This window comes from Mesorhizobium sp. M0239 (assembly GCF_040321815.1).
Taxonomy (GTDB): domain Bacteria; phylum Pseudomonadota; class Alphaproteobacteria; order Rhizobiales; family Rhizobiaceae; genus Mesorhizobium.
Map to the genome: position 1 here is coordinate 1 of NZ_JAMYSG010000042.1, position 49,787 is coordinate 49,787.

Consider the following 49,787-nt stretch of genomic DNA (forward strand, 5'->3'; position numbering starts at 1 on the left):
AACGCGCCATTTTTTCGGGACCCCGCCGCTTTACCCACACCCCGGCCCCCAAAACCGGGTCTCCCCCCCCGGGGCGCGCCCCGTTTACCCACGGGGGTGGGCCGCTTCGGGGGGGCCCAAACCGGCGCCCATGCCGGGTGCCAGTAGGAACCAGCCGGCGCCGACGGTGACGATGCCGAGGATGAAGGCCGGCAGGAATGTCGGCGCGGCAAGCCAGCCCGCTCCGGCCAACACCACCAGGATGATGCCGTAGACGATGCCGACAAAATAGTGAAAGGCCCAGCCCAGCGCCTTTTCATGCGCGTAGGGCGCTGCACCGCCGATATCATCGTGAAAGACCTTGTCGCGGAGATGCCAGACCCAGCGACCGACCGGCCCCCAGTTCGGCCGTGGCTGCCCGAACGCCTTGTGCAGGAAGATGGCCCAGAGATCCATCGCCACCGTAGCGCCGATGCCGATCGCGATAGCACGCCAGAACATGTCAAACATCGAGGTCCCCCCAAAGGCAATCCCTGGAATACAAGGGCGATCGTCGGGCGGCGGCAACCGTTGCGGTCCAGCCCGACGTTGTCGCTGAAGTTCAGAGCTGCCCCAGAATATGAGCCGCACCGGACTCGTCGACACCGGGCTTGGTCTCGACATTGAGCGCGGTGACCTTGCCGTCGTCGATGATCATTGAGAAGCGCCTCGAGCGCAGGCCCATATCGTTGCTGATGTAATCGAGGCCCACCGCCTTGGCGAAATCGCCACTGCCGTCGGCGAGGAACAGGATCTTGCCCTCTCCGCCGGTGAAGTGCGCCCAGGCACCCATGACATGGACGTCATTGACCGAAACGACGGCGATGGTGTCGACGCCGCGCGCCAGGATGGCATCGTGGTTCTCGAGATAGCCCGGCAAATGGTTGTTGCTGCAGGTAGGTGTGAAGGCGCCGGGAACCCCAAACAGCACGACCTTCTTGCCCGAGAAAATCTCGGCCCCGGTGATCGGCTTGGCGCCATCGGCGGTCATCGTCTTGAAGGTCACGTCAGGCAGCTTGTCGCCAACGGAAATGGTCATGGATTCCTCGCTTGGGAAAATGGGAAGGACGTGTCTTTGCGTAGCGAACTCAACGGCTTCCTGCAATCGTTGGGACAGGCTGGATCAAGGGAAAGGCAGAATCCCTGCGACCGCGCCCGCCGCACTCGTCAGCGTATAGTGAAGCCCGCCATCGGTCGGCGTCGTCGAGGGGCGATCGAGGATCGGCACGGTGAAAATCAGCTTGCCGTCCTTTTCGCTGCGGGCCGGGGTGCCGAACATGTAGTCCCGCTCGCCGGCAACGAAGAAATCCGCCGCCGCCGGATCGCCGGGAAAGCTCGCCTCGACAATCAGCGTCTCGTGGTCGCCCGGCAGCACATTGATGCCGAAATCGGACCTCGCGGGCGTCGGCAGCGCCGTAAAACTCGCCTTCACCAGCGCCGCGTCCTCGACATTGTCCGGATCGGAGGCGGGGTCGACGGTCAGCCGCGTCTGCACCGGAATGCAGATCGTTTCGCAGATGCCGAGAAAGATGTCGGCATCGATCACCGCCGGCTGGTTCGGCGTCGCCAGCGTGAATGTCACCGGCAGAGAAACCGGATAGTTGTAGCCTGCCCATTTGCCATAGCCGTCGTCATGGCGCTGCGGCGCCGGAAACGACAGAGTGGCGTCGGCGATGTTGGTGCTGGCTGAAATGTCGAGTTGCGGCGGCACGCCCGCGTCGCCCGGATCGCGCCAATATGTCTTCCAGCCAGGCTTGAGCGCAATATCGAGAACGCCTTGGATACGGCCGGCATCGTCGGCTTTGCCTGATGTAACCAGCCGAACCTTGCCGCCTTCACTGTTGTACCACGCCGACGAAGAGGCGGCGGCGGGAAGAGCGGTTGCCGATCCGATGGCGGCTCCGAGCAGCAGGATTTTCAAGCTTCGCATGGCGGTGATTTGATCGTCCGTTCGTGGCCGCGCAATGATTTCATGGCCTTGCCGGTATCATATTTGCGTGACTTCGAGGGAGAAGAATGTTCGAGCCGCCGCAACAGGCTTTGGTCGAATCCAGCACGGCGCATCTTTTCGGCGCTTTGGAAACGCGTTACGCTCCCTTCATGGACTTGTTGCGCCACAAGAAGACGGTCGCCAGTCGCGGCTTTCTCGACGATCAGTTCCTGATTGCCATGCCCGGCATGAAGGACGACCGTTTCACGCGCTCGGTCATCTATGTCTGCGCACACTCCGATGAAGGCGCCATGGGCCTGATCATCAACCAGACGCAGCAGATGCTGTTTCCGGACCTGCTCGTGCAACTGGGCATCATGAACGAGCAGGAGGCGATCCGCTTGCCGGCTCAGGCCCGCGATTTCGTCGTGCGCAATGGCGGCCCCGTGGACCGCAGCCGGGGCTTCGTCCTGCATTCGGGAGACTATCGGGTGGAATCGTCGCTGACCGTTTCCGACGACATCTGCCTGACGGCGACCGTCGACATATTGCGCGCAATATCGTCCGGCCGCGGGCCTCGTCATGCGCTGATGGCGCTCGGCTATTCCGGCTGGGGCGCCGGCCAATTGGAGACCGAGATCGCCGAAAATGGCTGGCTGACCTGTCCGGCCAATGCCGAGCTTCTGTTCGACACCGACATCGAGCGCAAATACGACCGGATCCTCGCCTCGATCGGTATCGACCTTGCGCATCTCAGCTTGGCGGCCGGACACGCGTAATCGCGAACAGTCATGCGCAACATTCGCGGCTAGCCGAAGCCGCCTACACCTTCGTCATCCTAGGGCGAAGCAGGAGCGAAGCTCCGTCGCGGAGACCCTGGGATCCATTCCGTGACCTATGTCGAAGGATGCAGCGGCGAAGAAATCTGAACCGTTTTCAACGCTTTAACCTCACGGCATGGATCCTAGGGTCTGCGCCGCGTCGCTGCGCTCCTTGCTTCGCCCTAGGATGACGAAGCGATAGGCGTCTCGGCCAATCGCAGAGGTCCGCGCCTGGGCGACGCGCGCCTGAATCCCATCACGCTTGCGTCAGCGGATACTGTTCCTTCAGCGTCTTCAGCACCTGGTCGCCCGGCATTGGTGCGCCGAACATGAAGCTCTGGACATATTCGCAGCCCATCTGGCGCAGTTCCAGCGCGTCGCTCTCGTCCGAAATGCCCTCGGCGACGACGGACAGGCCGAGTTCATGCGCCATGTTGACCATCGATTTCAGCAGCACCGCGCGCTTGGGCGTGTTGTCGTCGACGAAGCTCTTGTCGATCTTGATGGTGTCGAAGGGGAAACGCGTCAGATAGGCCAATGAGGAATAGCCGGTGCCGAAATCATCCAGCGACAGGCCGATGCCGAGCTGCTTCAGCTTGGTCAGCACATGGGCGGTCTGCTCGGGATTGTCCATCACAAGCGATTCGGTGAGCTCCAGCCGGAAGCAGCGCGGCTTCAGATTGGCCCGAGCGATGACCGAGCGGACGTCGCTGACCAGGTCACGGCGGATCAGCTGGCGGCTGGACAAATTGACCGAGACCGACAGCGGCGCGTCACCGATCTGTTTTTGCCAGCTGGCGAGATCTTCCGCCGCCTGCTGCATGGCAAACAGGCCGAGCTGCACGATAAGCCCGCAGCTTTCGGCGACCGGGATGAAATCCGCCGGCGGGATCATGCCGCGGCGCGGGTGGTCCCAGCGCAGCAGCGCCTCGAAGCCGGCGACACTGCCGTCCTCAAGCCGCACGATCGGCTGGTAGGCAAGCGTGAATTCCCGCCGCTCGATGGCGCGGCGCAGGTCGGATTCGAACTGCAGCCTGTCGGTGCCGACAGTGCGGAAGGCCGGACGGAACGGCTCGATCCTGTCGCCGCCGAAGCGCTTGGCCTGGTGCATGGCAAGCTCGGCATCCTTGACCATGTCCTCGGCCGACATCTGCGGCGAATTCCAGGTGATCAGTCCGATCGACGCGGTCAGCACGATCTCGCGCTTGGCAAAGGTGATCGGGTTGTTGATGGCATGCTTGATGGCATCCGCCACGGCGGCGATGCGGGCCGGGTCCTGTTCGGACAATAGCATCAGCGCGAACTGATCGCCGGCAAAGCGCGACAGCGAATCCTTCGGCTTGAGCAGCCGGTGCAGGCGACGCGCGATGGTCAAGAGGATGGTGTCGCCGGCCGAGATGCCGAGGCCGTCATTGACCTGCTTGAAACGGTCGATGTCGATGACGAAGACGGTTGGCCGCACCTTTTCTTCGGTGCGCGCGATCGAGATGATCGCTTCCAGCCGATTCATCAAAAGTTCGCGGTTCGGCAGACCGGTCAGATTGTCGTGAACGGCGTCGTGCAGCAGCCTTTCCTCGGACTTTTTCTGCTCGGTCACGTCGACCATGGTACCGACGCAGCGGATAACCTCGCCGTCGGATCCGATGACCGGGCGCGCGCGCAGCGAAAACCAGTGATAGTGGCCGTCGGCGCCGCGCAGGCGAAAATTCTGCGATACCCGGCCGCGCCGGTGTTCGAGCACGACGTCGAGCGTGGTGCGGAACGTGTCGCGGTCGTCGGCATGCAGCACCGGGAGCCAGTTGCGGGCCGCGCCGCCAAGGCTGTTCGGCGCCAGTCCGAGCTGGATGCTGACATCGGGCTTGGTGACGACGCGGTCGCGCAGCACGTCCCAATCCCATACCGTGTCGCCCGAACCGGCGACCGCCAGCGCCTGCCGCTCGAGGTCGGAGAACAGGCCCTGATGCAGCGCGCCGCCGGCAAAAGCATGCTGCATGACGGTGAAGCCGATCAGAAGGATGATCAGGATCAGCCCGCCGCCCAGGGCCGGCTGGGCAATGTCGTTGTCGAGCATGCCGGTGATCGCCATCCACGATCCGCATAGCCACAACAGCACCATGACCCAACTGGGCACCAGCATGATGGCACGGTCGTAGCCGCGTATGCCGAGGAAGATGATCAGGCCAAGCCCGGTCAGTGCGGTGGCGGCGAAGGACAGCCTGGCAATGCCGGCGGCGACCGCCGGATCGACGATGGCGACGCCGGCGATCAGCACCAGTCCGAGGATCCAGACCAGCGCGCCATAACTGAAATGGCCGTGCCATCGGTTGAGGTTGAGATAGGCGAACAGGAACACCACGAAGGTTCCCGCCAGCGCCACCTCCGTTCCCGCTCGCCACATCTGCTCGTTGCCGGGCGATATCTCGATGATCTTGTTGAGGAAGCCGAAATCGACGCAGATATAGGCCAGCACCGCCCAGGCAAGTGCCGCGGTTGCCGGGAACATCGAGGTTCCCTTGACCACGAAAAGGATGGTCAGGAACAGCGCCAGCAGGCCTGCAATGCCGATGACGATGCCGCGAAACAGCGTGTAGGAATTGACCGAGTCCTTGTAGGATTCCGGATCCCAGAGGTAGACCTGCGGCAGCTTCGGCGAGGCCAGTTCGGCGATGAAGGTAATCACCGTGCCGGGGTTCAGCGTCACCCGGAAAACGTCGGCGTCGGGGCTGGTCTGGCGATCGAGCGCGAAGCCTTCGCTGGGCGTGATGGCGGCGATGCGGGTCGAGCCGAGATCCGGCCAGAAGATGCCGGAATTCACCAGGCGGAAATGCGGTGCGACGATCAGCCGGTCGAGTTGCTGGTCGGTGGTGTTGGCGAGCGCGAAAACAGCCCAGTCGCCGGTGGAACGGGCATCATTGGCCTCGACCTCGATGCGCCGCACGATACCGTCCGGACCCGGCGCGGTCGACACCTGGAAATTCTCGCCCTGGTTGCGGTAGATCTCGACGGCGCCGGAAAGGTCGAGCGCGACGTCGTCGCGGGCAATCTTGATCGGTTCGACGGCAAAGGCCGACGATGCCGCGCACAGCGTCAGGAGTGTCGCGAGGACAAAGGCGAACAGCGACCCGTTGCGCAGGAAATTCGTCAAAAATCAGTCCTTCGTTCCAACGCCCGGCGGATCGTCCGCGATCCGGGCGTAGAGGTAGTGGTCCTGCCAGATGCCGTTGATCCTGAGATAGGATCGCAGCAGTCCTTCGCGCCGAAATCCGGCTTTTTCAAGCACGCGGATCGACCGGATATTGTCGGGAATACAGGCCGCTTCGATCCGGTGCAACCTCAGCGTATCGAAGGCGAAGCGGGCCACCACCTTGACCGCGTCGGTCATCAGGCCGCGGCCGCCGAAGCGCTCGCCGATCCAGTAGCCGACATGGCCGCTCTGCGAGACGCCATGGCGTATGTTGCCGAGCGTGATGCCGCCGGCCAGCTTACCACTGCTCCTCTCGAAGATGAAGAAGGCGATAGCGGTTCCTTGCGCATAATCCTCGCGGTAGCGGCTGATGCGCAGCCGCCATGCGTTGCGGTCGAGTTCATCGGGAGTCCAGCGTGGCTCCCAGGGTTCGAGGAAGGCGCGGCTATCGCCACGCACCGCCGCCCACTCGCGGAAGTCGTTGGTGAACGGCACGCGCAGCGTGACGCGGTCGCCTTTCAGCGCCGGCAGGTCGCGGCGGAAGAAAGGGAGCGCGAACACGACGCTTCGAGGGGCTTAGACGGCGAGCTTACGGGCCGTGGTCTGCGTGCCTGCGAGCGATTCGAGGATCGCCTCGTATGGCGCCAGTGTGCCCACAGGCCCGACAGCGGTAAGCGTCGGCTTGGTCGAGAACAAACGCGACGATAGATCGGTCAGCCGCTCGACCGTCAGCGCCGACAGCCGTTCCATCAGTTCCTCCTTGGCGATCGGCCGGCCGAACAGAAGCAGCTGCCGTGCGATCTGCGAAGCGCGGCTGGCCGGGCTTTCGGCTGACATGATCAGTCCGGCGCGATATTGGGCGCGCGCCCGGTCGAGTTCTTCCTGCAGGATTTTCTCGCCGGCCTTCTGCAGCTCGTCGATGATGACAGGCACCAGTTCGGCGATGTCGCTCTGGCCGGTCGCGGCATGGACGCCGAAGACGCCGGTGTCGGAAAAGCCCCAATGGAAAGCATAGACCGAATAACACAGGCCGCGCTTCTCGCGGACCTCCTGGAACAGGCGCGACGACATGCCACCGCCGAGGATCATCGACAGCACCTGCGAGGCATAGAAGTCGCGCACATGATAGGCCCGGCCTTCGAACCCCAGCACGATCTGCGCGTCCATCAGGTCGCGGTCCTCACGGAAGTCGCCGCCGACATATTGCGCATATTGCGGGATGGTGCTGTCGGCCTTGCTGCGGAAGCCGCCGAGTTGCTTTTCGACCTCGCGCACGAAATTGTCATGCTTGATGTCGCCGGCGGCGACAATCACCATGCGCTCGGCGCCATATTGCCGCTCGATGAAGTCGTGGAGTTGCTTGGAGGTGAAGGATTTGACCGTTTCGGGTGTGCCGAGAATGGAGCGGCCGATGGTCTGATGGCGATAGGCGGTTTCCGTGAAACGGTCGAAGACGATGTCGTCGGGGGTGTCGTGCGCGGCGCCGATCTCCTGCAGGATCACATGCTGTTCGCGTTCGAGTTCCTGCGGGTCGAATTCGGACTCTTGCAGGATGTCGGCAAGAATGTCGACGGCCAGCGGCACGTCGTCGGAGAGCACCCTGGCATAGTAGGAAGTGGTTTCGACGCTGGTGGCGGCGTTGATTTCGCCGCCGACGTCTTCGATCTCCGAGGCGATTTCGAAGGCGCTCCGCCTTTTCGTGCCCTTGAACGCCATGTGCTCGAGCAGATGGGCCATGCCATGCTCGTCCTCACGTTCATTGCGGGCACCCGACTTGACCCAGGCACCAAGGGCAACCGATTCGATGCTTTGAAGGGTTTCGGTGGCGACTGTCAGGCCGTTCGACAGACGGCTTACCTCAACACCCATATGGCTAGTACTCCTTAACGCGCCGCCCGCGCGCGGCGGCCGACATAATCTTCCACCATTTTCAGGTCGGAGGGAAGTACCGTGTATTTTTCCTCCGATGTCATCAACCCACCTAGCCATGCGGGCAGTGCGGGCGACACGCCGCTGGCGGCTTCGACGGCGGCCGGGAATTTTGCCGGGTGTGCGGTACCCAGCACCACCATCGGCACGGCGCCTGACGCCTTGCCCGCAGCGACATGCACAGCTGCCGCGGTGTGCGGATCGAGCAGATAGTTGCTGGCCGCGAGCGTCGAGCGGATGGTGGCGGCGACCTCGTCCATATCAGCCCGGCCGGCGTCGAATTCCGACCGCATCCCGGCGATTTGCTGGGGTTCGATGGTGAAAGCGCCGGACTGCTTCAGACCGTCCATGTAGCGCCGCACGGTCGCCGCGTCACGGCCGGAGGCCTCGAACAGCAGGCGTTCGAAATTGGACGACACCTGGATATCCATCGACGGCGACGTGGTCGCAAAGACACCCTTGGTGCGATATTCCCCTGTCGCGAAGGTCCGCGCCAGGATGTCATTGTCGTTGGTGGCGATGACCAGCCGCTCGATCGGCAAGCCCATCTTCTTGGCCGCGTAGCCGGCGAAGATATCGCCGAAATTGCCGGTCGGCACGGTGAAGGAGACCGGCCTGTCCGGCGCGCCAAGCGACAGCGCCGAGGAGAAATAATAGACGATCTGGGCCATGATCCGGGCCCAGTTGATCGAGTTGACGCCCGAAAGCGCCACCCGGTCGCGAAATCCGTGATCGTTGAACATGTCCTTGAGCAGGCCCTGGCAATCGTCGAAATTGCCTTCGATCGCCAGCGCATGGACGTTTGCAGCCGTCGACGTCGTCATCTGCCGCTGCTGCACCGGCGAGACGCGGCCGTGCGGGAAAAGGATGAAGATGTCGGTCCGGCTGCGACCGGCAAAGGCATCGATGGCCGCCCCGCCGGTATCGCCCGAGGTGGCGCCGACGATGGTGGCGTGCTGGTCGCGTTCGGCAAGCACATGGTCCATCAGCCGGGCCAGAAGCTGCATCGCCACGTCCTTGAAGGCGAGCGTCGGCCCGTGGAAGAGTTCCAGGATGAAGGTGTTGGGGCCGGTCTGCACCAGCGGGCAGACGGCCTCGTGGCGGAAGGTGGCATAGGCTTCGCGCACCAGCCGCTCGAAAACGGAGGCCGGGATCTCGTCGCCAAGGAACGGCGACAGCACGCGGATGGCAAGTTCGGGATAGGCAAGGCCGCGCATGGCGCGGATCTCGGCGGCGGAAAACTGTGGCCACTCGCGCGGCACGTAGAGCCCGCCGTCGCGCGCCAGCCCGGCCAGCACGGCGTCGGAAAATCCAAGAACGGGGGCTTCCCCGCGGGTACTCACATAATGCATGTCACAATTCCGTTACTGCTTGGCTTTTCCATCCACCGCAAGGTGGTTAATTTCTGCGCTGGCTCAGTCGCATTTTTGCCGCGCGGTTGATATACGTCACCAGCTTTGCGAGAGGGAAGTGCAGTTTCATGGCGTTTCGTACATTCAGTGGTCGCTTTTTGGCGGGTCTTGCGCTCACCGGCTTTATGCTTGCCGCCGCCGGCTGCCAATCGGGCGACAATGGCATCCTGAACCTCGGCATAGGCAAGAAGGAGGACCCGACGGCGCCACCGCCGCCCCAGGATCCCAAGATACTGGCCAGCCAGTTGCAGGCCTATTGTCCCAGGGTGACGGTGCGGGACGGCACGGCTTTCTTCAACACCTATTCCAAGGAAGCTCAGAAGCCCAAGCCCAGGATCAAGAAGACCGGCGACGCCGCGCAGGATGCCGCGGCCCAGGCCGAGGCTGACGCCGCTGCTGCAACTCCGCCCGACGAATCGGCCAACATCATCTACCAGGCATCGGTCAGCGACGTGACACGCGACTGCAGCCGTGCCAACGGCCAGCTGACGATGAAGATCGCGGTCGCCGGCAAGATTGTCCCCGGACCGAAGTTTTCTCCAGGCACCATCACCATGCCCATCCGCACGGCTGTGATGCATGGCACCGAGGTCCTCTATTCGCAGATCCACCAGTATCAGGTCCAGGTCACCGATCCTTCGGTCGCCACGCAGTTCGTCTTCACCGATTCCAATATTGTCGTGCCCGAGCCGACGGCGCAGGACTATCAGGCCTTTGCCGGCTATGACGAAACCGCGCATCAGGCAACGGCCGACAAGCCGAAGAAGAAGCAGAGGAAGAGAGCCGCCGCGACGAACTAAGCGGCGAACACAAGACATGGGCGGGCTATGTGAGGCTCTCCGGCCATTCTCTGGCCCCATGGACAACGGCGATGATTTCAACGTCACTGCCGCGCACCCGATAAACAACGATATAGGATGTCCGCGCTATCACAAGCTCGCGGGTTCCGCCCGCTCGTCCCTTGCGTCCGACCATGGGATTTGACGCCAAGAGTTCGTCGGTGCGACCAATCAGATCGGCTGTTAGCCGATACGCCGCAACGGGACTGTCCTGCGCGATAAAATCCTGAATCTGGTCGAGGTCGTCGAGAGCGGCGCTCGTCCATGAAACCTGCATCAGGTGGGGCGGTACTTGTTCAACACCCGCTCGATATCGGCACGGCTGGCAAATTCACCACGGTCGGCCGCTTCAATTCCTGCGTTCACCTTGTCTAAAAACCGCTCCTGCCACTCAAGGGAGTGGCCGTTCTCAAGCGCGTCCGCAACGACTTCCGACGCGGACAGGCTGGACCGCGCCGCGATAGCATCGATGCGGGCCTGTAACTCTGGCGTGATTTCAAGCTCAATCGTCATGACGCAATCATCGCATAGCCATCAGGGTTTTGAAATGAAAACCAGCTCCCAAAATTGCAGTATCGCCTCCTACCACTCTGAAGCACGAGAACGGTAGACCGACCGGGCGAGAAAAGTCCCGCCACGAGGGCGAAATTCAATCGCCCTCAGGCGTCCGACCACTCCGACAGCGCCGCGATCACGCTTTTCAACTCTGCCCAGCGGCGGATCACCGTTTCGGCGCCGGCCTCGGTGAGCGCGTCGGCATGGCCGGGATAGCTGTGGGCGGCTCCGGTGAAGCCGATCACCCGCATGCCCGCCGTCCTTGCGCCGTGAACGCCGTGCACGGAATCCTCGATAACGAAAGTGTTCGCCGGGTTGGCGCTGAGTTTCTCCGCCGCGAACAGGAACACGTCCGGCGCCGGTTTCGTTTTCCCGGTCGGTGTTTCCATCGCCGAAAAAATCCGGTCGGTGAAAAACGGCAGAAGATGCACCTTTTCCAGCATGAATTCGATCCGCTCGGAGCGTGAATTCGAGCAGACGCAGCGCGGCACGCTTACCGCGGCAACGGCCTCGCGCACGCCATCGATGGCGCGGACGTCGCTGCGCAGTTTGCGGTCGACCAATTGTTCCTCCCTGTCGATCAGAGAGGCCTGGAAGGGGATGCGGGACTTTTCCTCGACCCGCAGCATGATGTCCTTGAAGGTCAGGCCGGCATAGCTCTCCGAAATCTCCTCAGCCGATATCTCGTATCCTGCCAAGGTCAAAAGCTCGGCGTCGACGCGGGCGGCGATGATCTCGGAATCGACGAGCACGCCGTCGCAATCGAAGATGACAAGGTCTGGCTGGGGCATGGTGATCCGGACAATAGGAGGGCGAAGTGGCCTCGGAAGGCTCAGGCGGCGCGGCATACACCAACAGGGCCGCCTTCGCAAATTCGCCACACCCGTCCCTTGGCCTTCACGGAATATTTACGCTGATCGGTAACCATAACGGAGAGTAAACAGTAACGCGTGCCTTGGGTGTCAGAATGTCTGCCGTGCGTCTTCTCGACGAGCTATCCCACGCTCCCCAGCAATCCGAATGGCTGGACACGATCCTCAAGGGCGACTGCGTCGCCGCGCTCGACCGGTTGCCCGAAAAATCGATCGACGTCATCTTCGCCGATCCGCCCTACAATCTGCAGCTCGACGGCGACCTGCACCGCCCCGATCAGTCCAAGGTCGACGCCGTCGACGACGACTGGGACCAGTTCGAGAGTTTCGAGGCCTATGACGCTTTCACGCGTGCCTGGCTGCTGGCGGCGCGCCGGGTGCTGAAGCCCAACGGCACCATCTGGGTCATCGGCTCCTATCACAACATCTTCCGGGTCGGCGCCAAGATGCAGGATCTCGGCTTCTGGATCCTTAACGACGTCGTCTGGCGCAAGACCAACCCGATGCCAAATTTCCGTGGCCGCCGCTTCCAGAACGCGCATGAGACGATGATCTGGGCTACGCGCGATCAGAAGGGCAAGGGCTATACCTTCAACTACGAAGCGATGAAGGCGTCCAACGACGACATCCAGATGCGCTCCGACTGGCTGTTTCCGATCTGCACCGGCGGCGAGCGGCTGAAGAACGACAATGGCGACAAGCTGCATCCGACGCAGAAACCGGAAGCGCTGCTTGCCCGCATCATGATGGCCTCGACCAAACCGGGCGACATCGTGCTCGATCCCTTCTTCGGCTCAGGCACCACGGGCGCGGTGGCCAAGCGTCTCGGCCGCCATTTCGTCGGCATCGAACGCGAGCAGGCCTATATCGACGCCGCCAACGAGCGCATCGACGCGGTGCGGCCGCTGGAAGAGGCCGACTTGACCGTTCTCACGGGCAAGCGCGCCGAGCCGCGCGTCGCCTTTGTCAGCCTGATCGACACCGGCCTGATGATGCCGGGCGCGACGCTCTACGATGCCAAGAAGCGCTGGGCCGCCAAGGTGCGCGCCGACGGCACGGTGGCGATCGGCGACAGCGCCGGCTCGATCCACAAGATCGGTGCCGAAGTGCAGGGGCTGGACGCCTGCAACGGCTGGACCTTCTGGCATTATGAGCGCAGCGGTGGCCTGACCCCGATCGACGAGCTTCGCCGCATCGCGCGGCTCGGCATGGAGCGGGCAGGGGCCTGATCGGCAGCTCAGGCCTTGTCTTCCTCCAGGATGATTTCGCTGACCTCGCCTTTCGCCATCAGTGAGAGCTGACTGGCAAAACGCGACAGACGCGAATAGTCCGTCCGGAGTCGCACACGCGCGAAGTCACGGGCTTCGATCTCCTCCGCGACCTCGATCCGGACGAACAGGTGACCGACGCCATCCGCCGGGAAAACCGAGATGCTTATCAGGCCGGGCGATCTCAGGACCAGATCCGCGCGTTTAAGCGGATAGGCCTGCAATGACACAATAAATTCGCTTACCTCGTCGGTCGGGAAATAGGCATCGCCACGTCCTCGAAAGTGGCCATGCTCGACACTGGCGTCAAGTATTGACCATTCCGGGTTGAAGGTCAGAACGAGCTTGCCCATTGCCGGTCTCGATCAGGTCGCGATGCCATGCCGCTCAAGGTCTGCTTGAAGCGTCTTCGCATCGGTGAACAGCACCGACTGCCAGCCGGCCGCCTTGGCGCCGTCGACATTCTTCTGGCTGTCGTCGATGAACAGTGTCGCGGCCGGTTCGAGGCCGAACGCGGCAACGTGATGATCGTAAATTCCGCGATCCGGCTTGATCATGCCGATCTCGCCCGAGATGGTGACACCGCGTGGGCGATTGAGAAAATCGAAGCGTTCGCGGGCCTCGGCCAGCGTGTCGCTGGCAAAATTGGTCAGCATGGTCACGTCGTGGCCGCTCTCGATCAGACCGACCATGATGGCGACGCTGTCGTCATAGGCATGCGGCACCATCTCGTGCCAATGGCGGCGGAAACCGCGAATGTTTTCCGCGTGATCGGGATGGTCCGCGATCAGCAGCGCCTCGGCCTCTTCCCAGGTGCGGCCGCGATCCTGCTCGATGTTCCAGTCATGCGTGCAGACATTGTCGAAAAACCACTTTCTCTCTTCGGCATCCGGAATGAGGCGGCTGAACGGAATGTTGGGATCGTAGTGGATCAGCACTCTGCCGATGTCGAAAACGATGTGGCGTATTTCAGTCATGGGGCCTCTTTGCACTGTGTGGCGACGGCTTTTTCGTCGCGCCGGGTATCGCAGCCTCGATTGCCTTTTTCATGACAGTCGGCAGCGCCTCGCCGGAAATCTCGTGAGCGAGCGACCAGAAATGCCCGTCTGGCGCATCACCTTTGATGTGAGCGTGAAAGACTTTGAGTTCGAGAGCGAAATGCGTGAAGACATGCGCAATGCGGCCCGCATGCCGCCAGTCGGCGGGAAAGGGCGCGGCCGCTTCCGTGGTTGCCCCATCGATCCGCGCGGTCCAGCCCGTCGTCGGCACCTCGGTCATGCCGCCGAGCAAACCCTTCTCTGCCCGTTTGCGCAGAAGGATGGCGCCGTCGGCCCGCACGGCGACAAAGGCCGCGCCGTGCCGCTGCGGCTTGTCGGCCTTGGGCAGGCGCACCGGGAAGTGCTCGGGATCGCCTGAAACGACCGCGCTGCAGTCTTCGCGCAGCGGGCACAGCATGCAGCGCGGCCGGCGTGGCGTGCAGATGGTGGCGCCGAGATCCATCATCGCTTGGGCGAAGTCGCCAGGCCTTGTCCCGGGCACCATGCGCTCGACATGGGCACGGATCTCGGGCTTGGCTTCGCTGAGCGGGGTTGTGATCGAAAACAGCCGGGAGATGACACGTTCGACATTGCCGTCGACAACGGCGGCGGGGCGATCGAAGGCAATCGCCGTGATGGCCGCCGACGTATAGGCGCCGATGCCGGGCAGTTCTCTCAAACCCGTCTCCGTGTCGGGAAACCGGCCGCCACGCGCGGCCACAAGATCGGCACAGGCCTTGAGATTGCGGGCGCGGGAGTAGTAGCCGAGCCCGGCCCAGGCCTTCATCACGTCCTCGGTGGGCGCCGCGGCCAGCGCTTCGACATCGGGCCATTTCTCGACGAATACCTTGAAATAAGCCTTCACCGCTTCGACGGTGGTCTGCTGCAGCATGACCTCGGAGAGCCAGATGCGGTAGGGATCAGGCCGCACGCCGCGCGCATGCTCAATTGGTGTGATGCGCCACGGCAATTCACGGTGATGCACATCGTACCAGCTGAGCAGGCGGGATGCGATATCGTCGCTGACACCGGATGCAGCTGTGCTGCTATCTCCGGATGTGGCTTTGCCACTATCCCAGGATGCGGTCTTGCGGGTCTGGTCTGCTGGTGCCATTGATCTTGTATTGGCCTGGCCGGTATCTGCTGGGTCGTCGCTGGAGGACGTACATGGCAGGGAGAACGCCCTACGGCAATCCCGTCCCGGTCAGCGATCTCGCGACCAGGATCCTCGATCCGGTGCTGCGCAAGCGGGCCGGCATTTCGATCGGCCTCGTCCAGTCATGGGACGAGATCGCCGGCCCGCGGCTGGCCAGCCATTCGCGCCCCGAAAAAATCCAGTGGCCGCGCCGTATGCATGAGGACGATCCGTTCGAGCCGGCCGTGCTGGTCATTGCCTGCGAAGGCATGGCGGCACTTCATCTGCAGCACGAGACGGGCGAGATCATCAACCGGGTCAACGTCTTCCTCGGCTTCACCGCCATCAATCGCATCAGGATCCTGCAGAAGCCGGTGACAGCCGACAAAGGAAAGCGCAAAGCGGCCCTGAGGCCGCTGACGGCGGCTGAGAAGACGAAATTGTCGGGAACTGTCGGCCTGGTCGATAATGATGAACTGCGCGCCTCGCTGGAGAAACTTGGCGCGACCATTATTGGGGAGAGAAAATCATAGGCGTCTTGAAGAAAGTCATGGATTCGTCGTCAATATCTCGCATTCGTGATCGCCCTTGTCAGGTTTCGCGATTGGATTGGGGATCGAGATGCCTTAATTCGCGCCAACTCTCGCCTTTTCGTGCCTTTGCATTGCAAAATCCAACCCTTGTCAGGTGATTCGTATGAACCGTCCCCCGTTCGGCCAAAGCTTGTCTCGCAGAAACCTCCTGTCTTCGCTGGCCGCCATTCCGGCGGTGGCCCTGCTCGCCGCCTGCAGCGACTCTGGCGAGGAGGCGAAGGCTGCGGATGTGAAGCCTGCGGCCCCGGCCGCCCCCGCGAAGCCGGCCACGCCGGCCGCCGCCACCGCGCCGGAAGCCCAGGGCACCGTGGACATGACGGAGCTGATGAAGCCGGGTGCGCTGCCCGACAAGCAGCTTGGCAAGGATGACGCCAAGGTCACCATCGTCGAATACGCCTCGATGACCTGCCCGCACTGCGCGCATTTCGCCGAGACCACCTTTCCGGACCTGAAGACCAAGTACATCGACACCGGCAAGGTCCGCTACATCCTGCGCGAATTCCCGTTCGATCCGAGCGCCGAAGCCGGTTTTATGCTGGCGCGCTGCGCCAAGGATAACTATTACCCCATGGTCGACGTCCTGTTCAGGCAGCAGGCGAACTGGGTTGGCGTTCAGAATACCAAGGATGCGCTGCTGCAAATCTCGAAGCTCGCCGGTTTTACACAGGAGTCCTTCGAGGCCTGCTTGACGGACCAGAAACTTCTGGACGATGTGAGATCGGTCCAGAAGCGCGGCGCCAATGAATTCAAGGTCGACTCGACACCGACCTTCTTCATCAACGGTAAGACCTACAAGGGGGCGATGTCGATTGAGGAAATGTCGGCCATCATCGACCCTCTGCTCTGACGTCCAGTCAGCCCCGAGGCGGCGGCGCTTCGGCGTGCGCGGCTTCCTGTCGTGCCGCGAATTCCTTTCGCAAAATCACGGAAATCCGCTTAGTGGGCGGGGCGAATGAAGTTTTCGCGCCTTCGCCTCCTCGGTTTCAAGTCCTTCGTCGAGCCCGGCGAGTTCGTCATCGAACGCGGCCTGACCGGCATTGTCGGGCCGAATGGCTGCGGCAAGTCGAACCTTGTCGAGGCGCTGCGCTGGGTGATGGGCGAAAGCTCCTACAAGAACATGCGCGCGTCCGGCATGGACGACGTCATCTTTTCCGGCTCGGGCACTCGGCCCGCACGCAACACCGCCGAAGTCACGCTTTTCCTCGACAACAGTGATCGCTCGGCGCCCGCTGCCTTCAACGATGCCGACGAACTGCAGGTGTCGCGCCGCATCGAGCGCGAGGCGGGCTCGCTCTACCGCATCAACGGCAAGGAAGCGCGCGCCAAGGACGTGCAGCTTCTGTTTGCCGACCAGTCGACCGGCGCGCGTTCGCCGTCGATGGTCGGTCAGGGCCGCATTGGCGAACTGATCCAGGCGAAGCCGCAGGCACGCCGCGCGCTGCTCGAAGAGGCGGCGGGCATTTCCGGCCTGCACACCCGCCGCCACGAGGCAGAACTGCGGCTGAAGGCAGCCGAGCAGAACCTCGAACGACTGGACGACGTCGTCGGCGAGCTGGAAAGCCAGATCGAAAGCCTGAAGCGCCAGGCGCGCCAGGCGTCCCGCTTCAAGAACCTGTCGGCCGATATCCGCAAGGCAGAAGCGACGCTTTTGCATTTGCGCTGGACGCTGGCCAAGACCCAGGAAGGCGAGGCACGCTCGGCGCTGGCGGTTGCGACAGCACTGGTCGGCGACCGCGCCGCAGCCCAGATGGCCGCCGCCAGGGAGCAAGGCATCGGCGCTCATCGCTTGCCGGACCTGCGCGACGCGGAAGCCGCCGCCGCCGCTGCCTTCCAGCGCTTGTCGATCGCCAAGTCGCAGATCGAGGAGGAAGCCGGCCGCATCCGCGCCCGTCAGAGCGAACTCGAGCGCCGGCTGCAGCAGCTCGACGGCGATATCGCACGTGAAGAGCGCATGGTCCGCGACAATGCGGACATTCTCGAGCGCCTTCGCACCGAAGAGGCAGCACTCAATTCGGAAAATGCCGGCGCCGCCGAACGCGAAGCCACCACCCGTGCGGCGTTCGAACAGGCGGCGTCGACGCTTTCGCAAAGCGAAGCCAAGCTCGCCGCGCTGACCGCCGAACGGGCCGAGGCTGCCGCCTCGCGCAACCAGATCGAACGGACGCTGCGCGACACCGCCGAGCGCCGCGACCGCTTCGCCCGTCAGCTTGCCGATGTCGACCGGGAATTGTCGGAGATACTCTCCAAGGTCGCTGGCCTGCCCGATCCGGCCGAGAAGCGCGTGCTGGTCGAACAGGCCATGGCGCTGCTGGAGGAGGCCGAGGCTGCCGTGTCCGAGGCCGAGCAGTCGGTCATCGATGCCCGCGCTACCGAAAGCGCTGCCCGGCCACCGCTTCAGGATGCCAGGGCCGAGCTGGCACGGATCGAAACCGAAGCGCGCACGCTGGCAAAAATCCTGAATGCCGCCAGTGGCGATCTTTTCCCGGCCGTGCTGGAACAGATCAGCGTCGATCGCGGTTTCGAAACGGCGCTGGGTGCGGCCCTTGGTGAAGATCTCGACGTGCCGCTCGACCGCAGCGCGCCGGTGCATTGGGGCGAAAGCGCGATCCGGCCCGGCGACGCGGCTCTGCCGGAAGGCGTCAAAAGCCTGGCCAGCGTGGTCCACGCGCCGGCACAGCTCGCCCGCCGCCTGGCGCAGGTCGGTATCGTCGAATCTAGCGACGGCCGCCGGTTGCAGCCGCTGCTTGCTCCCGGCCAGCGGCTGGTCAGCCGTGAAGGCGCGCTCTGGCGTTGGGATGGCTTTACCGCCAGCGCCGATGCGCCGACCGCCGCAGCACAACGGCTGGCGCAGAAGAACCGGCTGGCTGAGCTCGATGCCGAGGCGATACAGGCGACGCTAGTCCTGCGCCAGGCCGAGGAGGCGCTGGGAGAGGCTGAACAGGCGCTCCGCCTGGCAAGCGAGGCCGAGCGCAACACGCGCCAGGCCGGTCGTGACGCCCAGCATCGGCTGGACGCTGCCCGCAATGCGTTGGCCGAGGCCGAGAGAGCCGGCGGCGAATTGCAGAGCCGGCGCGCCGCGCTCGATGAAGCGCGCGCCCGCATCGTCGACAGCCATGAGGAGATTTCGGCCGCCTTCGCCGAGGCCGAAATGCTGCTGCAGGACGCGCCCGATCTTGGCGATCTGCAATTGCAGCTCGAACAGTCCTCGACCAATGTCGCCCGCGACCGCGCCGCGCTTGCCGATGCGCGTGCGGTGCATGAGGGGCTGCGGCGCGAAGCCGAGGCGCGCGCGCGCCGGCTCGATGCCATTGGCGCCGAGCGCAGCAACTGGCTGGAGCGGGCCGAAAACGCCTCGACGCAGATCGCATCGCTCGGCGAACGCAAGGCCGAGGCCGAGGCCGAACGCGAGCGGCTGGCCGATGCTCCCGATGAAATCGACGCCAAGCGGCGTGCCTTGCTGTCGCAGCTCACCGAGGCCGAGAGCTTGCGCAAGGCGGCGGCCGACCGTTTGCAGGAAGCGGAGAACCGGCAATCCGAACTGGACAAGGCCGCCACCGGCGCCATCCAGTTCCTGGCCGAGGCGCGCGAGACTCGCGTTCGCGCCGAAGAGCGGCTGACCGCGGCCGACGAACGCCGGCTGGAGGTCGAGGCGCGCATCCAGGAGACGCTGAACACACCACCGCATCTGGTTATTCGCCATACCGGTCTTGAGGCTGACAGCCCGATCCCTGAGATGGCCGAGATCGAGCGTCAGCTGGACCGGCTGAAGATCGAGCGCGAACGGCTCGGCGCCGTCAACCTGCGCGCCGAGGAAGAGCAGAAGGAGCTATCCGACCGGCTGGAAGCGATCGTGTCGGAGCGCGAGGACATCATCGAGGCGATCCGCAAGTTGCGGCAGGCGATCCAGAGCCTCAACCGCGAGGGCCGTGAGCGGTTGCTGGCCGCCTTCGAGGTCGTCAACGGCCATTTCCAGCGGCTGTTCTCGCATCTGTTCGGCGGCGGCACGGCGGAATTGCAGCTGATCGAATCCGACGATCCGCTCGAGGCTGGCCTCGAAATTCTTGCCCGCCCGCCCGGCAAGAAGCCGCAGACCATGACGCTGCTGTCCGGCGGCGAGCAGGCGTTGACGGCGATGTCGCTGATCTTCGCGGTGTTCCTGACCAATCCGGCGCCGATCTGCGTGCTCGACGAAGTCGACGCGCCGCTCGACGATCACAATGTCGAACGCTTCTGCAATCTCATGGACGAGATGGCGGCCACCACCGAGACGCGTTTCGTCATCATCACCCACAATCCCATCACCATGGCGCGCATGAACCGGCTGTTCGGCGTGACCATGGCCGAGCAGGGGGTCAGCCAGCTGGTGTCGGTCGACCTGCAGGCGGCCGAAGCGATGCGCGAGGCAAGCTGATCCCGTTGGCGCTGCCAGCGAATGGGTCGCTCTGGAGCGATTCCAAGAAAATCTCTAAGGGCTTTTCGCGCGGAATTGCTCAAAGACAAATGGTCAGAGCGTCGGATTGTGTTTGTGCGAATGCAGTTTGGCCGAAGCCCAGACGAAATAGAGTGGTCCCAATTTCAGCACAGGCACCCTGCGATCCCGCTCGCGATCACGCAGTTCGCGGTAGGTCTTCACCTTCAGTGTGCCTCCCGGCAATCTGATTCGCAAAGCCATGATGCATAGAGCTTACGTGCCTTCTCCAGTCGATGGAAGCGTCATTTCAAGCTCCTTGTCAGTATTCGAGCTCTTGGAGGGTCGATCAGGAATTGTACTCGGCCACCAGATGACGAAATATTTGCCAAACTGCCAGACCGGGACTTCGCCCTTGTGCTCCCGCCGCCGCAGTTCATGACGTTGCTTGACCTTCAACACACCGCCCGGAAGCCTGATCTTGATCGTCATCGTCCCTCAATGCTGATGGCGCGCTTCCTGGGTGCCGCGCCCGAAGATTCATCTGTCCGGCCAAGGTAGAAAAATCGCCCACTCTCGGATCGGATCGTTGCAATCCGATTTCGCCGAGTCAATGGAGCCGAGGGCGAACTCCTGTGGCTATCGGCGCCCGTGCACATAAGGCTTGAGAACAGGGTCAACCTCTGCGCCGCAAGATCCAGTTCACACAGATCACGGCCACGAGGCCACATGCGATGCCGGCGCAATCGGCAACCCAGTCGAACACATCCAGATCACGTCGTATCAGCGCCGTGCCCTGAAGGACCTCGATCGCCGCTCCAACCATGGCGAGGAAGACGATCAGCCTTGTCTTGCGATCGGGCCAGCCGAGCCCTCCAAGGAAAGTCATGACGGCAAAGGCGCTGACGTGGTTCAGCTTGTCGGACCGGAAACCGATATCGATCCCATACTCCTCGAGTCGGGGTATAGGCAGCAATGCAAGGGCAAGAACAGCGATAAGCGTGCCGAAAAAAGCGATCCGTTCGGCGGCTGGATAAAATCTCATTCTGTTCCAATCTGTGCCTGGCCGCCGCAAAGGTCGAATCCGGCTCGGTATTGGCGGTTCAGGCTGAAACTCAGATCGACGGCGTTGTCTTTCAAAGCCGCAATTTTTGCTTGAGCCTTTTCAGCCAGGTCTGTTCCGCCTCATCCTGGTTTTGATGCGCCGGGACGTAGCGCGGCCGTATCTTTTTTCCTTTGATGTAGAATGGCTTTTCGACTTCTCCAACCAGGTTGACGAAAAGCCGGGATTTGTTGGTGGGTTGGCGGACTGTGACGCCGTGGACCGATTCAATCGAATTGATGAACAATACAAGAATGTTCTTGTCGTATTTAACTGTTTCGACGCATTCCAAATGGGTGTCGTCGACATAGGCATCATTGAAGAGTGTCGCTTTGGCTTTCAGTGTGGCGTATTTGGACTTGAAACGACTAATTGTCAGGTCCCCGCCAACGGCATCATAATCTTCCGGCCTCATATAAAACAGGCCAGAAAATAGCTTGTCGCCATTGTCGATGTGGCTTGTCCGCACCGATCCGGCATCGGTTACCGGCGTGTTCCCGCTGAGCATCGCATCCATCAGTATGTCGCGCGTTGCATAGGTGTCACTAAACCTGATGCCCGCTTTCATATTCTTGAGGCGTTCATAATTGGGGTAATAATCAGGGTAAAGCTTGTGAATATCGTCGTAGAACAGTTCGGCGATCTCGGCGAAAAATGCTTGAGATACATGGTAGGCGATAAAATCGCGCCATATTTGCGGCACAGCTTCGTTCGACCGAATGCGGTGGGCCTCATAGTCCCATCTGGTGTTGTTGCGGCGCGTATCGATTTCGAGCGCTTCCGGAGCGGGAAACGTGTCGGCCAACTCCTGGTAGAGATCGAGGGGAAGGGCGTCGCGCAGGATGATGTGTGGAAACGGCTCCGATCGAACGTCGGCCCTGGTGGCACGTTGAAGGACTGAAAGCGGCTTTGACATCGATGGTGTCCCAGATCGAGTTTGCCTGAGTTGGATTCAGAGGATCGTGTTCAACCTGTTCGGGCTGCCGCCTTTCAACGGATCCTTGGTTGCGTTCAAAGATTGGAGCCCTGAAAAGGGCTCCGCATGGGCTTTCACCATTTCGCTCATTAGAATATCCGCGCCGGTCATCAGGGGGATCAAGGTTTCCGCGAATGTGTATGTTTTGATGCCGTAAAGCCACTTCAGGTAGAGAAGGGCAGCTGACGTGCCGGAGACGCACCCAACAATGTTCATCCGGGATACGACAAGCTCTATCGGATATATGTGTGGGAGGCTCGCCTCCATGATCCTGGTGCTGGCGTCGGCCGTCACATTGCCGACCGTATCCAGCAATTCGGGGAAGAAGGGCGTGCTTATTCTTGGATGTTCCTTCCAGACGACGTCGTATCCCCTCTCGACGATCTGCTCCGCAATTCGTCTATAGATCGCCGCCTCTTGCGCGTACGACATTATGCCGTTTCGCGACAATGCTTGGCCGAGCAGCAGGATCCGTGGGTTGGCTGACGCACGGCAATGTTTGCCGCCGGAAAGCGCATCCCTGCAGGCTTCATCTATTACGTCGCGCATCAGCGAAGCGCCGACCTGAAATCTTGGTACGTTCTCCAGAGCATCGTGAATGGGGATTTCGTGAAGCAAAGAATAAAACTTTGTCACCCGCCTCAGATGGTGTCTTTCTATCTTGTCGGCCGCTTTCCTCAGTCGGAACGCCGGTGAAATTGTAGAGATTCCTGCAATCAAGGCTCCGGTGATGCGCCGTCTAAACCTGGTGCCTGGCGGCCGTGACATGGTTGACATTTCGAATGGAAGGTATGACGTCAAGCCATCCTCATACAAAATGATCTTGGCTTCCGGGTATGAGTCCAGCAGTATTTTTTCCGATGGCCGGTTAACGAAGCAGGCCCAGATTTCAGCTGCGGTACTCGCGTCGAGACCAATTGTGTCTCGGATCAGACGATGGACCCGGAAAATTTGCAGTTGCCCATATTTACGCTCGGACGTCAGAAGGTCGTACGCCCATATGATCCGTCTCCAGGTCCATACTGCAGACGCAAGTTCAGCAAGACCGGTCTTGAAATGCTCGGAAACGCCGGCCGTTTCATAGAGCAGAAGGTAATCCTCATGCTCCTCATCCGCCGGGGAGCTTCCATCCATTGTTGATTGGCGAAGTGAGGCAACCAGGCTGAGCAATTGCCAGCTGCCAAAGACGCAGCATATTCGAGCTGGCAATTTAAGATCTCCAGATTGGATGGAAATAACGCTGCATGTTCCGCGATCTCAACGCAAAATTGCTTCATATCCGACAGGCGGTGTGGCTTGGGGGCGTCCCACCCGCTTCATAATACTGCCTATCGCGTCAGCAGGAAATATCTCGCAGATGTCGGTTCTAACGTTCGAGACAGGCTGGAGTTCCGCACAATAGGCAGGCGAATTTACTCCAACTGAGCGGCAGAGACCTGTTGAGATCCGGCATAACATCAGGCGGCGGCAAACCGCTCATGCGGGTCGTCTTGCTGCCTCGGCTCCCCGTCGGCACCAAGAGCGCAATTCTCCCGGTTTTCGGGAAGGTCGTTGCCCGGGAAAGCGGGTTTCACTTCCATCAGTCAAAAGTAAGCTCCAGCCATGAACCGGAGCTTGATGATGACAGAGGCGGAAACCAAAAAGTTTCACCCGCTTGATGTGCCAACCGGTCCGGTGCGGTGGCCCGGAATCCCGGCCGACCTGCCAAGGCATGGCGCGTGTGGCCGCACCTGCGCATCATGCCCGATGCGAAGCCCGCACTGCTCCTCGGATGCCCTTGATGCCGACGCTTCGGCGCAACTTTCCCGGTGAGCAGGCGAAGGGCGGCGCCGAAAATGCGCCACCCTGTCGGAGGGATTGCCCGCGATCAGGCGGCGAGCCAGGCCCGGGTGAAATCCTGCTCATAGGCCTGATGCATCTGGTAACCCATCAAGGCAGGTTTCATGTGGCAGAACAGCTTTCGCCAGTAGGGCTGAACGATGATGCCGGAATCCTGCAGCATGACCTGCAGTTCCTTCATCACCGCACGGCGCTGCTCCGGATCGGCGATGGCGTTGGCCTTGTGGACCTTGGCATCGAAGTCGGGATCGGCGAACCCTGTCTCGTTCCATGCCGAACCGGTCTGGTAGGCAAGCGCATAGGTCTGGATGCCGAGCGGTCGGGCGTTCCAATTGGTGGTCGCGAAGGGATACTTCGTCCAGTCGTTCCAGAATGCCGATTCCGGGATGACGGTGCGTTTCACCTTGAAGCCGGCTTCGCGCATCTGCTGGGCAACGGCATCGGAGCTTTCCTTGCGGTAATCGGCTTCGACCGAGATCAGATCAAACTCGAAATCGAGCTGGCCGGCTTCCTCGAGCAATGCCCTGGCCCGGACCGGATCACGTTTGATCGGCGGCAAGTCGGCGTGTTCGGGATGCATCGGTCCGACATGATCGTTCTGCGCGACGATACCCATGCCGTCGGCGCCCAGTTGCAGCACCGCTTCGTTGTCGACCGCAAGCTGTATGGCGTTGCGCACGCGCTTGTCGTCATAAGGTTTGGCGTTGACGTTGCAGCGCGAGACCAGGGTGGCGGCAGTGACGATCTCGCTTTTCTTCAGGCCCAGCCTGTCGAGCATGGCGACGTCATAGGACTGCGTCTGCCCATTCAGGTCGATCTCACCGGATTCGAAGGCGGAGACGGTGGCGGCCGAGTCGGTGCCGTAATCGGTCCAGTCGATGCCGTCGAGGAACACCTCGCCGCCCCACCACGACCCGTCCGGCCGCTTGCGCACCGAGGCAGCAACGCCGACATCGAGTCTTTTAAGTTCGAACGGGCCCGTGGAAACGGGGTTGGCCGACAGGGGCGCAGCCTTCGGATTGAAGGTGTGGTGGGCGATCAATGCCGGGTAGTCGGTCATCGCGGGGATGATGGTGATGTCGGGCTGAGACAGTTTCAGGACCACGGTGTGGCCGTCGCGAACCTCGATGGCACCAGTGCGCGCCACCTTGGTATCGGGATCGATCAGCGCGGTCATGCGCCCGGCCATCGAGTTGCCGGCGGCATCCTTCTCGCACCAGCGCGTGATGTTGAAGGCGACATCCGTGGCGTTGAAATCGTCGCCGTTCGACCATTTCACGCCTGGACGCACCTTGAGCACATATTCCGTGGCGTCCGCATTGATCTCCCAGCTCTGCAGCAGCACCGGCTCGAAGGTGAAATCCGGCTTCCAGCGCACCAGCGGCTCGAGAAACTGCATGGCGATGTTGCCCATCTGCGAAACCTTGAACTTGCGCGGGTCTTCCAGCTCCATCACCTGCATGGCAACACGCAGCACGCCGCCCTTCCTGGGTTGGGCGGCTTCCTCGGCCAGCGCCGGGACCGGCTGACCGATGAGCCCATAGGCAATCGCCGTGCTGGCGCCGAAGGCGCTGGCCAGCGCCAGGAACTCGCGGCGGCCAAGCGCGCCGCTCTTCGCGCCTTTCGCAAATGTGCCGATGGCGGGATGAAGAGGTCTGGATGTCATATCGGTTCTCCCATTGTTGATTTTACGCCCAAATTCGGTGGAATGCCCTTGCCGCGTCGTTGCTGGTCGCTGTTTTCTACAGGACGCAGCCGATGGCGGCGGGGCCGCGACGGCGAGGGAAAGGCAAGATGAATCTTCTGACGGCGATGCGGGTGTTTGATCGGGTCTGCCTGCTGGGCAGCCTGTCGGCGGCGGCGCGCGATCTCAACATGTCGACGACGGCGGTCAGCCGCACCATCAAGGAACTGGAAGACGACCTCGGCGTCCGGCTCATCAATCGCACCACAAGGCGTCTTAGCCTCACCGAGGCGGGCCGCGACTATGCTCCGCGTGCGCGCAGCCTGCTCGACGACATTTCCGAACTGCAGGATTCGACGCGCGGCCTGCACAAGGAGACGCGCGGCCTGATCCGGGTTTCCTGCTCCAATGTTCTGGGCCACACGCGCATAACCAAGCTGGTGCCGAAATTCCTCGAAGAAAACCCGCTCACCACGATCGAGTTCGACCTCACCGCGCGTTATGTCGTCGGCATTGTCGAGGAAGGCTACGATGTCGCCATCCGCTTCGGCGGTCAGGCGGATTCCGCCCTGATTGCCCGCCGGCTTGGTGAAGTCCGCAACTATGTCTGCGCCACGCCCGATTATTGGGATGCAAACGGCCGTCCGGTCCACCCGGATGAGCTGGCAAGCCATTCCTGCGTGCTGAGCAATTTCGCCAAGCGCCTTGGCACGTGGCCATTTATCGGACCCGACGGCCCTTTCGATGCGGCTGTCGGCGGGCGCATCTCGACCAACAGCGTCGAGGCTGCCTACCAGATGACCACCGCCGGTTTCGGCATCGGCAACCTGCCCAGCCTGCTGGTCGACGCTGCGATCAGGGACGGCCGGCTGGAAGTGCAACTGGATGAGTTTCGCCCTGGCTCCAGCCCGATCTACGCGCTCTATCCGCACCGCACCTATATTGCGGCCAAGGTGCGCGCGTTCGTCGACTTCCTGATCCGCGAACTGTCGGCCGACTTCACCGCCTGAAATGCTGCGCGATTGCCCATGGCCAACGCCGTCAGGGGCCTGGCGCGAACGCCAGGCCCCCTCTGCCCCCGTCGCCCGACGCGGCGTCATTTCCACCAGGCGGTGGTGTCGTACATCGGCCCCGGCTCCTCGAAGAGCTTTTCGTATTTGCACAGTGCCGGCGTCTTGCCGAGCGGCACCGAAACACCGTCCCTGAACGCCCATTCGCCACGTTGCGTCGTATCGGCCCGCACATAGCTGGACAGCGCAAAGGCCCGGTCGTGCTGCGATTTGTTGGGCGAGGAGCCGTGCACGGTAAGCAGCCCCCATAAAGCAAGGTCGCCCGGCTCCAGCACCAGCGGAACGATGGTCGCCGGGTCGATGCCGACCTTGCGCAACTCTTCTTCGGCGGTCAGGCCCTTCATCAGTTCGCCGGTTCCCTCGTCCGACAGGCCGAGATAGCCGAGCTTGTGGCTGCCGGGCACGACCTGGAGGCAGCCATTGTCCAGCGTCGCCCGATCGACCGCGAGGCCTGTTGTCACGGTGGCGTCGGCGACATTGTCGAAGGCGGCCTGGTTACGGAAGCGCAGATCCTGGTGGAAGCGATAACCCGTGACATTGGCGCCGGGCGGCTTCCAGTGCAGCTGTTGGGCGATCTGCCTTATGTCACGGCCGATCAGGCCCTCGAGCAGCTTCAGATAGTCGGGATTGCGGCGGAATGCTTCGAAATAGGAATTGATCCAGGAAAACCAGTAAGCCTGCAGCACATAGCGTTGGCCAAAGTCCGATTCAGGCAGGATCTGGAAATTCAGGTTGCCGTTCCGGAAGGTGGCGTGATGCTTGAGGCCTTCGGCATAGACCGCATCGGTTTCCTTCTTCAGCCGGATCATCTCGTCGCCGTCGACGAATTGTCGAACGACCGCGTATCCTTCCTCGCGGTACTGCTCCACCGCCTCGCGTGCCTGCCTGTCCGTCAGCATGTCCGTGACAACCCCCGTCTGTGATCTGTGTCGATCGTAACGAAGGGGTTGCCGGCGATAAGCCATGGATTTTGGCATCGACTTTCCCGATTATCGGGAAATTGAGCGGGGCGTCAAAGGGGCATTGGTCGCAATCGGCTGGTCAGATACGTGCTGCGCCGGCAGGCCCTAAAAATAGGTCCGCGGCGCGACAAGGTTCTTCTGCTGGCGAACATAAAAACAGTAGAAGCCGAACGCCGCGGCAAACCACATGAAGGCCTCACCCATGGCCAGCCGGTTGTTGGAATTGGTAAGGATGGTTAGGGCGAAGAAGACCAGTGTGGAGATGTAGCAGGACCATGCGGCCGGAGCGACAAGCTTGGCTCGCATGGCCAGTAGAACCTGCCTGGCCGACCAGGTGTAGAGAAAGGCAAAGAACGCCAGTCCGACCACACCATAGCGCACGGCAATCTCCAGATAACCATTGTGGAAGACGTTGAAGATCATGGGATGATAGGTTCTGTTCTCCCACTCGGTCAGCCAACTGGAACTGGCTCCGAAGATCGGGTGGCGTTTCCAGATATTGATCGCATCCGCCCACAGCATCAGCCTTTCCTTGGCTGCAAGTGGCACCGCATCGCTCGCGATGGCGCGATCGAAGGCGGGGAGGATGCCATGCCTGAACACATCCGGAACCAAGGTTTTGACGAAGGCCATGGTATCGTCGGCGGTGGACGAGAAGATGTTGTGTGCTGCGACAATGCCGGCCGCCACGATCACCAGCACGCCACCCGAAACCAACAGTTCGCGACGATGGCCTCTCGCCAGGGTCATGACCGCCAACAAGAGCAGAGCGAGCGCAAGCGCAAGCCACACTCCCTTTGACCGCATCTCGATGATATTGACGAGGGCAAGCAGCAGGACGGCTGTCGACAGGACCCAATGCAGGTTCTTGGTTGCTTTCCCGAGGTCCGTTCTCTGGGCCGAGTAGGCCATGAATTGCAGCGTGCAGAGGAAGATGAAACCGGCCGCTACCGACGCGTGGATGGGATTGTTGAAAAGCCACGGGGCCGGTTGGATGCCTTGAAACATGTCCGAATAGAAGGTGTCCGCAGCCAGGAAGACGAGACTGAGGATCATGAACCAGAGCACGAGCCGTGCGGGTTGCCTGACAAACAGCAGAAACGCGAAGCCGGTCGTCGCGTAGAACAGCGGAAACATGTAAATGCCTTCGGCGCCACCCAACTGGTGGGTGCCGAAATAGACGATCGCCAGTCGGATGAAGACATAGAGCGACCAGCCCAGACACAGAAAGCCGACCCAACCGATCAGCGGTTTGCTGTAGGTCCACAAATCCACTCTGAACCAGCGGATGACCGCGAACAGGGCCAGCGCCAGGCCCGCATAGCGGTAGGTGTCGGCCTCGCGCCACACCGCGGAGACCAAAGCTAGAATGGCGAGTGCCGCAAGCAACAGAAGCAAGGTGTGGCGCGGCGCGTTGTCCTTGGCATCATCCAGGGCATCTCGCGGCAGAGGGGGCGGCAGCAGGACGTGATGCAGGCGGCGCAGCTCGTCGCTGGCCCGCAACACCCCGGCACGTATCCGGCTCGGCCCGCCCAGCCTTGCGGATTTGTAGCTTCCCGAGGGGCCCGCTATGCCCGAGATCCCACTGCTGGCGGCGAAGCCAAGCACGTTTTGGCGGACCGAATAGACTTTCAGGCCGGTATCCCAAAAGCGCTCGAGTGCAACGTCCCATGGCATTTTCATAACGGCGAGCGCCGACAACAGACCCTGCGCGCCCTCCCGCGTCACCAGATAGGCGGCGGCCGAGCCTTGCGGGCCATGCAGCGCACGACCGATCTCGTCGCCTTCCGCCGTCTCGACGGCGCGCATGAAGAAGCTCATGCGATGGTTGGTCAGCTTGATGACGTCGAAATCCGGCACCGCCGCGATGATGGCCTCGATGCGCCGTATGGTGTTTTCGCTGAAGAGGACGTCGTCCTCGACAATCAGGCCATAGGCGCCGCCACCCGCGAGGAATGCCTCCAGCGCCTGGATATGGCTGCGGTAACAGGCATATTCGCCCGAAAGGATGTCGCGCCCGCTCAGCTTGCGCGCGGCTGGCAGATCGATCTCCGTCCAGTCTTTTTCAGCAAGCGCCCGACCGTCGACGGCGGCAATGCGCTGCAAGGTCAGTCCTGCCGCTTCGGCGCTGGCGAGCAATTCGCTCCAGCGCTGGGTCTCGCGATCGAGGTTGATGGCGAAGATAGGAAGGTTCATTGAAGTTCCATGTTGAGCCGCCACCCACCTGGCCGACCTATGTATGGAAAGAGGAAGATGTTCAAGGCGACACTGTCCAGATCATGTGCAAATGCTGACCCGAATTTGCCGCGATGGCGTTGGTTTCGCTGAACTTATGACGCAGTCGAACTATTAACCGACCGGCTTCATGGAAGATCGCAAATGTACTCTCGGGTCCTATGTGTCCGGAACGGACCTGAGCGAGATGGCTGGGGCGCCAGGATTCGAACCTGGGAATGTCGGTACCAAAAACCGATGCCTTACCACTTGGCGACGCCCCAATTGCCGTCAGAGTCGCTTGTGCGGCGCGTTATTAGCAGAGCAGCCAAAAAGCACAATCCTTATGAGTGACGGTTGGAACGCTCGAATTGGGCAGGCAACGCAGCGCTGCCAAATGATATGCAGCGGGCTATTCGGACCACACCGCCATCTCGTTTCCGGCTGGATCGACGAAGTGGAAGCGCCGGCCGCCGGGGAACGGGAAGATCGGTTTGACGATCGTGCCGCCGGCGCTTTCGACAGCGTCGAGGGTTTGCTCCAGATCCCTGCTGTAGAGCACGGGCAGCGGCTTTGATGGCGCTTCCGCGGCATCTGCCTGGAAGCCTCCGTCCAGGCCTTCGGCAAAGGCCGAATAGGTCGGCCCATAATCGGTGAACGACCAGGCAAAGGCAGTACTGTAGAAAGCCTTCAGCCGGTCCAGCGTTCCACCGGTCGCGGGCATTTCCAGATAGTCGAGTTTTCCGGGCAGTTTCATGGCGCACCTGTTTGTTCCCCTTATGTTCTACATCAAAAACCTCGGAATGGCAAGTCATTTTGCCGCATCTTCGGACGCGGCTTTTGCTTAATCGATTGTAGAAGGCCGACCGCTTTGCCGGCGCTTGCCTTTCGCACTGCAGCATCATATCGCTCCAAGGACGGACCGGCGGAACTTTCCGTTTCGCCAATCTTTCCAATCTCCTGCAACCGGAGAGCGATGCATGACCAAATGGGTTTTCACCTTTGGCGATGGTGCGGCGGAAGGCCGTGCCAGCGACAAGAATCTCTTGGGCGGCAAGGGCGCCAACCTGGCCGAGATGTGCAGCCTGGGGCTGCCGGTGCCGCCGGGCTTCACCATCACCACGGAGGTCTGCAACGCCTACTACGCCAACGGCCGTATTTATCCGGCCGGGTTGGAAGCCGATGTCGCGGTCGCGCTCGATCACATCGGCCGGCTGACCGGCCGTCGGTTCGGCGACCCGTCGAAACTGCTGCTGGTGTCGGTGCGTTCGGGCGCTCGCGCCTCGATGCCCGGCATGATGGACACCGTGCTCAATCTGGGCCTGAACGACGAGACGGTCGAGGCGCTGGCCGCCGATTCCGGCGATGCGCGCTTTGCCTATGACAGCTACCGCCGCTTCATCCAGATGTATTCCGATGTCGTCATGGGCCTCGATCATGAGGTGTTCGAAGAAATCTTGGAAGATCAGAAAGGCGGGCTCGGGCACGAGCTCGACACCGAACTGACGGCGCTCGAATGGCAGGGCGTCATCGCGCTCTACAAGGCCAAGGTCGAGGAAGAGCTCGGCAGGCCTTTTCCGCAGGATCCGCACGAGCAGCTCTGGGGCGCGATATCAGCCGTGTTCTCGAGCTGGATGAACAACCGCGCCATCACCTATCGCCGCCTGCACGACATTCCCGAAAGCTGGGGCACGGCGGTCAACGTCCAGGCCATGGTGTTCGGCAATATGGGCGAAACCTCGGCCACCGGCGTTGCCTTCACGCGCAACCCTTCGACCGGCGAAAAGATGCTCTATGGCGAGTTCCTGGTGAACGCGCAGGGCGAGGACGTCGTCGCCGGCATCCGCACGCCGCAGAACATCACCGAAGCGGCGCGTATCGCAGCCGGCTCGGACAAGCCGTCGCTGCAGAAGCTGATGCCTGACGCGTTCCAGTCCTTTGTCACCATCTCCGACAATCTGGAGAAGCACTACCGCGACATGCAGGATCTCGAATTCACCATCGAGCGCGGCAAATTGTGGATGCTGCAGACCCGCTCCGGCAAGCGCACCGCCAAGGCGGCGCTGAAAATTGCCGTCGAGATGGCGCGGGACAGGCTGATCACGAAGGAGGAAGCCGTCGCCCGTATCGACCCGGCCTCGCTCGACCAGTTGCTGCATCCGACCATCGACCCCAAGGCCGCGCGCGACGTCATCGGCATCGGACTGCCGGCGTCGCCCGGTGCCGCCACCGGCGAGATCGTCTTTTCCTCCGGCGACGCCGAGGAATTGAAGACGCAGGGCCGCAAGGCGATCCTGGTGCGCATCGAAACCAGCCCCGAAGACATCCACGGCATGCATGCGGCGGAAGGCATCCTGACCACGCGCGGCGGCATGACCAGCCACGCCGCGGTGGTGGCACGCGGCATGGGCAAGCCTTGCGTCTCCGGGGCCGGCTCGCTGCGTGTCGACTACAAGGCCGGCACGCTGATGGCGATGGGCTCGACCTTCCGCAAGGGCGACATCGTCACCATCGATGGCAGCAATGGCCAGATATTGAAGGGCGCCGTATCGATGCTGCAGCCGGAACTTTCCGGCGATTTCGCCGCCATCATGGAATGGGCGGACGCGGTGCGCCGCATGAAAGTACGAACCAATGCGGAAACGCCGCTCGACGCGCGCATGGCGCGTTCCTTCGGCGCTGAAGGCATCGGCCTTTGCCGCACCGAGCACATGTTCTTCGACGGCGAGCGCATCGTCGCCATGCGCGAGATGATCCTGGCCGACACCGAAAAGGACCGGCGCATCGCACTCGCTAAGCTTCTGCCCATGCAGCGCTCGGACTTCCTCGAACTGTTCGAGATCATGGCCGGCCTGCCGGTGACGATCCGCCTGCTCGATCCGCCGTTGCACGAATTCCTGCCGAAGACCGAGGAGGAGGTGGCCGAGGTCGCCGCCGCCATGAAGGTGTCGCCGGACAAGCTCAGGCAGCGCACCGAGGCGCTGCACGAGTTCAACCCCATGCTCGGCCATCGCGGCTGCCGCCTGGCTGTCTCCTATCCCGAGATCGCCGAGATGCAGGCACGCGCCATTTTCGAGGCGGCGGTGGAGGCCGGCAGGAAGGCCGGCGCCCTGGTGGTCCCCGAGATCATGGTGCCGTTGGTCGGCCTGGTGAAGGAACTCGATTACGTCAAGGCGCGCATCGATGCGGTTGCCAAGAGCGTCATGGAGGAAACCGGCGTCAAGATCGATTACCTCACGGGAACCATGATTGAGCTCCCCCGCGCCGCGATCCGTGCCCATGTCATTGCAGAGTCGGCCGAATTCTTCTCCTTCGGCACCAATGACCTGACCCAGACGACCTTCGGCATCTCGCGCGACGATGCGGCCTCGTTCCTGGAAACCTACCGCCAGAAGGGCATTATCGATCAGGACCCGTTCGTCTCGCTCGACATCGACGGCGTCGGCGAACTGGTGCGCATGGCCGCGCAAAAGGGCAAGGCGACGCGGCCAGACATCAAGCTCGGCATCTGCGGCGAACATGGCGGCGACCCGGCTTCGATCCGCTTTTGCGAAGAGGTCGGCCTCGACTACGTGTCCTGTTCGCCCTATCGCGTGCCGATCGCCAGGCTGGCGGCCGCGCAGGCAGCGGTGCTGGTTGCGAAGGCAGGCCGCCGATAGGATCCATCCAGCTTACCGTTTTGTAAGGCAATTCACGCGAACGTGCTGGCGGCGTCGCGTAATCTCGACATTGTTCCTGCCCAATTTGCGGCCATCCGCAAATTGCTCCCGGAAACAGATGCTGCAGATTTCTCCCGCGCCGTTCCACTCGATCCTGGTCATCCAAACTAAGTTCATAGGCGATCTCGTCCTCGCCTCGGCGCTCGCCAAAAACCTGCGGCTCGAATTCCCCGGCGCCAGCATCGTCTTTCTGTGCGAGGCCCGCTTCGAGAGCTTCGTCATGGCCCATGGTATCGCTTCCGAGGTGGTCGCATTCAGGCGCGACCGCATGCGCGGAACGCCCTTGGAGCGCGGGAAGGAGCTCTACGCCATGGTGCGGGCGTTGCGCCGCTTCCGTTTCGACCTGACCATCGACCTGACCGATTCGAAGACGTCGCGCATGGTCACCGGGCTCGTCAACGCCAAGACCCGTGTCGGTTACAATCCTTCCGAAAGACCCTTGCGTATGTTGGAGCGGCAACCCGCCAATGTCTTTGCCAAGCCCTACGGCTTTGATGGTCAGCATTTCCTGTACCGCTACCTCTCGCCGCTCGAAGCGCTCGGCATCGAACTTCGCACGGTGATTCCGAACCTTCAGCCGCTGCCATCGGAGACGGCGAAAGCATTGGCGCTGCTGGGTAAGCACCATCTGCGGCCAAACGCATTCATCGCCGTGCATGCGGGTGCAAGCTTCGAGGGCCGACGTTGGCAGCCGGAGCGGTTTGCAGCAGTGATCGTCGAGATTGCCGGCGAGACCAGCCTGGATGTCGTCTTGGTGGGCGGCCCGGACGAGCGCGAGATCGCCGAACGTATCGTCGCCAGAACCGCGCCCTCGGTCGTCAATCTCGTCGGTGACCTGTCGCTTGAAAGCCTGCTGGCGTTGCTGAAACAGGCTCGGCTGTTTCTCGGCAATGAGAGCGGCCCGATGCACATGGCCGCAGCCACCGGAACCCCGGTTGTCGGATTGTTCGGTCTGACGGAGCCGTCGCGCTGGGGTCCCGTCGGCGTGCCCAGCATCTCGCTCCAGCCGCCGATGCCTTGCGCCTGCATGGCCGAAAACCTCTGCCGCGCGCCGGATCCGAGCAAAGCATGCTGCGTCTGGGGCCTGGAGGTCAAGCCTGTGGTCGATGCGGTGCGCGAGGTTCTTTCGCGCACCGAAATGAAACTGGAACACGCCATCTGAGATCATGCGCCGCATGCACGACCGCTCTCGACGCGGTGGAATGACCTGTCGCCCACAGGAACGGTCACATTGTCGCGGAGCGCTTTTCAGCTATGCACCATCCCGATTTCCGCCTTCATGCGGGTCGTTGGGATGCCTGCTTGAAATGACGGGTCCGGGAATCGGTTTGATGCGCCTGCTGCAAAAAAATCTCTGCATGATCGCCCTGTCGTGGGCGATGGCATCCGCCAGCCATGCCGCGCCGCTCGTCGAGCCGACGCTGCACATCAAGTCGCAGGCGAGCGGAGCCGGCCGTGTGGCGCTTACGCTCGACGCGTGCGGTGGACAGACCGACAACCGGATACTTTCGGCGCTGGTGGACAACAAGATTCCCGCCACCATTTTCGTGACCGGCATCTGGCTGAGGCGAAACGCCGCCGCCGTCGAAATCATGCGGGCGCATCCCGATCTGTTCGAACTGGAAAATCATGGCGGCCACCACATTCCGGCGGTCGACACGCCGCGGAAAATCTATGGCATCCGCAGTGCCGGCAGCCCGGACGCGGTGCTGGCCGAGGTCGAATCGGGAGCCGCCGCTCTTGCCGGGACCGGCGAGCCGGCACCGAAATGGTTCCGTGGCGCAACCGCCGAATACAGCCCGTCGGCAATCGCCATGATCCGCAAGCTTGGCTTCAAGGTCGCGGGTTTCTCGATAAACGGCGACGGTGGCTCTTTGCTCGGCGCCAAGGAGACCGCCCGGCGCATCGCGGCGGCCAAGGATGGCGACGTCATCATCTCGCACATCAACCAGCCGACCCATGCGGCCGGCGAAGGCGTGGTGCAGGGGCTGCTGGCGCTCAAGGCCAAGGGCTTGACCTTTGTGCGGCTCGACGATGCCGAAGGCATCGGCAACAACGGCACGACGGAGTGAGTGGCCAGCCGAGCGGATCTCGATGCCTTCGGCGTCGGCTCAGTCCGGTTTGGCTTCGATCGTGACCTTGCTGGCATAGAATGCGCCGTGGTTGCGGATCTCAGCCATCTCGTCGAAAGGCCGCTCACAGGCCCACATGGCGTTCTGGCCGGTCTCCCCGGCAGGCAGCACGCTCCAATAGCTTGCATCGCCCTTGTAGGGGCAATGGGTCGAGTGGTCGGTGCGGCCGAGCTTGCCGAAATCGATGTCGGCGAACGGAATGTAGAACGCCGCCGGATAGGGGGCCTCGGTCAGCACCTTGGCCTTCGCTGTTGAAGCGATGACCATGTCTCCGGCACGCACGGTAACGGTGCCGGCATAGGACTCGATGGTGATGATTTTGTCTGGGTTGCGTTGGAAACCGGGTGCGGGGTTGGCGATCTGATCCATGCGGGGGCTCTCCTTGCGTCGACTTTAAGGTGTGTCGCGCAAGCGCATTGTGCAAGCCGCTATCGCCATCCAGTACGCAAAACTTGCCGGGCCGACGCCGATGGATCGCGCCTTGGAACCCTCGAGATACTTGTCGTCAGCTGTCAGGCAGCGGCCTTGAACACGTCCATGAGACCGGCATAGGCGGCAGCGATCCCGGCGACCGGGTTGCTGCTTCTCGATACGGTCTCGACCTTCAAGGAACCGCCGCCGGTAGGCAAGGTGAGCAGCAGGAACTGGCGGTTTCCGCCATCGCCGACTGACGCGGCCGCGACGTGCTGGTCCTCGCCCTGATTCTGGACGCACATCTTGAACAGCAGCGTGCCGCCGACCGCTTCCAGCGCGCCGCCGACAACTTCAACAAATTCATCTTCGGAAACAGTCTTTGTGTCCGGCACCACATCGGCCAGACTTTCGGCAAGCGTACTCTCGAGAGCCTTGTCGTCGAGCTGCGCGTCCATGCGAACCTCTTTCAGTCGCCAATCGCACCCCTTTGCCCGTTAACGAAACTTAACGCCGACGATGGCCGGATTGTGGCGGTTTTCCACCAATGCGGCGCTTGGTGGTGCTGGCGGCTGGACAATCGGCCGGTTCGCTCCACAATAGCCCGAAAAGCACAACGCAAAAGCGTGAGGGAGGACCCAATGCTGGGACTGATGCAGGAATGGCCGCTGCTTTGCCACAAGCTCATCGACAATGCCGAGCGGCAGCATGGCGTGCGCGAAATCGTGACGCGCTCGATCGAGGGGCCGATCGTGCGCACCACCTACGCCGACATCCATCGTCGCGCCCTGAAGGTCGCCCAGCGGCTGGAGCGCGACGGCTATGGGCTGGGCGACCGTATCGCGACGCTCGCCTGGAACACCGCACGCCATATCGAGGCCTGGTACGGCATCATGGGCATCGGCGCCATCTACCACACGCTCAATCCGCGGCTGTTTCCCGAGCAGATCGTGTGGATCATGAACCATGCCGAGGACAAGGCAGTCTTCGTCGACCTGACCTTCGTTCCGCTGCTCGAGAAAATCGCCGGCGCCGTAAAATCGCTGAAGCAGGTGATCGTGCTGACCGACAGGGCGCATATGCCGCCGACGACATTGCCCAACGCGGTCGCCTATGAAGATTGGCTTGACGAAGCGGATGGCGACTTCGCCTGGAAGACCTTCGACGAAAGCACCGCCGCCGGCATGTGTTACACGTCCGGGACCACGGGCGATCCCAAGGGCGTCGTCTACAGCCATCGTTCGAACGTGCTGCACGCCATGATCGCTGCCATGCCCGACGCCATGGGACTGTCGTCGCGCGATACGATCCTGCCTGTCGTGCCGATGTTTCACGCCAATGCCTGGGGCCTTGGCCAGAGCGGGCCGATGATCGGCGCCAAGCTGGTCATGCCCGGCTGCAAGATGGACGGCGCCTCGATCTATGAACTGCTCGACACCGAGAAGGTGACCTTCAGCGCCGCCGTGCCGACCGTCTGGATGATGCTGCTGCAGCATCTGGAGGAGACCGGCAAGAAGCTTCCCTATCTGAACAAGGTTGTCATCGGCGGCTCGTCCTGCCCGCGCGCGATCATGACCAAGTTTCAGCAGAACTACGATGTCCAGGTCATCCATGCCTGGGGCATGACCGAAATGTCGCCGCTCGGCACGCTGTGCACCCTGAAGCCGGACCATGCCGGTCTTGAGGGCGAAGCCCGGCTCGATGTCCAGCAGAAACAGGGCTATCCGCCCTTCGGCGTCGAAATGAAGGTGACCGACGACGACAACAACGAGCAGCCTTGGGACGGCAAGACTTTTGGCCGCCTGAAAGTGCGTGGGCCGGCCGTTGCCCGTGCCTATTATGGCGGCGCCGTGGAGCAGTTCGATGAGGATGGCTGGTTCGACACTGGCGACGTCGCCCACATCGACGCCGGCGGCTACATGCAGATCACCGATCGCGCGAAGGACGTCATCAAGTCCGGCGGCGAATGGATTTCGACCATCGACCTCGAGAATCTGGCTGTTGGCCATCCCGATGTCGCCGAGGCGGCAGCCATCGGCGTTCAGCATTCGAAATGGGGCGAACGGCCGCTGCTGGTCGTCGTCCGCAAACCGGGCAAGGAACCGACCAAGGCTGACATTCTCGACTTCATGGACGGCAAGGTGGCCAAATGGTGGATGCCGGACGATGTCGCTTTCGTCGGTGAAATTCCGCACACCGCCACCGGCAAGATCCAGAAGATCACCTTGCGCCAGCAATTCAAGGACTATCGCCTGCCGACGGATTGACGCGATGGTGCATGTTTCGGCTTCATGCCATCGCAAAAAGGCACTAAGTCTCCGTTCGGGTTGGGGCAGCACGGAAAACGATGGTTAGCATTCCTGAACGGCAAACGTCGAAGGCGGCCGGCTGGTCGCGGCGCACGGCCGCTTTTTCGTTGGTGCTGCTGCTGACGGTCTTCGTCGGCCATCGCTTCGATCTCGTCGAAACACCTGTCTTTCTGTGGGTGCTGGGCATTGTCGCGCTGCTGGCGGCGATGGCGCTGTTGTTTGCCGGGTTTGCCTTTTCGCGGCTCTGGAATTTCGGCGACCGCGGCGGTCGCGACCTGACGGTCGGCGCGCTGCTGGCACTGCTGGTGCTCGCACCCTATGGCGTCGCCGCCTACTGGGCGACGATCTATCCGCCGCTCAGGGATATCTCGACGGATTTCGACGAACCGCCGGCGCTCGACGTGAGCGACCGGAGGAAGGATATGAACGTGCTTGCGCCGTCGACGCCTGGGGAACAGCGGCTGCAGACCGATAGCTATCCGCTGGTCAGCGCACGCAGCTACGACCTGCCGTTCGAGACCGTCGTCAATGCCGTCGAAACCGTGCTCGACCGGCGCGACTGGGAGCTGTCGGAACCCTATCCCGATCTCGCCGGGCAAAGCGAGGTGACCATCACCGCCGTCGCCAAGGGCTTCGTGATCGGCCTTCCCGCCGACGTGGCGATCCGCGTGACGGACGATGGCGACACGGTCATCGTCGACATGCGGTCGGCATCCCGCTACGGCCGCTACGACCTCGGCGACAATGCGGCGCGCATCACCGAATTTCTCGCGGAACTCGACCAGGAAGTCGCCGGTCAGGTTGGCGCCGCTCCGGTCGAATGAGACCCAGGGGAGGCTATTCGCCAGGGTCGAACTCTCCTTTGAACAAGACTGTCGCGACCGGTCCAATCGGATTGGCGATCCGGCTCTCCAGGACTTCGACAAGTTTGCGTCCGACACCCGCTATGTCCACGAAATGAACGCCGATCTTCGCAGGCAGGAAGCGCGATAGCCGCGTGCTGTCCCGAGTGACAATGTGGATGTCACTCCCTGGCGCGAGACCTCTTCTGCCGAGAGCGTGTAATGCCCCCAGAAGGCCCAGTTCGTTGGCGCATGCCAAGCCCGTCGGCGGATCTGACCAGGCCAGCATGCGATCGAACCAGGCTGCGCTCGATTCCATGGTGAACATTCCATGACCGATCAGCGACTGGTCGATCGGAATACCAGCCTCGGCCATTGCCCTTCCATACCCGGAAAGACGCATGGCACTCGCCTGGTCGCCCGGAACGAGAAGTTGCAGCGCAATGCGTCGGCAGCCCTTGTCCATGAGCCGCCGGGTCGCCTCGTAGGCAATCTGTTCATTGTCGATGTCGACATAAGGATATGCTGTATCCAGGTCAGTTCTTCCAAACGCGACGAATGGCATGCCTCTATCCAGCAATAGCTTAACGCGCGGATCACCCGAGACCATGCGTGTGATAATCAGTCCGTCTGTGCTGCCCGCCTGAAGCTGTCGCTGCACACTCTCGATGGGATCATCATCGGGCGTGGTGGAGTAGATGGATAGGCTATAACCCGCTTGCCGCGCCGCCAGCGTCATGCCTTCGATTAACGGAAGCTTCAACAGATCGGACAGATGATCTTTTGTTTCCATCGGGTATATTGCTGTCATCGTCAGCGTGCGGCCAGTTTTGAGCGCGAAGCCATGATGATTTGGCACATAGCCGACCCGCTGCGCCACTTCCTTGACGCGAGCGATGGTGGCGGGATGAACCTCCGGCCCATCCTTCAGCGCGCGGGATACCGTGGTGACCGAAAGGGAAAGTTCCGCCGCGATCTGTTTCAGGTTGGTCATGTCGCCCGACCTCATTTGCGAAAGCGCCGGCTGATTTGCTGACTTCCACTACGTGACCGAATTCCACCTCACGGTCAATCCAAGCTCTCGCTAAAGCAGCTTGACTCTCCTGCAATTGGATGCAATCGTAACGTTACGATTGTCAAGAATCGGCCATTTTGAGCGCGTCTCAACAAATTCTAGGGAGGAGAACCTATGTCTTGGTTACGCATTTCCTTGACGGCATTAGCATTCTCGGCCGCCGTGCCGGTCTATGCCCAATCAGTCACCATCACGACCGCGGGCGGCGATTATGGCAACGCCATGAAGGAAGCCATGTGGGCCCCCGCTGCAAAAGAGCTTGGCTATGATGTCCGCGAGGAGACCCTCAGCGACGGCTTGGCCGCCCTGAAGATGCAGGTCACCTCGGGCGCGGTCACAACCGACGTCATTCACCTGGGCTCACCGGAGGGCGCGCAGGCCGCCGCACAGTCGCTGCTGGAGCCGCTCGACTACAAGATCATCGATCCAAAGGCCGTGCCGGATGGCGCAAAGTCCGACTACTGCTATCCGTTCGACTCCTATGGCACCGTCATGTCCTGGAACACCAAGACCTATGGCGAGAACCCGCCAAAGACATGGGCGGAGTTCTGGGATGTTGCCAAATTTCCGGGCCGTCGCGCCCTCCGCGCCAATGCACAGGACTCGATCGAGATCGCGCTGCTCTCGGACGGCGTAGCACCGGCCGACGTGTATTCCGTGCTCAGCACGCCGGAGGGCCTGGATCGCGCGATCAAGCGGCTTGAAGCGATCAAACCAAATGTCGCGGTGTGGTGGACTTCGGGAGCTCAGTCTGCGCAGTTGCTGAAAGATGGCGAGGCGGATTTGGTCGTTACCTGGAACGGGCGGGCCCAAACCGTGAAAGCGGATGGCGGCGCGGTCGATTACACGTTCAAGGGTTCCGTCATCGGTACGGATTGCCTCGGGGTACCGAAGGGGGCGCCGAACAAGGAAGCGGCCATGAAACTCATCGCGGCGATGACACAGCCCGCGCGCGTGGCGAAGCTGACCGATTTCATCGCTTATGGCCCGGTCAATCCTGCTGGCTATGAGGGTGGCCTTATTCCCGAGGACCGTCTGAAGACCCTTGCGACCGCGCCTGAAAATGCCGGCACTTCGGTGTTTTCGAATGCGGACTGGTGGGTCAAGAATGGCGAAGCTGCTCAAAAAACCTTCGATGAGATGATGGCCCGCTGAGTCTCAGCTTTAAGGCTGAAGCACATGATGAAGTCGCTCCCGATCACCATCGACAGCGTGCGCAAGACCTACGGATCTTACGTCGCGCTGGACGATGTCTCGCTCGACATTCAGGCTGGCGAATTTCTCACGCTCTTGGGGCCGTCCGGATCGGGCAAGACCACGCTGCTCATGGCTTTGGCCGGATTTGTCCGGCCCGATTCCGGTAAACTTTTGTTGGACGATCGGGACATTACCCGCTTGGCCCCCAACAAGCGCGACATCGGCATAGTCTTCCAGAACTACGCCCTGTTTCCCCACATGAACGTTCTGGCAAATGTCGAGTATCCGTTGGTGCTGCGCAAGACGCCGAAAGCCGAGGCCCGCCAGAGGGCACTCGACACTTTGGCCCGCGTGAAGCTTGAAGGTTTGGCGGAGCGCAACATTGCCGCATTGTCCGGCGGCCAGCGCCAGCGGGTGGCGTTGGCGCGGGCGATCGTCTTTGAGCCACGCGTGATGCTGATGGACGAGCCGTTGTCGGCGCTCGACAAGAACCTGCGCGAAACCATGCAGTACGAGATCCGGCGTCTGCACGATGATCTGGGGATCACCACCATCTATGTGACGCATGACCAGCGCGAAGCGCTAATCATGTCCGACAGGATCGCGGTGATGAATTCCGGCCGCATCCAGCAGATCGATACGCCACAGCGGATCTATGATCGTCCATCGACCCGCTTCGTCGCGGAGTTCATGGGCGAGGCCAACATTGTGGCCCCGGGCTCGGCGCGCAGAATAGACGGCGCCGATGCGTCACGCGAAGCTCTGATGATCCGCGCGGAATGCTTCCATCTTGATGCGAAGCTCGTCGGGCCAGACGGGGTGGCCCTTGAGGGAACGCTGCGCGCCAAGGCGTTTCGTGGCGAGAACTGGCTTTTGACGCTGGCGCTTGACGGCGGGCAAGAGATACTTGTCTGCATTCCGGCGGCGCTGGCCAGCGGCTGCGCCGAACTAGCCGCCGGTCAGCGGGTGACCGCCTATGCACCAGCAGCGAAAGTTCACGCGATACCGGGAGTGGTAGCGTGACCGTCCTTGCCGATCCTGCGCTCGCGGCAGACGCGCGACGCGAGCGGCGGTTCTTCCTCTCGCTTTCACTGCCTGCGCTGTTCATCGTCGGACTGGCGGCGATACTGCCTATCCTATGGATCATCCGGCAATCCTTCCTGACCACGGGGGGCGAGTACACCGTCGGCAACTACGAGAAGGTGCTTTCGAGCGGGCTGACATGGTCGGCACTGGTCACAACCCTTGAACTGTCCCTGGGCACGCTGGCGATCTGCATTCTTCTCGGTACTCCCCTGGCGCTCGCCCTGGCCAGCGCCAGACCAAGGGTGGCCAATTTGCTGATGGCCTTCGTCATGCTGCCGTTGTGGACCTCCATTCTGGTGCGCACCTATGGCTGGCTCGTGCTGTTGCGGCGCGATGGCCTGATCAACGCAACTTTGACGGGTTCAGGCCTGACAGCTGAGCCATTGCCGCTGGTCTACAATTTCACGGGAACGCTGATCGGCATGGTTCACTACATGCTGCCGCTTTTTCTGCTGCCCGTTTATGCGGCGATGCGCGATATCGATGCAAACCTCGTCCGCGCGTCGGCGAGCATGGGCGCCACTCTCGGGCAAACGATCCGCACGGTCATCCTGCCGCTTTCGGCCGGCGGCATCTTCTCGGGTTCGATCATCGTCTTCATTTACACCATAGGGTTCTTCATCACGCCCGCGGTGCTTGGCGGCGGCAAGGTAAATCCCCTTTCCACCCGGATCGAGCGCACGCTATCGACCTTCCAGGATTGGGGCTCGGCGAGCGTCCTGGGCATTCTGCTCCTCGTTCTTATGGCGTTGGTGGGGGTGATGTTCCTGGCTGCGCGGCGGCTCATTGCCGGACGCAGCATCGGCACAGCCCATGCTTGAAGCCTATCCAGACAGCAGGCTGGCCCGCATCCTCCTGTGGAGCTTTTGTGCGCTCGTTATGGCGTTCCTGATGCTGCCGACGCTCGTCGTCGTCCCGCTCTCCTTTTCGGCGTCCAATCTTCTCGAGTTCCCACCGCGCGCATACTCGTTGCGCTGGTACGAGACTTTCTTCGGTTCGGCGACATGGATGGCCGCACTCAGGACGAGCCTGATCCTCGGCACATTGACAGCGATGATCACAGTGCCGCTGGGGCTTCTGGCCGGCATCTCGATCAACCGGCTCGGCGGAAAGGCCGCCGTAACCATTCAGGGCGTTCTGCTCACCCCGTCCATTGTGCCGGGGATCCTGCTCGCGATCGGTCTCTTCTTTGTTCTGGCGGCGCAACGTCTTGTCGGAACGCTGTTCGGTGTCCTGGTCGGACATGTGGTACTAGCCATTCCGGTCGCGTGCATTGTGTTGTTGCCCGCCTTGGCCCGCTTTGACTGGAACCAGGTTCAGGCGGCGCGCAGCCTGGGCGCAAACTGGGCGAGAGCCATTGGCGGAATAATTGTCCCCCAACTTCAGATCAGTCTGTTGTCGGCCACACTGATGGCCTTCCTGACCTCGCTAGACGAATCCGTCATTTCGATCTTCGTCGCGAGTGGTCAAAACAGCACGCTGCCGAAGCTCATGTTCCTGTCGCTGCGCGATCAGATCGACCCGACCATCGCGGCGATTTCGACCTTGTGGACCGTCATCGTCGTGGTCGTTGTCCTGGTCGTGACCCTTCGCCAAAAATCCTAAGCGAGACTGAAAACATGCCCAACAATCATCATGCAGCCGACGATCTGGCCGATCATTCAACGGACATACCCCAAGTGGGGTTGGCGATCATCACCGGATCGGCGAATTGGGGTCTCGCCTTTCCGGAAGATGTCGAAGTTGATGGCGTCCGCACCTTGCAGCGAGACATGAGTTTCCAAACGCCTTTCGGTCCCAGCGACAATTGGAAGCTGCTCGAATTCGATGCATCTATTACCGTCGAGGGCAAAACGAAACGTGCCCTGTGCATGTATTCGCACGGCAATCCCCGAGACCATATCGACCATTCCTGTCATCGCCGCGCGTTCTGGGTCTTGATGAAAGCGGGTGTAAGGCAAGTGCTGGCCTGCTCGACTGTTGGCGCCGTCAACAAGGCGATCCAGCCCGGCGACATAGTCGTAAACGCCGATATCATCGAACTGTCGCAGACCCCGTTTTCGCTGCTGCCTGGCCGCCAGAGCTTCGACTGCTCGGGCAAGCAGATCGTATGTCCAAGATGTGCGGCATTGTTGGCCGAGACCGCCCGGCGCCATTGGCCAGCCGAATGCCGCGTCCATGGCATCGAGCAGCAGTTGGTGGCTGCCCACTGCTACGGGCCGCGACTGACAACTCCCGCCGAAGCTCTGGCATATCGAAACATGGGAGCGGACGTGCTCAACCACTCGATCGCCCCTGAGGCCACCTTATCGCGCGAGATCGGCGCCTGTTTCGTGCCCCTGGCGTTCGTCACGGCCGGTTTCAACGACTATATGGACCGCGAGCGCCAGAAATTGCTGCAGGAGCACGTGCTGCCGAGCCTCTCCATGACAGCCTCGCGGGTTGCGCTGGAGACCGCGGCACGTCTTCCAACGGATCCCGAATGCTCTTGCCAGGGCTTGAAGTCGCCTCAGCCAGCAGAGCGCTCCAGCCGGTTCTAGAGCGAATGGCGCCGATAGCTTAGCCAGCCGGCGTGAAAATGCCGTCGATGGCCGGTGCGGCATCGGTCACAACCAGGCCGCGCGCCGTCAGATCCTCGAGATGGGCAAGCACCGACAATCCGGCGGCGCCATGCAGCCGCGGGTCGGTGTCCCTGTAGATCGCCTTGACCATATCCACGATCGTCCGGTCGCCCTCTTTGACCCGCTCCAGGATGGCACGCTCGCGCATCTTGCGATGCGTCTTCAACCCGCGCATGAAAGCCCGCGGTGCTGTCACCGGCCCGCCATGTCCGGGCAACAGCAAGCGGTCCCCGCGTTCGATCAAGCGATCCAGCGAGGCCATGTAGTCGGCCATCGCTCCATCCGGCGGGGCGACGATGGAGGTTGCCCAGGCCATGACATGATCGGCCGAAAACAAGATACCGATTCCTTCCAGCGCGCCAATTCTTTCCAGCGCGAATGCCGCATGATTGGCGGTGTGGCCCGGGGTCAGAACCGTCCTGATCGACCAGCCGTCGCCGTCGACCACCTCGCCGTCGGGCAGGGCGACATCAGGGACGAAACCCGTGTCGGCACTGGCATCGAGCGCATTGGTCTCGCCGATATGCAGGGCTCTTGCCGGCCGGTGCGGCCCCTCTGCCAGCACGAGGGCGCCGGTGCGCTCTTTCAGCCGGGCCGCCAGCGGGGAGTGGTCGCGATGCGTGTGGCTGACGAAGATATGGCTGACCGGCCGGTCTGCGATCACGCCGAGCAGGGTCCGCAGATGCGCCTCGTCATCCGGCCCCGGATCGATCACCGCCAGCGTATCGCGGCCAATTATGTAGCTGTTGGTGCCGTGAAAGGTGAAAGGGCTTGGATTGCGGGCCGTGATGCGCTGGACATCGGGCGCGACGTTCACCCCCTGGCCATAGAAGGGGTCGAAGCCGGTATCGAATTTCAGTGCCATGCATCGGTGCCTTGTTTCGGGAAACGGCAAAACCGATTGCCGCATAACACGCAAGCCAATATAGGAGGATGTGAGGCCGCGAACATCGGTGTGCGGCAATCGGATTGGGGAAATACCATGGCAATTGCAACTACGATGCGTCCGCTTGTTTCTCTGGCTCTGCCGCAAAATGGCGCGGCGCGGCTGGCAACGCAGCTTTTCCTGGCCATCGCCGGAACGCTTGTGCTGACCCTGTCGGCCAAGACCAAGGTTATGCTCGGGCCGGTCGACATTTCGATGCAGACGCTGGCCGTGCTGCTGATCGCCGCCGCTTTCGGCATGCGTCTCGGCGTCGCCACCCTGCTGCTCTACATGGCGGAGGGCGCCATGGGCTTCCCCGTCTTCCAGAGCACGCCTGAAAAGGGTCTCGGCATTGCCTACATGCTCGGCTCGACCGGCGGTTATCTCGCAGGCTTCGTGGTCATGGCGGCAATCGTCGGCTGGGCGGCGGATCGCGGCTGGGACCGCCATCCGATCAAGCTTTTCAACGCCATGCTGGTTGCCGAGGTCGTCATGATGGCGATGGGTTTCGCCTGGCTGGCGGCGCTGATCGGCCCGGAAAAATCGTGGCAGTTCGGCGTCGTGCCGTTCATCGTCGGCGACCTGATCAAGGTGGCTCTCGCGGCAAGCCTGGTGCCGGCCGTCTGGACGCTGCTCAAGCGCGGCTGAAGCGCGCGATCGAAGAAACGGCCAGGGGCAATCAAGCCACTGGCCGGAGCGGCGTGACTGGCCGATTTCCGGTCTGGTGTCCGCCAACCTCGATAGATTGTCGGTTATATCGCCCTAGACGCTGCGACATCTTCAGTAATGATCATTAAGCCGCTTTATTAGCCCAGGCTTTTCAATTCCCGCACTGTTGATCTGAGAAATAGATGCTTGCTGGCGCAGCCGCGCTGTCGTAGCTCTTGGTCTTCGACTGTATCGAATCGCCGGGGGGCGAGACGTCCGATTCGTTGTTGTGAGCGATCAGGTCAGATGCACTATCGCGCTGGTCTGTCGCCGACACGGCAGCTTCGGGGAAGGGGGGAAGACGTTGAATGTCGCAGCGTCGACTATTGTCGGAAGCCGGCACTTCCTGTTCAGGATTCGGTTTCAACTGCTTGGCGGACTGACATTCGCGATTTTTGCGCCGGCGATCATCCGGATTGTCTTCAATCCTGAATTTATCTATTCGGCCAATCTTCAGGTCACGGTGGCAGCTGCGGTCATCGCGCACCTTGTGGGCTTCTTGTCCTATCGCCGCATCGGAAATTTCCCGGGCGTGGCCGCGGCAAGTTACATCTTGCCGACATTTGCCCTGTCCTATGGGGCTGTTTTCCTGACCATCTTCTTTTTTCGGTTCGAGTACAGCCGGTTTCAAGCCGCCGCCAGTTTCACGCAGTCCACGCTCTGGTATTTCGGCCTGAGCCTGTTGACGCGGCGTCTCGATCCGTACCGGCTCGTCGTGATTCCCGGCGGAGATGTCGAGCGCCTCAAGACGTTACCGGGTGTGCATTGGTTTTGGATCAAGTCGACCAGTACGATAATCGAAAGAGCCAGCGGCGTGGTCGTTGATCTGCGTGCCGATCTTGGCGCGGAATGGGAACGATACATCGCGGATCGGGCCCTTTCGGGAACGCCCGTATACCACGTCAAGCAGGTCAGCGAGTCGCTGACCGGTCGGGTCGAGATCGAGCACCTGTCGGAAAACACGCTTGGTTCGCTCAATCCGAACCAAGCCTATCTCAAGATCAAGCAGGCGGTCGACTGGGTCTCGGCACTTGTCTTGATTATCGTTCTTTCCCCGGTTCTGGCGTTGATAGCACTGCTGATCCGGCTGGATTCCGATGGTCCCGCGCTGTTTCGCCAGCAACGCATGGGCTACCGGGGCAAGATCTGCACGGTCTACAAGTTTCGCTCGATGCGCCAGCACTCTGGCGCCGGCAGCGACAAGGAGAGGGCGATCACCATGCGCGATGATGGTCGCATCACCCGAGTCGGGCGTTTCCTGCGAAAGTCCAGGATCGACGAACTGCCGCAGGTCATCAACATCCTGCGTGGCGAAATGAGTTGGATCGGACCGCGACCGGAAGCTGTCGTGCTGTCACAGTGGTACGAGGCTGAGCTGCCATTCTATCGCTACAGGCATATCGTCAGGCCAGGCATAAGTGGGTGGGCACAAGTAAATCAGGGGCATGTGGCTGCCGTCGATGACGTTATGGAAAAATTGCACTATGATTTCTATTACATAAAGAACTTTTCGCCTTGGCTGGACGTTTTGATAACCCTCAAGACAATGAAAACGATGCTTACCGGCTTTGGTGCGAGATAACCAAGCGAAGCATGGCTCTGGAATAGTAAGCGCAGGAAGCAGATGGATCTCGCCTCTAGGAAAATAGCGATCATCGGGCTTGGCTATGTCGGCCTGCCGCTGGCGGTCGCCTTCGGTGCCGGCAGGGATGTCGTCGGTTTCGACATCGACCAGTCGAGGGTGGACGCGCTGAGGCGTGGCGACGACCATACGCTGGAAGCCAGCAGCGATGAGATCAGTGCTGCGTCGCGGCTGACATTCACCACCGACAAGGCCGATCTGCGCGATTGCGGGATTTTCATCGTCACGGTTCCGACGCCGATCGACAGGGCCAATCGTCCGGATCTGAAACCGCTGATCATGGCATCGACTTTGGTCGGTGAGGTCATATCGCCAGGCGCGGTGGTGATCTTCGAATCGACGGTCTACCCCGGCTGCACGGAAGAGGTGTGCGCGCCGCTGATCGAGAAACATTCGGGGCTGCGCTACAATGAGGGGTTCTTCCTCGGCTACAGTCCCGAGCGCATCAATCCGGGCGACCGCGAGCATCGGTTGCAAACGATCGTCAAGGTCACCAGCGGCTCGACGCCGGAAGCGGCCGAAGGTATCGATGCGCTCTATGCCTCGATCGTGCCGGCAGGCACACACCGTACCTCGAGCATTGCGGTCGCCGAAGCGGCCAAGGTCATCGAGAACACTCAGCGCGACCTCAACATCGCGCTGATGAACGAGCTGTCGCTTATCTTCGGCAAGCTCGGCATCGACACGTCCGAAGTGCTGGAAGCCGCCGGCACCAAATGGAATTTCCTGCGCTTCACGCCTGGTCTCGTCGGCGGCCACTGCATCGGCGTCGATCCCTACTATCTCACCCACAAGGCCCAGGAACTCGGCTATCATCCGGAGGTGATTCTTGCCGGCCGCCGTATCAATGACGGCATGGGTCAGCACGCGGCGGATCAGACGGCCCGCCTGATGATGCGCAAGGGAATACCTGTCGTTGGCAGCCGGATTCTGGTGATGGGCGCGGCCTTCAAGGAAAATTGTCCGGACCTGAGGAATTCCAAGGTCGCCGATATCGTTGCCCAACTGAAGGAATACAATGCCGGCATCGACATATGGGACCCCTGGGTCAACGTGCAGGAATGCGCGCGTGCCTTCGGCATAGCCAGCATGAAGGACATTCCCGATCAGCGCTATGACGGCGTTATCGTGGCCGTCGGCCACAGGCAGTTCCGCGCGCTGGGCGTCGACGGCCTGCAGGCGCTTTGCAAGACCCCGGGCGTCATCTACGACATCAAGGGTCTGTTCCCCAGGCATGTTACGGATGGGCGCTTCTGATGAGGGTTCTGGTCA

At 61.7% G+C, this 49,787-nt stretch carries 45 protein-coding genes, 1 tRNA gene and 1 pseudogene; 20 read left to right on the forward strand and 27 right to left on the reverse strand.

What is annotated here, in order from left to right; all coding sequences use genetic code 11:
* Positions 1-89 precede the first annotated feature (89 nt).
* The 3 genes and pseudogenes from NKI99_RS30295 to NKI99_RS30305 form a co-directional block, all read right to left on the reverse strand.
* Positions 90-489, reverse strand: a pseudogene (locus NKI99_RS30295) (DUF2938 family protein); the annotation flags it as partial.
* A 91-nt stretch (positions 490-580) separates the two neighbouring features.
* A complete protein-coding gene (locus NKI99_RS30300) occupies positions 581-1,057 on the reverse strand; it encodes a peroxiredoxin (protein ID WP_023808596.1) in 477 nt (158 codons plus the stop codon).
* A gap of 84 nt (positions 1,058-1,141) precedes the next feature.
* Complete coding sequence (locus NKI99_RS30305) at positions 1,142-1,948, reverse strand: protein-disulfide reductase DsbD domain-containing protein (protein ID WP_352442779.1); 807 nt, start codon at positions 1,946-1,948, stop codon at positions 1,142-1,144.
* 170 nt (positions 1,949-2,118) lie between these two features.
* Between NKI99_RS30305 and NKI99_RS30310 the strand changes: the two genes are divergently transcribed.
* A complete protein-coding gene (locus NKI99_RS30310; RefSeq protein WP_023808594.1) occupies positions 2,119-2,727 on the forward strand; it encodes a YqgE/AlgH family protein in 609 nt (202 codons plus the stop codon).
* Between the two features lie 298 nt (positions 2,728-3,025).
* Here NKI99_RS30310 and NKI99_RS30315 read toward each other — a convergent pair whose 3' ends face one another.
* The 4 genes from NKI99_RS30315 to thrC are packed head-to-tail and all read right to left on the reverse strand — an operon-like array spanning position 3,026 to position 9,234.
* Complete coding sequence (locus NKI99_RS30315; RefSeq protein ID WP_128302499.1) at positions 3,026-5,914, reverse strand: EAL domain-containing protein; 2,889 nt, start codon at positions 5,912-5,914, stop codon at positions 3,026-3,028.
* 3 nt (positions 5,915-5,917) lie between these two features.
* Positions 5,918-6,514: a GNAT family N-acetyltransferase gene (locus NKI99_RS30320; RefSeq protein WP_352442778.1), complete on the reverse strand. Its 597-nt coding sequence runs from the start codon at positions 6,512-6,514 to the stop codon at positions 5,918-5,920.
* A 15-nt stretch (positions 6,515-6,529) separates the two neighbouring features.
* Entirely contained in the window at positions 6,530-7,822 is a 1,293-nt protein-coding gene (locus NKI99_RS30325) for a M16 family metallopeptidase (protein WP_127290840.1), read from the reverse strand.
* A gap of 14 nt (positions 7,823-7,836) precedes the next feature.
* Positions 7,837-9,234: a threonine synthase gene (gene thrC, locus NKI99_RS30330; RefSeq protein ID WP_023808590.1), complete on the reverse strand. Its 1,398-nt coding sequence runs from the start codon at positions 9,232-9,234 to the stop codon at positions 7,837-7,839.
* A 128-nt stretch (positions 9,235-9,362) separates the two neighbouring features.
* On the opposite strand from thrC, the gene NKI99_RS30335 reads away from it, so the two are divergent.
* The gene (locus NKI99_RS30335; protein WP_023808589.1) at positions 9,363-10,094 is read left to right on the forward strand and encodes a hypothetical protein; all 732 of its coding nucleotides are present in this window, start codon (positions 9,363-9,365) and stop codon (positions 10,092-10,094) included.
* A gap of 25 nt (positions 10,095-10,119) precedes the next feature.
* Here the strand turns inward: NKI99_RS30335 and NKI99_RS30340 are convergent, their stop codons facing one another.
* The 3 genes from NKI99_RS30340 to NKI99_RS30350 form a co-directional block, all read right to left on the reverse strand.
* Positions 10,120-10,410 carry a type II toxin-antitoxin system RelE/ParE family toxin gene (locus NKI99_RS30340; RefSeq protein ID WP_023808588.1) on the reverse strand — a complete coding sequence of 97 codons (291 nt, stop codon included), beginning with the start codon at positions 10,408-10,410 and terminating at the stop codon, positions 10,120-10,122.
* Positions 10,410-10,646 carry a transcriptional regulator gene (locus tag NKI99_RS30345; RefSeq protein WP_023808587.1) on the reverse strand — a complete coding sequence of 79 codons (237 nt, stop codon included), beginning with the start codon at positions 10,644-10,646 and terminating at the stop codon, positions 10,410-10,412. Before NKI99_RS30345 ends, NKI99_RS30340 begins: the two co-directional genes overlap by 1 nt.
* A gap of 146 nt (positions 10,647-10,792) precedes the next feature.
* The gene (locus tag NKI99_RS30350; RefSeq protein ID WP_023808586.1) at positions 10,793-11,479 is read right to left on the reverse strand and encodes an HAD family hydrolase; all 687 of its coding nucleotides are present in this window, start codon (positions 11,477-11,479) and stop codon (positions 10,793-10,795) included.
* A 176-nt stretch (positions 11,480-11,655) separates the two neighbouring features.
* On the opposite strand from NKI99_RS30350, the gene NKI99_RS30355 reads away from it, so the two are divergent.
* Positions 11,656-12,789, forward strand: a complete 1,134-nt coding sequence (locus NKI99_RS30355; RefSeq protein ID WP_023808585.1) for a site-specific DNA-methyltransferase — start codon at positions 11,656-11,658, stop codon at positions 12,787-12,789.
* A gap of 8 nt (positions 12,790-12,797) precedes the next feature.
* Here the strand turns inward: NKI99_RS30355 and NKI99_RS30360 are convergent, their stop codons facing one another.
* From NKI99_RS30360 to mutY, 3 genes are read right to left on the reverse strand one after another with little or no spacing between them, the layout of a single operon-like run.
* Complete coding sequence (locus NKI99_RS30360) at positions 12,798-13,181, reverse strand: WapI family immunity protein (RefSeq protein WP_023808584.1); 384 nt, start codon at positions 13,179-13,181, stop codon at positions 12,798-12,800.
* 12 nt (positions 13,182-13,193) lie between these two features.
* Positions 13,194-13,805: an HAD family hydrolase gene (locus NKI99_RS30365; RefSeq protein ID WP_352613220.1), complete on the reverse strand. Its 612-nt coding sequence runs from the start codon at positions 13,803-13,805 to the stop codon at positions 13,194-13,196.
* Complete coding sequence (mutY, locus tag NKI99_RS30370; protein ID WP_352613222.1) at positions 13,798-14,979, reverse strand: A/G-specific adenine glycosylase; 1,182 nt, start codon at positions 14,977-14,979, stop codon at positions 13,798-13,800. Before mutY ends, NKI99_RS30365 begins: the two co-directional genes overlap by 8 nt.
* Positions 14,980-15,032: 53 nt before the next feature.
* On the opposite strand from mutY, the gene NKI99_RS30375 reads away from it, so the two are divergent.
* The 3 genes from NKI99_RS30375 (at position 15,033) to smc (ending at position 20,004) form a co-directional block, all read left to right on the forward strand.
* The gene (locus NKI99_RS30375) at positions 15,033-15,533 is read left to right on the forward strand and encodes a DUF721 domain-containing protein (protein ID WP_352613224.1); all 501 of its coding nucleotides are present in this window, start codon (positions 15,033-15,035) and stop codon (positions 15,531-15,533) included.
* Positions 15,534-15,696: 163 nt separating this feature from the next.
* Positions 15,697-16,440 carry a DsbA family protein gene (locus NKI99_RS30380; RefSeq protein WP_128302501.1) on the forward strand — a complete coding sequence of 248 codons (744 nt, stop codon included), beginning with the start codon at positions 15,697-15,699 and terminating at the stop codon, positions 16,438-16,440.
* Positions 16,441-16,545: 105 nt separating this feature from the next.
* A complete protein-coding gene (gene smc, locus NKI99_RS30385; protein ID WP_352613226.1) occupies positions 16,546-20,004 on the forward strand; it encodes a chromosome segregation protein SMC in 3,459 nt (1,152 codons plus the stop codon).
* 93 nt (positions 20,005-20,097) lie between these two features.
* Here smc and NKI99_RS30390 read toward each other — a convergent pair whose 3' ends face one another.
* From NKI99_RS30390 to NKI99_RS30415, 6 genes are all read right to left on the reverse strand, one after another.
* Complete coding sequence (locus NKI99_RS30390) at positions 20,098-20,226, reverse strand: hypothetical protein (RefSeq protein ID WP_352613228.1); 129 nt, start codon at positions 20,224-20,226, stop codon at positions 20,098-20,100.
* Positions 20,227-20,277: 51 nt separating this feature from the next.
* The gene (locus NKI99_RS30395) at positions 20,278-20,493 is read right to left on the reverse strand and encodes a hypothetical protein (protein WP_352613229.1); all 216 of its coding nucleotides are present in this window, start codon (positions 20,491-20,493) and stop codon (positions 20,278-20,280) included.
* A gap of 184 nt (positions 20,494-20,677) precedes the next feature.
* Positions 20,678-21,046: a VanZ family protein gene (locus tag NKI99_RS30400; protein WP_352613231.1), complete on the reverse strand. Its 369-nt coding sequence runs from the start codon at positions 21,044-21,046 to the stop codon at positions 20,678-20,680.
* A gap of 91 nt (positions 21,047-21,137) precedes the next feature.
* The gene (locus NKI99_RS30405) at positions 21,138-22,019 is read right to left on the reverse strand and encodes a hypothetical protein (RefSeq protein WP_352613233.1); all 882 of its coding nucleotides are present in this window, start codon (positions 22,017-22,019) and stop codon (positions 21,138-21,140) included.
* Between the two features lie 36 nt (positions 22,020-22,055).
* Entirely contained in the window at positions 22,056-23,288 is a 1,233-nt protein-coding gene (locus NKI99_RS30410) for a polysialyltransferase family glycosyltransferase (protein WP_352613234.1), read from the reverse strand.
* Positions 23,289-23,946: 658 nt separating this feature from the next.
* A complete protein-coding gene (locus tag NKI99_RS30415; protein ID WP_352613236.1) occupies positions 23,947-25,584 on the reverse strand; it encodes an ABC transporter substrate-binding protein in 1,638 nt (545 codons plus the stop codon).
* A gap of 128 nt (positions 25,585-25,712) precedes the next feature.
* Between NKI99_RS30415 and NKI99_RS30420 the strand changes: the two genes are divergently transcribed.
* Positions 25,713-26,612: a LysR family transcriptional regulator gene (locus NKI99_RS30420; protein ID WP_127290810.1), complete on the forward strand. Its 900-nt coding sequence runs from the start codon at positions 25,713-25,715 to the stop codon at positions 26,610-26,612.
* Between the two features lie 86 nt (positions 26,613-26,698).
* On the opposite strand, the gene NKI99_RS30425 is transcribed toward NKI99_RS30420, so the two are convergent.
* The 4 genes from NKI99_RS30425 to NKI99_RS30440 form a co-directional block, all read right to left on the reverse strand.
* The gene (locus NKI99_RS30425; protein ID WP_352550799.1) at positions 26,699-27,571 is read right to left on the reverse strand and encodes a phytanoyl-CoA dioxygenase family protein; all 873 of its coding nucleotides are present in this window, start codon (positions 27,569-27,571) and stop codon (positions 26,699-26,701) included.
* A gap of 168 nt (positions 27,572-27,739) precedes the next feature.
* Positions 27,740-29,830: an O-antigen ligase family protein gene (locus NKI99_RS30430; RefSeq protein WP_352613238.1), complete on the reverse strand. Its 2,091-nt coding sequence runs from the start codon at positions 29,828-29,830 to the stop codon at positions 27,740-27,742.
* A gap of 227 nt (positions 29,831-30,057) precedes the next feature.
* Positions 30,058-30,132, reverse strand: a tRNA-Gln gene (locus NKI99_RS30435).
* A gap of 128 nt (positions 30,133-30,260) precedes the next feature.
* Entirely contained in the window at positions 30,261-30,605 is a 345-nt protein-coding gene (locus tag NKI99_RS30440) for a VOC family protein (protein WP_127290804.1), read from the reverse strand.
* Between the two features lie 223 nt (positions 30,606-30,828).
* Between NKI99_RS30440 and ppdK the strand changes: the two genes are divergently transcribed.
* The 3 genes from ppdK (at position 30,829) to NKI99_RS30455 (ending at position 35,639) form a co-directional block, all read left to right on the forward strand.
* Complete coding sequence (gene ppdK, locus NKI99_RS30445; protein WP_352613240.1) at positions 30,829-33,507, forward strand: pyruvate, phosphate dikinase; 2,679 nt, start codon at positions 30,829-30,831, stop codon at positions 33,505-33,507.
* 118 nt (positions 33,508-33,625) lie between these two features.
* Positions 33,626-34,729, forward strand: coding sequence for a glycosyltransferase family 9 protein (locus NKI99_RS30450; protein WP_352613242.1), 1,104 nt, complete (start codon positions 33,626-33,628; stop codon positions 34,727-34,729).
* A gap of 169 nt (positions 34,730-34,898) precedes the next feature.
* Positions 34,899-35,639 carry a polysaccharide deacetylase family protein gene (locus NKI99_RS30455; protein ID WP_023808566.1) on the forward strand — a complete coding sequence of 247 codons (741 nt, stop codon included), beginning with the start codon at positions 34,899-34,901 and terminating at the stop codon, positions 35,637-35,639.
* A 39-nt stretch (positions 35,640-35,678) separates the two neighbouring features.
* Here NKI99_RS30455 and NKI99_RS30460 read toward each other — a convergent pair whose 3' ends face one another.
* Positions 35,679-36,068, reverse strand: coding sequence for a DUF427 domain-containing protein (locus tag NKI99_RS30460; protein WP_352613244.1), 390 nt, complete (start codon positions 36,066-36,068; stop codon positions 35,679-35,681).
* A gap of 143 nt (positions 36,069-36,211) precedes the next feature.
* Entirely contained in the window at positions 36,212-36,568 is a 357-nt protein-coding gene (locus tag NKI99_RS30465; RefSeq protein WP_023808564.1) for a hypothetical protein, read from the reverse strand.
* 183 nt (positions 36,569-36,751) lie between these two features.
* On the opposite strand from NKI99_RS30465, the gene NKI99_RS30470 reads away from it, so the two are divergent.
* Together NKI99_RS30470 and NKI99_RS30475 are read left to right on the forward strand one after the other, a co-directional pair.
* Entirely contained in the window at positions 36,752-38,377 is a 1,626-nt protein-coding gene (locus NKI99_RS30470; RefSeq protein ID WP_352613246.1) for a fatty-acid--CoA ligase, read from the forward strand.
* Between the two features lie 80 nt (positions 38,378-38,457).
* On the forward strand, positions 38,458-39,243 hold the full coding sequence (locus NKI99_RS30475) for a DUF1499 domain-containing protein (protein WP_023808562.1): 786 nt from the start codon (positions 38,458-38,460) through the stop codon (positions 39,241-39,243).
* Positions 39,244-39,256: 13 nt separating this feature from the next.
* On the opposite strand, the gene NKI99_RS30480 is transcribed toward NKI99_RS30475, so the two are convergent.
* Positions 39,257-40,255: a LacI family DNA-binding transcriptional regulator gene (locus NKI99_RS30480; protein ID WP_023808561.1), complete on the reverse strand. Its 999-nt coding sequence runs from the start codon at positions 40,253-40,255 to the stop codon at positions 39,257-39,259.
* A 195-nt stretch (positions 40,256-40,450) separates the two neighbouring features.
* Between NKI99_RS30480 and NKI99_RS30485 the strand changes: the two genes are divergently transcribed.
* From NKI99_RS30485 to NKI99_RS30505, 5 genes are all read left to right on the forward strand, one after another.
* Positions 40,451-41,491 carry an ABC transporter substrate-binding protein gene (locus NKI99_RS30485; protein ID WP_023808560.1) on the forward strand — a complete coding sequence of 347 codons (1,041 nt, stop codon included), beginning with the start codon at positions 40,451-40,453 and terminating at the stop codon, positions 41,489-41,491.
* A 27-nt stretch (positions 41,492-41,518) separates the two neighbouring features.
* Positions 41,519-42,556 carry an ABC transporter ATP-binding protein gene (locus NKI99_RS30490; RefSeq protein ID WP_128302533.1) on the forward strand — a complete coding sequence of 346 codons (1,038 nt, stop codon included), beginning with the start codon at positions 41,519-41,521 and terminating at the stop codon, positions 42,554-42,556.
* On the forward strand, positions 42,553-43,440 hold the full coding sequence (locus NKI99_RS30495) for an ABC transporter permease (RefSeq protein WP_023808558.1): 888 nt from the start codon (positions 42,553-42,555) through the stop codon (positions 43,438-43,440). Before NKI99_RS30490 ends, NKI99_RS30495 begins: the two co-directional genes overlap by 4 nt.
* Positions 43,433-44,224 carry an ABC transporter permease gene (locus NKI99_RS30500; protein ID WP_128302516.1) on the forward strand — a complete coding sequence of 264 codons (792 nt, stop codon included), beginning with the start codon at positions 43,433-43,435 and terminating at the stop codon, positions 44,222-44,224. The genes NKI99_RS30495 and NKI99_RS30500 overlap by 8 nt, the downstream gene beginning before the upstream one ends.
* A 74-nt stretch (positions 44,225-44,298) precedes the next feature.
* Complete coding sequence (locus tag NKI99_RS30505) at positions 44,299-45,159, forward strand: phosphorylase family protein (protein ID WP_352613256.1); 861 nt, start codon at positions 44,299-44,301, stop codon at positions 45,157-45,159.
* 19 nt (positions 45,160-45,178) lie between these two features.
* Here the strand turns inward: NKI99_RS30505 and NKI99_RS30510 are convergent, their stop codons facing one another.
* The gene (locus NKI99_RS30510) at positions 45,179-46,105 is read right to left on the reverse strand and encodes an MBL fold metallo-hydrolase (protein ID WP_352613248.1); all 927 of its coding nucleotides are present in this window, start codon (positions 46,103-46,105) and stop codon (positions 45,179-45,181) included.
* A gap of 117 nt (positions 46,106-46,222) precedes the next feature.
* Here NKI99_RS30510 and NKI99_RS30515 point away from each other — a divergent pair, with 117 nt between their 5' ends.
* The 3 genes from NKI99_RS30515 to NKI99_RS30525 all read left to right on the forward strand — a co-directional run bounded on the left by NKI99_RS30515 (position 46,223) and on the right by NKI99_RS30525 (position 49,772).
* Entirely contained in the window at positions 46,223-46,813 is a 591-nt protein-coding gene (locus NKI99_RS30515) for a biotin transporter BioY (RefSeq protein ID WP_352613250.1), read from the forward strand.
* 364 nt (positions 46,814-47,177) lie between these two features.
* On the forward strand, positions 47,178-48,455 hold the full coding sequence (locus tag NKI99_RS30520; protein ID WP_352613252.1) for a sugar transferase: 1,278 nt from the start codon (positions 47,178-47,180) through the stop codon (positions 48,453-48,455).
* Between the two features lie 42 nt (positions 48,456-48,497).
* Positions 48,498-49,772 carry a nucleotide sugar dehydrogenase gene (locus NKI99_RS30525; RefSeq protein ID WP_352613254.1) on the forward strand — a complete coding sequence of 425 codons (1,275 nt, stop codon included), beginning with the start codon at positions 48,498-48,500 and terminating at the stop codon, positions 49,770-49,772.
* Positions 49,773-49,787 lie beyond the last annotated feature (15 nt).

Excerpts from the sequence above, each read along its gene's own strand:
- NKI99_RS30485 (WP_023808560.1), top strand. The coding sequence starts at position 40,451 with ATGTCTTGGTTACGCATTTCCTTGACGGCATTAGCATTCTCGGCCGCC.
- NKI99_RS30405 (WP_352613233.1), bottom strand. The coding sequence starts at position 22,019 with ATGTCAAAGCCGCTTTCAGTCCTTCAACGTGCCACCAGGGCCGACGTT.
- NKI99_RS30420 (WP_127290810.1), top strand. The coding sequence starts at position 25,713 with ATGAATCTTCTGACGGCGATGCGGGTGTTTGATCGGGTCTGCCTGCTG.
- NKI99_RS30525 (WP_352613254.1), top strand. The coding sequence starts at position 48,498 with ATGGATCTCGCCTCTAGGAAAATAGCGATCATCGGGCTTGGCTATGTC.
- ppdK (WP_352613240.1), top strand. The coding sequence starts at position 30,829 with ATGACCAAATGGGTTTTCACCTTTGGCGATGGTGCGGCGGAAGGCCGT.
- NKI99_RS30455 (WP_023808566.1), top strand. The coding sequence starts at position 34,899 with ATGCGCCTGCTGCAAAAAAATCTCTGCATGATCGCCCTGTCGTGGGCG.
- NKI99_RS30430 (WP_352613238.1), bottom strand. The coding sequence starts at position 29,830 with ATGAACCTTCCTATCTTCGCCATCAACCTCGATCGCGAGACCCAGCGC.
- NKI99_RS30440 (WP_127290804.1), bottom strand. The coding sequence starts at position 30,605 with ATGAAACTGCCCGGAAAACTCGACTATCTGGAAATGCCCGCGACCGGT.
- NKI99_RS30305 (WP_352442779.1), bottom strand. The coding sequence starts at position 1,948 with ATGCGAAGCTTGAAAATCCTGCTGCTCGGAGCCGCCATCGGATCGGCA.
- NKI99_RS30365 (WP_352613220.1), bottom strand. The coding sequence starts at position 13,805 with ATGACTGAAATACGCCACATCGTTTTCGACATCGGCAGAGTGCTGATC.
- NKI99_RS30475 (WP_023808562.1), top strand. The coding sequence starts at position 38,458 with ATGGTTAGCATTCCTGAACGGCAAACGTCGAAGGCGGCCGGCTGGTCG.
- NKI99_RS30375 (WP_352613224.1), top strand. The coding sequence starts at position 15,033 with ATGGCAGGGAGAACGCCCTACGGCAATCCCGTCCCGGTCAGCGATCTC.
- NKI99_RS30335 (WP_023808589.1), top strand. The coding sequence starts at position 9,363 with ATGGCGTTTCGTACATTCAGTGGTCGCTTTTTGGCGGGTCTTGCGCTC.
- NKI99_RS30510 (WP_352613248.1), bottom strand. The coding sequence starts at position 46,105 with ATGGCACTGAAATTCGATACCGGCTTCGACCCCTTCTATGGCCAGGGG.
- NKI99_RS30500 (WP_128302516.1), top strand. The coding sequence starts at position 43,433 with ATGCTTGAAGCCTATCCAGACAGCAGGCTGGCCCGCATCCTCCTGTGG.
- NKI99_RS30300 (WP_023808596.1), bottom strand. The coding sequence starts at position 1,057 with ATGACCATTTCCGTTGGCGACAAGCTGCCTGACGTGACCTTCAAGACG.
- NKI99_RS30515 (WP_352613250.1), top strand. The coding sequence starts at position 46,223 with ATGGCAATTGCAACTACGATGCGTCCGCTTGTTTCTCTGGCTCTGCCG.
- NKI99_RS30325 (WP_127290840.1), bottom strand. The coding sequence starts at position 7,822 with ATGGGTGTTGAGGTAAGCCGTCTGTCGAACGGCCTGACAGTCGCCACC.
- NKI99_RS30450 (WP_352613242.1), top strand. The coding sequence starts at position 33,626 with ATGCTGCAGATTTCTCCCGCGCCGTTCCACTCGATCCTGGTCATCCAA.
- NKI99_RS30350 (WP_023808586.1), bottom strand. The coding sequence starts at position 11,479 with ATGCCCCAGCCAGACCTTGTCATCTTCGATTGCGACGGCGTGCTCGTC.
- NKI99_RS30465 (WP_023808564.1), bottom strand. The coding sequence starts at position 36,568 with ATGGACGCGCAGCTCGACGACAAGGCTCTCGAGAGTACGCTTGCCGAA.
- NKI99_RS30355 (WP_023808585.1), top strand. The coding sequence starts at position 11,656 with ATGTCTGCCGTGCGTCTTCTCGACGAGCTATCCCACGCTCCCCAGCAA.
- NKI99_RS30425 (WP_352550799.1), bottom strand. The coding sequence starts at position 27,571 with ATGCTGACGGACAGGCAGGCACGCGAGGCGGTGGAGCAGTACCGCGAG.
- NKI99_RS30480 (WP_023808561.1), bottom strand. The coding sequence starts at position 40,255 with ATGACCAACCTGAAACAGATCGCGGCGGAACTTTCCCTTTCGGTCACC.
- NKI99_RS30310 (WP_023808594.1), top strand. The coding sequence starts at position 2,119 with ATGGACTTGTTGCGCCACAAGAAGACGGTCGCCAGTCGCGGCTTTCTC.
- NKI99_RS30400 (WP_352613231.1), bottom strand. The coding sequence starts at position 21,046 with ATGAGATTTTATCCAGCCGCCGAACGGATCGCTTTTTTCGGCACGCTT.
- thrC (WP_023808590.1), bottom strand. The coding sequence starts at position 9,234 with ATGCATTATGTGAGTACCCGCGGGGAAGCCCCCGTTCTTGGATTTTCC.
- NKI99_RS30380 (WP_128302501.1), top strand. The coding sequence starts at position 15,697 with ATGAACCGTCCCCCGTTCGGCCAAAGCTTGTCTCGCAGAAACCTCCTG.
- mutY (WP_352613222.1), bottom strand. The coding sequence starts at position 14,979 with ATGGCACCAGCAGACCAGACCCGCAAGACCGCATCCTGGGATAGTGGC.
- NKI99_RS30395 (WP_352613229.1), bottom strand. The coding sequence starts at position 20,493 with ATGACGATCAAGATCAGGCTTCCGGGCGGTGTGTTGAAGGTCAAGCAA.
- NKI99_RS30470 (WP_352613246.1), top strand. The coding sequence starts at position 36,752 with ATGCTGGGACTGATGCAGGAATGGCCGCTGCTTTGCCACAAGCTCATC.
- NKI99_RS30460 (WP_352613244.1), bottom strand. The coding sequence starts at position 36,068 with ATGGATCAGATCGCCAACCCCGCACCCGGTTTCCAACGCAACCCAGAC.
- NKI99_RS30345 (WP_023808587.1), bottom strand. The coding sequence starts at position 10,646 with ATGACGATTGAGCTTGAAATCACGCCAGAGTTACAGGCCCGCATCGAT.
- NKI99_RS30415 (WP_352613236.1), bottom strand. The coding sequence starts at position 25,584 with ATGACATCCAGACCTCTTCATCCCGCCATCGGCACATTTGCGAAAGGC.
- NKI99_RS30360 (WP_023808584.1), bottom strand. The coding sequence starts at position 13,181 with ATGGGCAAGCTCGTTCTGACCTTCAACCCGGAATGGTCAATACTTGAC.
- smc (WP_352613226.1), top strand. The coding sequence starts at position 16,546 with ATGAAGTTTTCGCGCCTTCGCCTCCTCGGTTTCAAGTCCTTCGTCGAG.
- NKI99_RS30340 (WP_023808588.1), bottom strand. The coding sequence starts at position 10,410 with ATGCAGGTTTCATGGACGAGCGCCGCTCTCGACGACCTCGACCAGATT.
- NKI99_RS30490 (WP_128302533.1), top strand. The coding sequence starts at position 41,519 with ATGAAGTCGCTCCCGATCACCATCGACAGCGTGCGCAAGACCTACGGA.